We start from the raw sequence: 57,671 nt of genomic DNA, 5'->3' as shown, positions 1-57,671 counted from the left end.
TGCTTTTTTACTATGGTTTTAGCGGTATTCATGATTGCCCTAATGGGATATTCTTTCTCAAGATATCGTTTTAAAGGAAGAAAATATAGTTTAATGACCTTTTTGATTTTGCAAATGATACCAAACTTTGCTGCCCTCATTGCGATTTATGTATTAGCATTACAAACACATTTAATTGATAAACATATTGGTCTCATTTTGTTCTATGTAGGTGGACTCCTGCCTATGAATACATGGTTGGCGAAGGGGTATTTTGATACGATTCCGAAAGAATTGGATGAATCAGCAAGAATGGATGGCGCGGGTCACTTTCGAATATTTTGGCAAATAATCCTGCCACTTGCGAAACCGATTTTGGCTGTTATCGCTTTGTTTAGCTTTATTTCTCCGTTCACAGATTTTATTATTGCAGGAGTTTTATTACGTTCAGAAGATAAATATACCCTTGCAGTTGGACTTTACCAATTAGTGGCGAAGCAATTCGGAAATGAATTTACAACGTTTGCCGCAGGAGCCGTTCTAATTGCAATTCCTATTTCTATCCTATTTTTATCGCTGCAAAAATATCTCATTTCTGGTTTAACCGCTGGGGGAACAAAAGGGTAAAAACAATAATTGAAAGCTTTTAAATATATGAGAGAAGATGCATTTTTCAATAGAACAACCTCTTTGAAAATAGCTTTGCCTAAGGCTTTTTTCTTAGATTGTGTTGCTTTTGTAAAAATATCTTATTAACTTCTTCATTTGGCTTAAGGATGGATATCCTTTTTAAGAAAAGATGCCCTTAAACTAAGTCTAATTTAGGATTTAATCAAGTTACGAAAAAGCAATACTCTATACGAAAATAGCCTTATTAAAATAGGAGGTATACACCATGCAAGATACAAGCTTTGCCATCCATCCTGGAAATAAGAAGCAATTAAAGAATTCACCATATAATGATATTGGTCATTTTGAGTCTTTGGAGCAAACTGAAAGTTTAGTAGAAATTAGATGTGAGCAAGGATTTGTAAATATTCTCTTTTACCGAGAGGATATCGTGAGGATTGTTATGAATCCCTTCCAAAAACCATTTATGAATAGTAGCTTTGCTTTAATAAAAGATGCTGAAGATGTTCCGTATCAGTTAAAAGAAGAGTATGAGCGAATTACCCTTACAAGTAACGAGCTTAAGCTTGTTATTCAGAAATTCCCACTCCGAGTGAATGTTTATTCACAAGATGGTCGTTTACTTGTAGGTGAAAGTGAACGCGGTATGGGCTTCAATGAGAAAAAGGAAATAATCTGCTATAAGGATATGTTGGAGAACGATCATTTCTATGGGTTTGGGGAAAAAACAAGCTTTTTAGATAAACGTGGCGAAAAGATGACGATGTGGAATAGTGATGTGTATGCCCCACATAATCCTGAAATAGACGCGTTATACGAGTCGATTCCCTATTTCATGACACTGCGTGACGGAAAAGCGCATGGAATCTTTTTCGACAATACGTATAAAACGGTTTTTGATATGAAGAGTGAGCAGGATTCCTATTCCTTTTGGGCAGAAGGGGGACAGATTGATTATTTTGTCCTAGCAGGACCAACTCCCAAAAATGTATTGGAGCAATACACGACCTTAACAGGAAGAATACCAATACCACCTAAATGGGCTCTTGGCTATCATCAGTCCCGTTATAGCTATGAAACGGAACAAGAGGTGCGCCAATTGGCAGCGACCTTTATAGAAAAAGATATTCCGGTAGATGCAATCTATCTTGATATCCATTATATGGATGGTTATCGTGTGTTTACCTTTGATCAAGAACGTTTTCCAAATCCAAAACAACTAGTTAGTGATTTATATAAATCGGGGATTAAGGTTGTACCAATCGTAGACCCAGGAGTGAAAGAAGATCCTGAATATCACGCCTTTCAAGAAGGAGTTTACGGGAACCATTTTTGTGAATATATGGACGGAAAAATATATTATGGAGATGTATGGCCAGGAAATAGTGCCTTCCCTGATTTCACGAATACAAAAACAAGAGAATGGTGGGGAGAAAAGCATCGTTTCTATACTGATTTAGGAATTGAAGGTATATGGAATGATATGAATGAACCTGCCGTATTTAACGAAACAAAGACGATGGATGTTAAGGTCATGCATGGAAATGATGGAAATGCCAAAACTCATAGAGAAATGCATAATGTGTATGGTCTTTTAATGGGGGAAGCAACATATAACGCTTTGAAGCAGCAAAATAATGGAAACCGACCTTTCTTATTAACGAGGGCAGGATATGCTGGAGTCCAACGTTATGGAGCAGTTTGGACAGGGGATAACCGTAGTTTTTGGGAGCATTTGGCAATGGCCATTCCGATGTGTATGAATCTTGGTGTTTCCGGTGTTCCTTTTACAGGACCGGATGTTGGAGGGTTTGCACATGATACGACAGGAGAATTGCTTGCACGTTGGACACAATTCGGTGCCTTCACACCATATTTTCGTAATCACAGTGGCCTTGATACTGTTAGACAAGAGCCTTGGTCGTTTGGGGAAGATATCGAAAATATAGTGAAAAAGTATATCCAATTAAGATATAAATGGCTTCCACATCTCTATACCTTATTCCATGAGGCAAGTAAAACGGGAGTACCTGTTATGAGACCTCTATTAATGGAATATCCAAATGATATAAATACGGTTAATCTATCTGATCAATTTTTAATTGGTGAAAATGTTATTATTGCCCCAATTCTGAAGCCAACTACTTACCATCGAATTGTTTATCTTCCAGAAGGAACTTGGTACGATTATTGGACAAAACAATCCTATAATGGTGGTACTCATATATTGGTGGAGGCATCCCTTGATACACTGCCGATTTTTGTAAAAGAAGGAGCTATTCTTCCTCATAGTAGCAATGTAAAGAATACTTCCGAATCACCAGAGACGATGGAGATTCACATTTATAGAAAGAAAATGGGCGCAAGTATTTATAAGCTTTATGAAGATGACGGAAGAACCTTTGAATATGAGAAAGGTAACTATTTGAAGAAAGAAATTAGCTGTAATTTTGAAAATAAAACGATTACAATAAACATGGAAGATTTACACAACGGCTATCAACCGAGCTGGATGCAGATTGAGTTTACTATTTTTGATGCGGATAAAGAAATAGATGTACTGTTTAATGGAAAAAAAGTAGAAATGAGCTTCAATGAACAAGGACGTGTAGCTACATTTAATGTTGGCATATAGCATATTAGCTTATGAAAAAGGGGGGGGAGCATGACCGTAACAATAAAAGACGTAGCTAAAATGGCTGGAGTTGCTCCATCAACAGTCTCAAGGGTCATTGCGAATAATCCTCGAATTAGTGACTCAACGAAGAAAAAAGTCAAGGAGGCTATGGATTATTTAGGCTATCATCCTAACATTAACGCCAGAAGCTTGGCAGCCCGATCTACCCAAGCGCTTGGCCTTGTGATGCCAAGCTCAGCAGATAAGGTGTTTCAGAATCCTTTTTTCCCTGAAGTTATAAGAGGGATTAGCACTAAGGCACATGAGAAAGGTTTTGCTCTATATATTTCAACTGGGATGAATGAACAGGAAATATTTGATGGCGTCGTAGAAATGGTGCAAGGTCGACGGGTAGATGGAATCATCCTATTATCTACTAGTATGGACGATAGAATAGTGGAATATCTTTATCAATCTCGCTTCCCTTTTACTGTCATTGGAAAACCATATAAATATGAAGATAAAATCTCACATGTAGACAATGATAACTATCGTGCCGCTGGGGAGCTAACGAAGCATTTAATAGATTTAGGACATGAACGCATTGCTTTTATTGGTGGAAGCCTTAATCTTGTCATGACAACGGATCGATTGCTTGGCTATGAAAAAGCATTACGTAAATCGAATATCCCTTTTCGAGAAGATTACATTATTCATGAGGAGTTTTTAAAAGAAGGTGGAAGAGGAGCAGTGGAAGCCTTAATGGCTTTACAGGAGCCGCCAACTGCCTTTGTTGTAATGGATGATTTAATGGCGCTAGGAGTTCTTGGGATGCTATCTGAAAAAGGAATTATGGTCCCTGATGATGTTTCGGTTGTCAGCTTTAACAATGTTATGCTGGCAGAGTTGTCCAATCCCCCCCTAACAAGCGTTGATATTAATATTTTTCAATTAGGGTATAGTGCAGCCGGTTCTTTGCTAGATACACTTGAAAATGAAGATAAAAAGCCAGAACGAATTATTATTCCTCACAAAATTATCGATAGAATGTCTAACGCACCTTTAAATAAAGGTGAAGAGGAATGAATGGGAAGATTGAATTCTTTCCATTTTTTTATAAAACTTTTAAATAGACTCTACTAACGGATGCCTTTCATTCGCATACTTTTTTTAGAGGTTCATAAATTAATTACTAGGCTAATAAAGGTTAGAGGAGACATTGTAGCTGTCCACTTACCAAACAACATAAGGGAGTGTTTTAAAATGACAAAAGTCACAGTCTGGAATGAAAATCGCCACGAAAAAACAAATCCGGTGGTAGCGGGTATATATCCAAATGGAATTCACGGGGCCATTTCTGCCTTTCTTGAAAAAGAAGGCTTAGAAGTGAAAACGGCAACATTGGATGAACCTGAACATGGATTAACAGATGAAGTTTTAGCGAATACAGATGTCCTTGTTTGGTGGGGGCATATGGCACATGATGAGGTTTCAGACGAAACGGTAAATAAAGTAGTAGCCCGAGTATTAGATGGAATGGGGTTAATTGTATTACATTCTGGACATTTCTCGAAGATATTCAAAAAATTAATGGGAACATCTTGTGACTTGAAATGGCGTGAAGCAGATGATCGTGAAAGAATTTGGGTAGTTGACCCAAGCCATCCGATTGTTGCAGGTCTAAACGAATATATTGAATTAGAGAAAGAAGAAATGTATGGAGAGCATTTTGATATTCCCGCACCAGATGAACTGATATTTATGAGCTGGTTTGAAGGCGGAGAAGTGTTCCGCAGCGGATGTACATATCGCCGTGGGAACGGAAAAATCTTTTATTTCCGACCTGGACACGAAACATATCCAACTTATCACAATGAAGAAATCCAAACAGTAATCACGAACGCAGTTCAGTGGGCAACACCTACTGATCATGCACGACCTGTATATGGAAATGCTAAACCACTAGAGGAAATTTCAAAAAAATAATATGAAGAAATTGTAATGAAGATAGCTGGAGATTTGCTGGGATAAAGATTGAGCAAATGAAATCCATATATTTCTAAGGAGGAATGGCAAATGACAAAAATAAATATTGGCGTTATCGGTTGCGGAAGTATTGCCACACATCGCCACCTGCCTGAATATGTAGCGAATAAGAATGCCGAAATTGTAGCAGTATGCGATATTGTCGAAGAACGAGCAAAAGAAAAGGCTGAAAAATATGGTGCGAAATTTTACACCAAATATGAGGATCTGTTAGCAAACGAAGAAATCGATGCCGTTAGTGTTTGTACTCCAAACTATCTGCATGCACCAGTCTCTATAGCGGCTCTGAACGCTGGTAAGCATGTACTTTGTGAAAAGCCAATGGCTACATCAGGCGTTGAAGCGAAGGCAATGATAGAAGCTGCTGAAAAAAATGGAAAAAAATTAATGATTGCTCATAATCAGCGATTTGTTCCTTCCCATGTAAAGGCGCGTGAATTCATTGAATCTGGCAAACTAGGAAAAGTTTACAGCTTCCGAACTGCATTTGGTCATGGCGGTCCAGAAGGATGGAGCGTTGACGGTGCGAACAGCTGGTTCTTTAAGAAAGAGGAAGCATTTATTGGAGCAATGGGCGACCTTGGCGTCCATAAGACTGATCTAATCCGTTATATCTTGAATGAAGAAATCGTAGAGGTTGCTGCTTTTGTTGATACGTTGGCAAAAGAAAATTCAACCGTAGATGATAATGCGGTTTGCATTTTAAAAACGGAAAGTGGAATTGTCGGCACGCTTGCAGCCAGCTGGTCTTATGTCTCCAAAGAAGATAACTCAACTATAATCTATGGAGAAAATGGTATATTGCGTTTAGAGGAAGATCCGGATTATTCTCTAATAATTCAACACAAAAATGGAGAAGTGGAAAAGTTCGATTTAGGAAAAATCCAGTCGAATGAGGATGGCGGACAAAATACTTCCCATGTGATTGATCAATTTATTCATAGTCTTGTAAACAATACAGAGACTCCGATTAACGGATATGAAGGGATGAAATCACTGAATGTAATTCTTGCAGCACTGGAGTCTAGTGAAACTGGCAAAATTACAAAGGTGAAATGAGGAGTATTGTAGAATCTATATTTATATATAAAGAAAGAGATTCAAGGCAGAATCAATTTGCCTTATCTCCTTCTTGAAATGAGGTGCTTTTATGAGCAAGTTGCGCTTAGGTGTTATTGGTGTTGGTGGAATTGCAGTTGGTCGTCATATCCCTGCTTTTCGAAAATTGAAAGAGGAAGTATCTATTGTTGCGGTAAGTGATGTCAATTTGGAACGTGCCAAAAGCGTTGCAGAGGAATTTGATATTCCCCATGCTTATGCAGATTATCGAGACATGCTTTCGGAAGTCGATGCTATTGTTGTTTGTACCCCTAACAAATTTCATGCTGAAATATCCATTCAAGCATTAGAGGCAGGTGTCCATGTTCTTTGTGAAAAACCAATGGCGATGACAGCTGCAGAATGCCAAGCGATGATAGATGCTGCCAAGAAGTCAAACAAAGTCTTAAGCATCGGTTTTCACTACCGTTATATGAAAGAAACGCAAGCAGCGAAAAGGGTCATGGCTGCAAAAGAAATTGGAGAACCATTAGTGGTTCGTGTTCAAGCATTACGAAGAAGAAAAGTACCGGGTTGGGGTGTTTTTACCAATAAAGATCTTCAAGGCGGGGGCAGCCTTATTGACTATGGATGCCATTTACTGGACCTATCTCTATGGTTGATGGGAAATCCGAAGCCGATTGAGGTAACCGGAACTACATACAATACGCTAAGCAAACAGACTGGCCAGGTCAATCAATGGGGCAGTTTCGACCACGAAACCTTCAACGTTGATGATCATGTAACAGGTTATATTCGTTTTGAGAATGGTGCTTCCATGCTTCTGGAGGTTTCCTGGGCAGCCAATATTGAAAGTGATAAGGAAAGCGTTAGTATATCCGGTGATCAAGGTGGACTTGAGGTATTTCCATTTAAGTTGAACTTTGCGAAACATGGGATGCTTTTTAATAGTGAAGCAACATGGATTCCAAGTGAAGAAGACCATGGCTACAGTCAAGCCAGGAACTTTGTGGATGCTTGTGTAAATGGAGCGGAATTAATGGTGAAACCGGAAGAGGCCTTATTTGTTTCGCAAATTATGGAAGCAATCTACAAAAGCAATGAAGAGAAAAAAAGCGTACAACTTTAAGAAAGGCTCTTTTCTTAAACTTTTTTGCTTTTAAAGACAAAATCCCTATAAACATCGTTAAATAGGTTATGAATGAATAGCTATTATAAGAAAAGATGCCCCGAAACTAAGTCCTTACTAGGATTTACATCTATTTACAAAACAACAATCTATACAAAAACAATCTTAAGAAATGGTGGGATATTAGATGAAATTAGGTGTTTTTACCGTATTATTCTCTGATAAGTCTTTTACCGACATGCTGGATTATGTTAAAGCAGCTGGGTTAACGGCTGTTGAAATTGGAACTGGCGGCTATCCTGGTGATGCTCACTGTAAATTGGATGAATTATTGGATAGCAAGGAAAAAAGAGATGCATACTTACATGAAGTGACATCTCGTGGGTTGCAAATTAGCGCTTTTAGTTGCCATGGTAATCCAATTTCACCGGACATAGAATTCGCGAGTCTTAGTCATGATGTTTTTGTGAAAACAGTAAAATTGGCTTCCTTAATGAATGTACCAGTTGTAAATTGCTTCTCCGGAACACCTGGTGATCATGAAGGTGCAAAATATCCAAACTGGCCGGTAGTAGCATGGCCAAATGAATATGCTGATATATTAAAATGGCAATGGGAAGAAAAGTTGATTCCGTACTGGAAGGAATGGGGACAGTTTGCGAAGGATCATAATGTGAAAATTGGTCTCGAGCTTCATGGTGGTTTCCTAGTGCACACTCCATATACGTTATTGAAACTCCGTGAAGCTACATGTGATGCTATCGGTGCAAACCTTGATCCAAGCCATCTTTGGTGGCAAGGAATTGATCCTGTAGCTGCAATCAAAATTTTAGCAAAGGAAAATGCAATCCATCATTTCCATGCGAAGGATACCTACATTGATCAGGACAATGTGAATATGTATGGTCTTACTGATATGCAGCCATACGGCGAAGTAAGAACAAGATCATGGACATTCCGCTCTGTTGGCTGCGGCCACGGTCTTCAAGAATGGTCTGACATGATGAGCGCTCTTCGCACATACGGGTACGATTATGTCGTAAGCATTGAACATGAAGATCCAATCATGTCGATTGAAGAGGGTTTCAAGCGTGCGGTGAAAAACCTAAAATCTGTGCTGATTGAAGAAACACCTGCAGATATGTGGTGGGTGTAATAAGGATAAAAAAGGAAAGAGCCTGTCTCTTTCCTTTTTTATTGATATATCGAAATTATAAAATCCGAATGATATTACCTTACCAGGGTTAATAGGTAATCTCGATGAAGAGAACAAATTTGTGAATATAACGGTGATTGAATTCCGATTCAAAACTAATTCATGCCAAATCTATGTAAATAATGTCTTTGATCAACATCTTATCATTGAAAAGAGCGATTTTTAAAATCGCTTTTTAAGTAGGATAAAATTATTTAGAATGATTGTTGATAAATGAAACAAGTTCATTGTACAGAGCATTTGTATTATCAAGTACTTTATATCTTTTACCTCTTAGATTACCACCTAAATCTGCAGCAAGTATCCACTTTTCTGCAATAACATACCGTTGGAAACTTCCGTCTTTAAAATGAATGGTTAAGTCATAGCAGTCCCTTAAAGTAGGCATATTCCCGCCATTCCAAATACGTAATTTATTATCTAGCAAATGGCGGATAGTGTCCTGATTGCTAATATCGAACTCCTTAAAATCTTTTGGTGGAGCTTTAACTTTTTGCAAATTCATTTCTAGTGTGTAAGGTGTGGAGACAGTGATTTTTTCAATATCGTTGTGGTCTCCGGAACGCATATTCTTTTCAACAACTTTTGAAAAATTCGTAGGTAGTACAGGATTAATGTTGAAAAACCACATTGGTAGTAACAGTATTAATAGTCCCACAAGTATAGCGATATTGATTTTTCTCTTTCTACTCAATAATATCCCCCCTATGTATTGCTTTTGTCCAAGATTGAGTCTTAGATGAATCGTAAGCTCTCATCCCCATCCAATAAGAACAAATTCCACCATCCATACGTCGATGATCAAGGCGCCTGCGTATTTGTTATTTATCTCGTATCCCCTGATACAAATTCACCACACCAATCAAGAAATGCATGACCATCCCAACCCCTGGAATAAAGGCAAGGATGTTTCCAATAATACCGAAGACGGACGCGGATTTCGCTCTATTGGCTACAAAAGCAATAATTAAGCCGATAAAATGAAAAACAATCAAAGTTCCTAATGGCTTCCAAGCATGTGATAGAATAATGAGACCGCCTAAAATCGGAATACTGTAGAATAACTCAACTAATCCTATAATGATTTTGTATAATCGTAAAATTGAACTCATTTCAATGAAAATCCCCTTTTTAGGATGATTATATCATTTGTTTTGTGAAAATTAAAAATAATCCTCCTGATATTTTATAGATAATTCATTTTTTTCCTTTATAGTATGAGGAATCCTAAAAGTGATAAATTAATAATAATTCTAGCCTTTATAAATGGAGAATCATACATGACAAATCAAGAAAAAAACATAAAACAAAAAGTGATATTTTTTAGTGTATTTGTTATTTTATCCGAAATAATTAACGAGGTTGAGGCGCTTTTCCATCCTGTTAATAACTGGATCACGCGCTTACTACATTTAGCGTTTAGCATGATAATCATGTTTTTGTTATTTTTATTAATACGAGACATTCAAAACACAACAAAGGAATTAAAAACTAGTGATGAGAAGCTAAGAAATATTTTTGATACACTTGATGTAGCCATTTGGTTTCACGACTTAAAAGCAAATTCCATATTAATTACACCTGGTATAGAGAAGCTTTATGCTCGTTCATTGCATGAATTTTACGAGGATCACGAGCTTTGGAGGAAGGTTATTTCTCCAGACGATATGCATCTTTTAGAGGTAAGGGAAAAAAGATTGCAGTTAGGTGAACCTGTCACATCGATTTATCGAATCATTAGACCTGATGGTGAAGTACGGTGGATTCAGGATAGAGGTTTTCCAAAAACCGATGAGAACGGGAATTTAATCGAGTTTTCCAGTGTATTATTTGATATTACTGATCGGCAAGAAAGTGAGGATCGCTACCGCAGTCTTGTCGAAATGTCACCAGATATTATTTTAGTAACAAGCAAAAACAAAATAGATTATATTAATGAAACAGGCTGCAAACTTATCGGGGCAACCAATACATGTGAATTAGTCGGACAGCCCTTAACCACATTTATTACAGCAGAAGCACTAACTAATTTTCAAACACTTATTAATACATCTAGTGAAGAAGAAATCACAAAAACTCGTTTTGAGGTACAAGTAGTTCGACTAGATGGAAAATCGTTTGAAATTGAGATGGCTATGATGCCAATTTTATATGAAGGAAGAAGTGCTTGGCATGTAGTGGGGCGTGATATTACCGAGCGCAAAAAAGTAGAAAAAACGATTGAAAAGCTAGCATATTATGATACCTTAACAGGACTTCCGAATCGTAATTTGTTCAGACGTCATTTGAAATCGGTTCTAAGTAATTCAAATGGTAATACATTAGCTGTTTTATTTTTAGATTTAGATCGTTTTAAAATGATTAATGACACAAAGGGACATACGATCGGGGATTTATTATTAAAGGAAGCGACAATTTTTTTACGAAATGCCGTCCAAAATGAAGGGATGGTCTCCAGGCAAGGTGGAGATGAATTTATTATTTTGTTGGAAAATACAAATAAGTTGGAAACAGAACGAATTGCTAAGAGAATTTTAAAGGAATTTTCCAATCCAATTAAGTTGGATAATAATGAGTTTTTTGTTACTCCAAGTATAGGGATTAGTATGTATCCTGAAGATGGTGTAGACCAAGAAACGTTGATTAAGCATGCAGATTCGGCTATGTATCTTGCCAAGGAATGGGGGAAGAAGAAATATCAGTTTTATTCCGCTCATCTGGATGGATTAGCAAGTCGAACGATGGAACTTGAAAATGGCTTGAGAAAGGCGTTAGCACACAATGAGTTGCTTCTTTTTTATCAACCAAATGTGGAATTGAAATCGGGAAGAATTAATGGGGTAGAAGCGTTAATTCGGTGGAACCATCCGAAGCTTGGAATGATTCCGCCAACTGAATTTATCCCGCTTGCAGAGGAAACAGGATTGATTATTCCACTTGGAAATTGGGTTTTGGAAAAAGCAATGTGCCAATACATGAATTGGATGAGTAATGGAATACGGAAAGTTCAACTCGCCGTGAATGTTTCTGTCCGCCAACTCCAAGATGAAGACTTTATTTATAAAGTGCAGCAGCTAATTGAAAAAACCGGTATGGACGCAGCATTTCTTGAACTTGAAATAACGGAAAGTATCATGCAGGATATTGAAAAATCTATCCTCATTTTAAACCGTTTGAAGCAGCTTGGTGTACAAATAGCAATTGACGATTTTGGAAAAGGATATTCTTCGTTAAGTTATTTAATGAAGCTACCGATTGATAAAATAAAGATTGATAAGCTTTTTGTAGAAGATATTTCCAATCAAGCAGACCAAAGTTCGATAATGAAGTCTATTATAGATATGGTGCATAGTCTCAAATTCAATGTAATTGCAGAAGGGATAGAAAAGAAAGAACAAGCATTATTCCTTCAAGAAAATGGTTGTGAATTAGGGCAGGGATATTATTTTTGTAAGCCACTACCTCCAGATGAAATCGTGGGAATTTTGGAAAAGGGATTTATTTTCGATGGAAATGAACAAAAATTTCAGAGCAGAGAATAAAGTTTAAAGTTCTCTGCTTTGACTATCCTTTGAATTCTCTCTATATGGAGATGTGGGGAAGAAGACTGTTTGGGTACTTCCGACAAAAGGGAATTTATCTTATAATTGAAACTCCAACAACAGATTCCGGTGCATTCCCTAATACTAATAAACTGATTCGGGAAAACCCGATACTATTAATATTTTTAAAAACTTTTTTCAGTGCCGGAAAATCAATATCATCCTTCAATGTTTGAAGTTCTTTTTTATATAACCGCAAAACAGAACCTTGGACAAATGATGGTGTAATATGACTTGCATCTTCATCCATTAATAATTTGCCCATGTACTGATATTTAAATTGCAAAGCTCTAGTAAAACTAACAACATGTACTAGCTTTTCGTAAAGGACAGGGTATGAGATCTGAAGCTCCGCTAATTCATCTTTTGCTCCTTTTAATTCACCAATACTTGTAAGTGTCAGCATCATCCATCCTCCTTGAAATATTTGTAAATATACGTGTTTCATCACAAAAATTATTTAACTAATGTAGACTATGTCTAGCTCCAGGTGAAATTTGTACTTCAATTTCAATAGCGCCTATCGGCTAGCGGATTTCTCCGTCTCCTCCCTACGATAAGTCAACATCGGTTCGTGAACTACCTCACCGTGTTTCCTTTATCTCAGTCGAAGACTACGAAATCCGTACGCTAGAGCTGCGGCGCCTACGATTTTCTTAGTTATCCCAAGGTTTATTAATTGTAATGTAGCCTGCTAATTCCTTACTTTTTTGTCTTCTTAACTTACGTATTTCTGCACGTTCTTTCCCTGTATTGTAAAGGAATTTTTCCTCTTCTGTTTCTGGTATTACACCAGGTACTTCCACTGGTTTCTTGTTTTCATCTAATGCAACAAAGGTTAAAAACGCCGTTGCTGCAATTCGACGTTCACCAGTCATAATATCTTCTGCAATGACTTTGCAGAAGATTTCCATAGACGTTCTTCCTGTATACGTAACAAATGACTCCACACATACGGAGTCTGTTTGATGAATAGGGCAAAGAAAATCAATCGAGTCTGTTGAGGCAGTAACACATTCTTTAATTCTAGAGTGTCTGCGGGCAGAAAGGGTAGCGGCATCATCTAGTTTTTTCATTAAAATTCCGCCGAATAATGTATTATAATTATTTAAATCACAAGATAAAACTTGTGCAGTATTTACGATACGACTTTCTTTCACTTTTTTTGTGTACATACTACGACTTCCTTTCTTGTTTGGAATCCAAAGATGAAATACGAGAAAGGTTTTTTTACCTACTGTTAAAGTGTAAGCCGCATCGTTATGTATGTAAAATGGTTATATTTTATATGTAATATAGCTTTTATCTATGTAAATGCTTCCATTTATAAAGGAATGGCATATAGCTTAAATTCCTTTTTTAAGCTCCTCTTTTGTAAAGGTAAGCCATTCACGAGCTGCAAAGGAAAGATACTGATGCTTTCCCCAGATAATTCCTAAATTCCAGCTTATTGTTGGATTTACTACTTTAATAGATCGAACTTTTTTACTTAATTGGTGGCACAGGCTTTCTGGTAAAAGGGAGACCCCTAAATTCCACGAAACCATTTCTTCAATAAAAGACCATTGCGAACTTTTAGAGATAATTTTTGGATCAAATCCTGCATTGTGACAAGAAGAAATGATACGATCGTGAAGAACAAATTCCTTATTAAATAATATAAATGGCTCGTTTGCAAGCTCCACTAAATCGATTTTTTCCCTTTCTGCAAATGGGTGGGAAGGATGCAAAATTAGATTTAAATCTTCTTCCATAAAGGAGAAATAATTAAATATTTCATCATTTGTCGGGAGGACAACAACACCTACATCAAGTAGATTATTTACTACATCCTCCTCCACTTTTTTGGAGCCATCCTCTGTCAATTGAAATGTAATCCCAGGATATTTTTCGTGAAATCTTCCAATAAATTTAAGTAAAAATTGCGCATCAAAAATAGGGGGAAGTCCAATTCTAATGTTCCCCTTTTTAAGTATTAATAGATTATCTAATTCCGATTCCAAATTATGAAATGCTTGATTCACTATTTTTGCTTGTTCCAATATTACCTTTCCTGCATCCGTTAATGTTAATTGCTTTCGGGAACGGTCAAACAGGGAAACCCCCAGCTCCGTTTCGAGGTTCTTGATCACTTTGCTAATGGTTGGCTGTGTAATAAATAAATGATCTGCCGCAATCGAGAAGCTATTATATTTTGATACTTCGATAAAATATTGCAATTGCTTGATGTCCAAATAGCCACACCTGCCTGGTTAAAATGTATAAATAAAATTTTACTAATCGATGAAATATTTATAAAGTCTTAATCCTGTATAAATGAAAATGAAGCGCCGCTGGGACGCCTCATTCATAAAAAGGAGGTATTTTGATATTAATACACCCAAGCAGCACCAACGATAATTAATAAAATAAACAATACAACAATTAAAACAAATGGATTAGCCCCGGTGCTCACTGGCATAGCATAACTATATCCTCTATTGCAGCAGAATCCCATTATAAGCACCTCCTTTCAAAAGGTCTACTATATTTTATGTAGGAGAGACCTTTTTGTAATGGACATGCGCTGAGTAATGGGAAATTAGGCTACAGAATAATTAGCACAATGTAATATTGGCCAATCTATTTTCACTGAGTAGTTATTCGTCCCTATATAGGCTTGTTCAAGGAGATCGACTAATAAAAAATTTATACGAAAATCCTTAGTAAAAACCATCATTCATATTTTTCCCATAGAAAATTTCATCCATTTCCGTTTGTAATTTCGTTGTTATATCTTCAATCTCTGTAGAAGACAGATTATCCTCCGTGTATCCGAATAAATAGTTGTTAAGATCAAAATCCTTGAGCTTGCATTTTGTATGAAAAATATGTTCTTGGTAGACATTTACATCAATCATATCGTAAAGATTTTTAATATTGTCAGGTATGTAATTTTGAATCGAACTGATCTCATGGTCAATGAACAGTTTATGGCCAGTTTTATCCCTTGTAAATCCGCGAACACGATAGTCAATGGTCATAATATCGGTATCAAAGGAATGAATAAGATGATTTAATGCTTTAAGCGGAGAAATCTCTCCACATGTGGATACATCAATATCTGCTCGGAAAGTGCTGATTCCTTCGTCAGGATGATATTCCGGGTAAGTGTGAACCGTAATATGGCTTTTATCTAGCTGCATAACAACGGAGTCTGGCAGTGGCCCTGGAGATTCTGAAAAAGATTCATTTGGTACCTCGACAACTGGTCCTTCCGAAACGAGCATTGTTACACTTGCCCCTTGTGGAACAAAATCCTGTTTTGCAACATTTAGAACATGGGCACCTATTATATCGGAAACGGCATTTAATATATTCGTTAATCGATCCGCATTATATTGATCATCAATATACTCAATATACGCCTCACGTTCATCCTTCGTTCTTGTATAGCAAATATCATACATATTAAAGCTTAGTGATTTTGTTAAATTATTAAAGCCATGCAGTTCGATTCGCTGTTCAGGTGTTAATTTCATTATTCATTTCCCCTTATCATAAATATTTTTATAATACCCAATGATAGTTGAAATCATGCTAAATAAAGGGAATGGAGGGAGAAGTGAAGGTTAGCATTATTTCATACTTAACCCTAATCTTTTCCCTCGTTAAAAAGATATGCTAAATTTAAACTAAATCGAAGAAAAAGGGGAAAGTGAATTGAAAGAGAAGATTGTGGTTTCTTTTAGCGGTGGCAAGGATTGTGCATTAGCAATGAATCGATTAATAAAAGAAGGAAAATGGGAAATTGATTCCTTATTAACAACTGTAACGGATGATTACAATCGGACATCCATGCATGGGGTTCGCGAAGAGTTCCTTGAAAAACAAGCAGATTCATTAGAAGTAAAACTCCGAAAAGTACGAATCCCCAGCCTTTGCAGTAATGAAATATATCAGCAAAAGATGGCAGACGCAGTAGTACGAATAAAAGAAGATGGAATTCGCTATATTATGTTTGGGGATATTCATTTAAAGGATGTAAAAGAATATCGTGAAAAGATGTTAGATGGAACAGGATTGACTCCCATATTCCCAATCTGGGGCGAGAAGCCGGAGGATTTAATAAAAGAGTATTTTGCAGAAGGTTTTCGAACAAGATTGACATGTGTAGATTCGCAAGCATTGGATCCTGCATTTGTTGGGCGTGAAATTGACCCGCAATTCATAGAAGATTATCCAACTAGCGCTGATATATGTGGGGAAAATGGGGAATACCACACATTTGTATTTGATGGGCCGATTTTCTCCTTTCCCATTAAGCATACAATCGGGGAACAAAGAATAGCGGATAATCGATTTTATTATGTAGATATTGTAGAGTGAAAAGGGCTTGCTGATAAGCCTTTTTTTTAATTATTAATAATCATTATGAAAATTGGAAATTTTTATATAAATATTATGAATATTGTGCTAAAATAAAACGGCTAATATAAGAGAGAGAGAGAAGGAGGGCAAATATGAGAAAACTCGCCCTGGTAATGGCTTGCTTCATAGTCGTTCTAAGTCTTTTAGGTAATTACCTCTATTATCAATCCAAACAACTTAGCCAGCCGATTATGTTGAAGCATTATTATGAGATTAGGTCCGATGAAGACATGTTTGAGCTTCATTACTTAACAAACAAGAATGGAACCAACGATATCCAATCAATTTCAATACCAGAAATGGATGGTTATTCCTTTTACAATGAGGATGGCAGCTGTAAAAATTACAAGTATTATTGTTTAAAAACGATTTCGGTACATATCAATAAAAATGATATAAAAGATCAATTAAAAAAAGATATTTATTTTGATAAGGTAAGGGCTAAGTTGAAAAATGGAAAAATAGTCACCTACTCCATTGGGGAAATTTCGATTGTCGACGACTCGCATCCAAAACTTCCAATTGAATTTTTATCATCGGCATCATCAAGCGATAACACCGGAGAGCAAATAATACAGGCTAAAGAACCACTCTCTATTCAATCTATCCAAATTCCATTTACAACAGCATTAAAAGATAGTTTGGATTTTTACGTTATTACGGATCAGGGAACTTTGAAGAAGGTTCACAAAGAAATGACCGTTGGGCATTGGGACGACCAAAAGATAGCCGAGTGGAAAAATGGGAAGGATCGATTAGTAAAGGAAGAAATATTCCCGCTCCCATTGCAGAAAGATGATTATTTAGATATGAAATATCAATTTACTTTTGGAAATCGCGAAAATGGAAATGATTTTTATCAACTTGCTGTGAATGTAAAAGGTACAACTAAGAAAGGAAAAGAAATTTCTTTTCCAATTTGGATGAACTATTCACCGTATTTCAGTCAAAAAGGGATAGATGAGATTGTAAAACAAAGGAGAGAAATCGACCATGGCAAGGGAAATAAATAAGATCTTCTGGGGATTCCTCATTGTTTTAATTAATTTTTATCTATTTGTAATTAATATATCACCAAGCCCAATCGGCTACATCATTGCCGCAGTCGGTCTTAACGGCTTGAAATCACAATCTGGGTATTTTTCAAAAGCGAAAATAGGGTCCATTGTTTTAGTGATATTGTCACTGCCCAATATTATTAAGATGGATGATTGGCTAAAAGAAGCCCCATCGATCTGGTCACTAAGTTATTCTACACTAGTGGGATTATTGCATATGATTGTTGTATTGTTAGTTTTAATGGGAATAAAAGAAGCAGCTTCACATAACAAACGATTACATGATAAAGCCAAGAATTTGTTCCAAATATATTTGGTTGGAACATGTATCGCTCTTTTTTCCATTCCATTTATACTAAATACTACAGACGATATGACTATCTTGATTACTATAGGTTCCACCATTATATCCATAGGGTTGGAGATTATGTTTCTTATTCTGTTACGGATGTTCAGAAGTTCTTTTCTACCTTCAAAAAAGAATTTTTTAGGAACTTAATTACTAATTGATTATAATTTCATTTACCTCACGAAAAAAAAGCCGGGTTAACCTAAAAAAGTTAAACCGGTTTTCATCTTAATCCACAATCTTTATTTTAATTGTCCTTCGCCCAAAGGAAACGGCTGCCTTGTGGGATGGCATGAGCACATCAATCCTATGTCCTTTAATGGCACTACCTGTATCACCAGCAATCGCAATTCCGTATCCTTCCACCCAAACCTTACTTCCTAATGGGATGACTTTAGGATCGACTGCAATTATTTTCATATTAGGGTTTTTACGAATATCATATCCTAGTGTGGTAATATGTCCCTTCGTATCTTGGTAGCTATACGCAGTTGCATTCATATATAATTCTATTCCTCTTGTTGGCTGTGGGCTTGAGACAGTACTGCTTTGCTCAGTCATTTCTCTTTCCTTAGCTCTCGCTCTCGCCTGCTCTTTTCGAATGTTTTCCTGTATTCTATTGATTTGAGACTCAAGAGTTGAATTCTTTTTCTTTGCTTGTGAAAGATCTTGATTAATATTCTCATATTTTGCTTGAAGAGTAGTTAGTGCTTCTTGTTTAGATTGCAAGTTAGTCTGTAGTGCTACTTGGCTTTCCGTTAGTTTATTTCGTGAAGCTGTTAATTCTGCTTCTTGCTTTGCAATTTCTTTTTTATCTTCTTCTATCTGTTTAAGATCCTGCCTCTGCTGATCCAATATTTCGTTATCTGCCGACATCAGGGTGGAAATAGCATTAATTCGGTTAACGAGATCATCGAAGCTTTCCGCATTAAGCAAAGCATCCAGGATGAAATTGATTCTGCCTTTCTTTTGAAAAGCTACTAATCGCTTTTTTAAAATATCCTTTCGTGCCAACACTTGATCTTCAAGATCGACAATTTCCTCTTTTTTTGTTTCGATAACCTGGTTAACAGATTTGATTTTATCCTCTATGGTTGCAATATCACTATTATTTTTTTGAATTAGAGATTGCAAGGCATCCCATTCGTTTTTTACATTATGTATTTCTTTGTTAACAGCTCGCTGTTCTTGTTCTTTTTCTGTAATTGTATGTTGATTACTTTGTATGCTTTTTTTTAAGCTATCTACGTTGGACTCTGCATTTGCTGCAATTTCTGAGGTAGTCAGACAAAGTACAGCAGTAGCTAATACTACAATGCTTCTTTTCACTATTTGCATAGTAACCTCCTATTCGTAGTTAATTTATAACATATGAAGGTTAAGCAGAGATTACAAAGTTATTACTCTTTATTACTTTTAAATGTCACTTCGAATAATAATATAGTCGCTTTTAAAAAATTGAAAATGCTAACACGACTTTTCAATTGCGAAAAAAGGATGGTACCTATATATGGGTAGAATCACTATGTAGAATTGTTAAAGATTCTGAGAAAAATAGGGTGTATGAGATAATTAGTGTTTTAAGAGATATTACAGTCCGAAAAACAGCAGAGGATGAAGCTAGGAGGAAACCTATCGTAATTTAGTGGAGAATTCACCAGATGCGGCAATTCTTGTAGCTGGCAACGATATACTATTCATCAATGATACCGGCGTTCATTTACTTGGAGCTTCTAAAAATGAAGAATGTTGTGATAAACACTCATTATGATGATAAAAAGCTGATGATTAGCTGCGATGAGAATCAATTAAAACAAGTTTTTATCAATCTATTGAAAAATTCGATTGAAGCCATGCCAAAAGGCGGAACCGTAACAATTGAAATGAAAAGGTATGGTCGAAATAAAGTGAAAATTCTATTTAAGGATACCGGAACAGGTATTCCAAAGCTTCTATTGAAAAAAATCGGTCAGCTTTTTTTTACAACAAAAGAAAACGGAACTGGCCTAGGTTTTATGATTTCAAAACAAATCATTGAAAACCATAATGGAACCATACATATTTGGAGCGATTCAAAAGGAACCTTTATTGAAATTATTTTGCCGTTAAACTAGAAACCCCTTTTGAATAGAAAGGGGGTTTTCATTAAAGATTGTAACTTTTACAATTCAGATAGTTTTTTTCGATTTGGAGCATGTGGTGGTTCCTCAAACCACTCTCTTTCAATTAACAGATCCATTCCTTTTTTTCCATATTGCATAATTTCAAGCATCAGTTTAGAATACTCAACTGTTAAATCAACCCTAGCCGTTGCCGCTAGCGCATGTCCTAAGTAAGTTAACGAAGTCGAGTTTAGAATGGTAACTAAATTTAATATTAATCTCTCTGAAAATGGAGAGATGGTAGAAGTCGATATTTCGGTGTTAATTAGGCCGACTTGGGGTAAATCTTCTTGCATTAATATGTCATTTAAAAATTTTATTTGTTTTTTTGTCAATTCTTTTCCCTTTATCAAATGCTTCTTTATCTCATTATCCTTTACGATTTGAATAAATCCTGTTAGTAAAATTAATCCGAAATAATTTCGTTCGACGGTAAAGAAAATCTCAGTCAATTCTAAGACATTTAACGGTCTTTGGGATTCGAACCATTTCGATAAAAACGTTTCTCGTTGTGTTAAATACTCAATGTGCTCCGGATATGGAATAAATGCTGGACGGTCATAAGTTCCCATCTCAATACTCAATCGGATTGCTTTGTCAAACAGATTGTATGAGCTATTTAAGCAATTTGAAAAGAACATCCGAACATCTTCACGCACCATTCCAGTAATGATCCAACTAAAATTTGCCACTGATAAACTACTCATACTATACACATAACTTAATGGAAAATAGTTGAAAAATAAATTAGGTGCAGATAAATCTAAATCATCATCTGTAAATCCATTAGGAACGGGAAATTTCTCTTTCGTAAAAATAGTTTGGATCTCCTTCAATCTCGATTCCGATAGATTTAATGATTCTGATACGAGAGACTTCATATCCCCTTCTTCCAAATATTTAAGCATATGCTTAGACATACAAATGGACATGGATTCACTAATATATGTAGACCACAACCCACCTATTTCGGGAGCAGTTAAACGAACTAAATGGTCACCCATATTTTCAACCTCCTTAACAAAATTTACTATTCCCTTGTTCTACACGATTTATACAAGTGTCAATACGACCAAGACGAGCGATGGCAAAACCACTAAGGCTGATGAACTAAAGAAAACCAAACCACCGTTGTCAAAAAGTCAACGGTGGTTTGGTTTCTTTTTATAAATCCATTCTAAATTTCAGCAGAAAATATATTTTCAGATAAATTACTTTTGCGCTTAATATGTGAAACATAACTATGTAAAACCATTCCGATAATTACAACAAACATACCTATCCATGATATAAGGTGCGGATTTGGTATGGATAGAAAGAGAAGCTCTCCTATTAATGTAAACAGCACCTCCATGGATTGGGTGGCTTCCACTGCAGCTAATCTTTGCATGTTTCCTCTTACCATATCGGTCGCTTTGAAAAATAGCACTGTTGCGATTACTCCGGAACAAATAGCTACGAATCCTGATTGAATTGTTTGCCCCAAGCTTGGAGGGCCAACGGTAAAAAATCCATAGACGGATAATGCTAACCAAAGAGGTAGACTAGCCAACGTCATTCCTAACACACGTTGATAGGCATCTAAACGCCCCATGCAAATATCCATCATTTTTCGGTTTCCAAGTGGATAAGCGATGGATGCAAGTAAGACAGGAATGGCACCGAGCAACACAGTTTCAAGCGATACATGTTTTGAATGTTCTAACTGCATTAAGAAAATACCAAATAAAATAATAAAAGACATAAGCAGTCCTCTAAACGGAATTCTTCCCCTTACCTTTAAAGGTCCCCTAGAAGTCTGGACTGTTTCAAAAAAAAGCGGTGTAAGAAGAGCACCAGAAATAATCGTGATTTGCCATGTTCCAGCGATCAGCCAGCCTGGCGAATAGGCAGCAGCAAAACATAATGGTTCATAAAAAAGCCCAAATCCTACAATACTCCATATCAACCAGTTTCCAGGATGTTCCCTGATTTCGAGTAATAGGGGTTTAAGATTGCCTCTCAAGATGACAATACATAATAAAAAAGGGACCATAAAGATATATCGCAGCGATGCACTCCATATCCAACTTCCACCAGCTAAATCCATTGCCTGATTAAGAATAAAAGTAAAAGCAAAAAAGAAGGCAGCACAAATACCAAGAAATATCGGTCGCAACTTCAACACCTCAATTTTTAAGAGCCGACAATATTATATAAATATAACTTAATTTTATTATTCATTCAATGTTATATTTGAATATTCGAAACCATTAAGTTCTATGTTAAAAGAATATTTTGAGGTGTATTTTTAAAGGGAAAACTTAGATTTTTTTTAGCTTGTTGGAGCCCCAGGTGGATAATAATAAGGTGGTATTTTCATCCAATCTTTTTTCCTCATTAAAGTTTTAAAAGAGGCACCATACTTTAACAATTCAAATTGAATTTTTAATAAAAGTTCACAACCGTCACTTCTAACCGACATGGCTAATGCCTGCCCAAGTAATGAAATTTGTGCGGCAATTTTAACGGATACTAGATTAGCAAGTTCGTCATCAGTATACTTCACACCAAGAGGCACCGAATTTGGATCGGATTTTGGCTTATCTTCTGAGGTGTTCGGAAGTGGTATCCCTTCATTTTTAAAGAAAGTTCTTAATTGATTAGCAGTTTCTTTTGATGCTTGTTCCCCATTTTTAAATGCATGAATTAAATCCTCATCATTCGTCGTATTTAGGCCCATTTGATAAATACTAATCCCCTCTTCAATCATCGTCAATAATATCCAGAAGTTATTGACTTCCCCAACATGAAGTGGATTTTTATTTTCATTTTCAACGAGGGTTTTAAAATAATCCATACTTGATTCAAAAATATTCGTCATAATAAATCCTCCTTGTCAGAAGTATTTTCCTCTTGCATTGAATTTTTATCCCTATTTTTCAAAAAAGGAAAAGTACTTGTAAAATTTTTCACTTGTGTTAAATAGAATATAAAGGTTACTATCTTAGTAGTAACTTTCCGGATTACGAAAGAGGGATTCAGATGAATTTTCGAGTATATATATTGGCCATTGTTTCGTTTGTAGTTGGGATGGCCGAGCTTATTGTTGGTGGAATATTGGATATTATTGCAAAAGGGTTGCATATCTCTATAGGGACTGCAGGGGAGCTTATTACGATTTATTCACTTATTTTTGCCATTGCTAGTCCGGTACTGTTGACGTTAACTGCACGAATTGAGCGGAAAAAATTATGTTTAAGTGCCTTAGTGATATTCTTCATTGGAAATATTGTTGCTTTTTTAAGTCCAAACTTTTCGATGCTCTTCTTATCAAGAATCATTTCTGCTGCAAGCGGTTCCCTTTTAGTATTGCTATGTGTGACAATTGCCTCCAACATAGTGAAAAAGGAATTGCGAGCTAGAGCAATCGGGATTATTTTTATGGGCGTTAGTGGTTCGTTAGTACTCGGGGTACCTGTAGGACTTGTCATTGGAAATCATTTGGGTTGGAGGTCACCATTTTTATTTATTGCGTTGCTAACACTCATTTCGATGCTTGGAGTTGCTATATTCTTATCAAAAATTGCTCCAAAACCTACTATCCCTTTACGTCAGCAATTCCAAACTTTAAAACATCCAAAAATATTGTTTGCACAGTTAACTTCCTTGTTGTTCCTAACTGGGCATTTAACTCTATATGCGTATCTTACGCCGTTTTTAAAAACCGTTTTACATTTAGATGCAACATGGATAAGCGTTTTTTATTTTATCTTCGGAGTGTCTGCTGTTTTCGGAGGTGGTGTTGGAGGCTGGATGGCTGATAGATGGGGATCAAAGAAAAGTATACTGTCCATTATCGCAGTATTTTCTATCGTCCTTTTTATTCTTCCAAAAGTAACATTTTCAGTCGTTCTTTTTGTCATTGTCATGATGGTTTGGAGTATGCTAAGCTGGGCCATTACACCTGCACAACAAAATTATTTAATTGAATCGGCACCAGAAACGTCTGAGATACAACAAAGCTTAAATAATTCTGCTCTGCATTTTGGGATAGCACTTGGCTCCATTTTTGGTGGAGTAGTCATTAATGAATACTCTGTTCTATACAATGCTCAGGTAGGCGGATTGTTTATTCTATTAGCGTTGGTTTGTGCAGTTATTTCTATTACTAGAACAGTTAAAGGCATCAATGAAAAAACAGAAGCCTAATATATTATGGAGTAGGGTAAGGATCTAGACAGCAAACGTGTTTTAATTTCTGAGGGAAATGAACGAAGATAGACAAACAACTAATAATAAATTTTAAAAAAAGATCACCTTCTTCAATCTAAGAAAGTGATCTTTTTTTATTTCATCTTCTTCAACAAATTTTTTATTTAATAACCACAAATTTACATAGAGTCCGTCTATTAGATATGTTGGTACTAAATTCCAAAAAATATTATTGAAAGTATTCCAATATTATCGTATATTAGTGATTTGGATATTTTTTAAAAAATTCAAAAAAGTTTTAAAGTAGGAATATTGAGGGGAATTATCTCACTTGAGAAGGATTTGATTTATATCATTAAAATCATATTTGCAATTATACTAGCAATTGGCATTTTTTGGGCGGATATTTCTATCTAGTTTATGATGATGCTAAAGTTGATAATACCAGAGACCCCATTTCATTACAAAAAATTGATTGGAATTATATGGCGGACGAGGCTAACTTTATAAGGATAGAGAACGTAAGGATATACAATCAAACCAATAAGTTTGATATATCGACGAAAACGAAAGAATTTTGTATGTTAATGTTAAACAATCCTAATAAAATATATTCTGAAGAACGAGCCTCATCTATCAAAGTCTATTTGAGATTTCATAAGGAGCCAAGTACTACCATGGAATATGATATAGATAAGTATAATGGGAAGGAATGTACATTCTATGTAGATGAATCCTTGCTTTCTGATTTAGAGTATTTACAAGATCAAATAGGTGAGTAATGTAGCATAAAGGCAGATGCATCAGCCTCTGTTTGCCACGAATAATTATCGAAACGGACAGAGGATCCGTTATCTGTGACAAAAGTGGTGTTTTCAAGGATTAAGAGGACACACGATCCGTTATCATGGTAATAATCAGCTAATTTCAAGTGAATTTCATGAAATAACGGAACGTGTGTCCTCAAACAGGAGAAAAAAGCGGGTTTTTGATAAAATAGCGGAACGTGTGTCCTCGAAAAAACTTGAACCATCACAATGAGCTCTTTTTTTATAGAAACTGCCGCAGTTCATCGAACGCCGACAAAAGCTACAAAGTTTTCCTAATATCGCAGCCTCATCAACAAACTTTTAATCTCATCATCCTGCATTAATGTCTCTTCATATTTTTTAGTTATTTTAGCAAGTGCCACATCATGATAAAAAAACTCTACAAAAAATTTAACTAATGGCTTGGATTTTGTTGTAATGGCTTGCCAAGCATCTTCCTCAACACCTGCAAATAATATTTCTTCTTCATCAATAATAATTAAGCGATTTTTCTCTAGCATCCGATGTTCTTCATTAGGAGATAAAACAAATAGGGAAGACAATGGGGCTTCTACATTTCCTACTATTAGTGCCTCGACCTTTACACCAGATTGTTCCTTTTCTAATAATATAGGTAAGTATTCACTAAAGTCTTCTTCCCAAACGGATATTTGAATCGATTGTTTAGCATTCTGTAGCAGCTTCTTACATTGGGCAAGGATTGAAGTATCTACCTTTAAGCTCCATACCCTGTCATCCGTTACTTTTTTTTGATAGGTGTGTTCCTTTAATTGTTCTAAATCTTTTTGGAATTCTCTAGTCAACATATCAATTACAGTATTTAAAGGTAATGCTGTGTACAGCTTTTTCTTTTCAGAAATAGAGTCCAATACCATTCCTTTTTCAACCATTCTCGTCAAGACCTCATATACTTTTGCCTTCGGTACTCCAGAATATTTTACAATCAAGGTAGCATCGAGTGGCTCATTGCTTGAAGAAAGAACCTCATATACTTTACTTTCATATTGTGAAAAGCCAAACCTTTGCAGCATATTTTCCGACCTCATACTCTATATTTTTTCTAAAATAATCATATTGGATTACACATAATTTGTAAAACGAATAACTATTTAAAGCTATTTTCTCTCTAATATTTTTTGGGAAAATGTACATATTAATAAATAAAGGCAGTTCTCGTATTAAATATTGTTTTTCGTTACTTGATTAAATTCATAATAAGGTGTAGTTTCAGGGCATCTTTTCTTTTAAGGATTGTACAATCTAGTTGGTGGAAAAGCATTAATAAATTACAAAACGACAATGGTTAAGAAAAGAGCCTAAATAAAAGAAAGTAGAGATGAACATATGAGTTTTTCCATAAATATCATATGGATTATTACTGCATCAATATTGGTCGTTCTTCTACTAATTATGATCGTACCAAAAACACGGCTTCGCGAGGCATGCTTTAATTTTACTTTCTTGCAAACTTTAACATGGGGAGCAGGTACAATTTTAGCGCAATATAATTTGGTGGAAAGTCCATTTCGGATATTTCATAAAGCTACATCACAAAATTTTTTTAATGACTTTATTATCTATCCTGCTGCTTCCGTTCTTTTTTATTTTTTGTTTCCTTTCGAGCAAAAGCGTCATATTCAAAGTCTATTTGTTATTGCTTTTGCTTTTGTCATTAGTATGTATGATTATTCAGTTGAAAGATTTACGGATTTGAAACGTTACATTCATTGGAGTGTCTTTAATCAATTTATCCTTGCTGTTATTTTTAATGTAGGTGCTTTATGGTTTACAAGATGGTTTTTTAAAAAGCCGACTGGTAGTAAAAAGGTAGAGCTATGAATATAAACAAGATTATTGAATTTTCGATATGGATTATTTCATTTCTGCTACTTATCATGTTTGTTCCAAAACATAAAATGCGGAATGCTTGGATTAGTTTTTCGTTTATGCAACTTCCAGGTTGGATTCTTGGATTAATTGTTGTCCAATTGGGACTCATTGATTATCCTAGTCGTTTTTTTGCCCAAGCGCTTCGGACAAGCTTTACATTTGAATTTCTTGCATTTCCTGTGATTAGTGCCCTTTTTAATATTCATTATCCAGTCCAAAAAGGCTTTTGGCTGAAAACTATTTATATTATTGTCTACCCTACTGTTTTAGTGATTTCAGAATTATTGATATTACACTATACAGACCTCATAAAATATATCCATTGGACATGGTACTTATCATGGATCTCCATTACACTTACCCTATTATTTTCATATTGGTTTTATAAATGGTTTTATTACGAAAATAGAGGTCATAAGGTTTATTGACAAAGGATAAAAGAATGTTAAACTAAAAATGTTTTAAAAGGATCATTACATATTGGATTACTAGGAATGGGAGATGGATGAACCTTGGAAGAATGGTTTTTTCTTGATACTGGTGCACACTCCCCTGCGTTTAATATGGCATTGGATGAAGTCTTGCTAAATTGGCATAGTGAAGGTAAAATTCCGCCAGTCATTCGTTTTTATGAATGGAAACCGGCGGGTTTATCACTTGGTCATTTTCAGAAAACGGTCGGAAGAATTGATGTTGATGCTGCAAAGGAGCAGGGAATTGATATTGTTAGACGTCCTACAGGTGGACTTGCCGTTCTGCATGATAAGGAGCTAACCTATTCTGTTATTATTGATGAAAAGCATGAGAAGATGTCGCCTTCCATTATTGAATCTTACCGAGTGCTATCACAAGGATTACTAGAAGGCTACCGTTTACTTGGAATTTCAGCTGACCTAGCGATTCCTAATGCGCCTGTTGGCAAAACGGGTACAGCTGTATGCTTTGAAGAAGCATCATGGTATGAATTGGAGATTGCCGGCAAAAAGGCGGCAGGAAGTGCTCAAACTCGTCAAAAAGGAGTCATTTTACAACACGGATCGATTCCAATGGATATGGATGAGGGTGCGCTATATAATTTATTTATTTTCCCTAATGAAAGAGTGAAGTTGCGAGCAAAAAATGCATTCAAAGACAAAGCTGTCTCCATTAATCGTATTTTAGGCAGAGAAACAACGATGGACGAGATAAAGGATGCTTTTAAAAATGGTTTTAAAAAAGGGCTTCATGTTGAACTTATTACATATGAACCACCGCAGCAGATGATCGATGAAGCGTTAGAGTTGATGGAAGAAAAGTATGCTGCAGATAGTTATACCTTTTATCGATAAGGAGTGTACATAGTGGTCAATAGAAATGATGAATACTTAAGAAAGCCTGAGTGGCTAAAGATAAAATTAAACACAAATAGTACTTATACTGGTTTGAAAAAAATGATGCGTGAGGAAAGACTTCATACCGTTTGTGAGGAAGCAAAATGTCCGAATATACATGAATGCTGGGCAGTTAGGAAAACGGCGACATTTATGATTCTAGGTGATTTATGTACACGTGGCTGCCGATTTTGTGCTGTAAAGACTGGTTTGCCAACAGAGCTGGATTGGGAAGAACCAGAACGTGTAGCAAGGTCAGTGGAAATAATGGGATTACGTCATTGTGTCGTAACGGCTGTAGCTCGTGATGATCTCGCAGACGGAGGATCAGCGATCTTTGCGGAAACAATTCGTGCAATTAGGAGACGAGTTCCTTCCTGCACAGTGGAAGTGCTGCCTTCTGATATGAAAGGTGACTACGAAAGCCTGAAAATGTTGATGGATGCAAAACCAGATATTTTTAACCATAATATCGAAACGGTGGAACGTTTAACTAAACGGGTTCGTTCCAAGGCTACTTATCAACGCTCATTAGAACTTTTAAAAAGAGTAAAAGAAATCAGTCCGAATACACCAACAAAATCAAGTATTATGGTTGGACTTGGGGAAACAAAAGAGGAAATCATTCAAGCGATGGATGATTTATTGGCACACAATGTAGACATCATGACAATCGGGCAATATTTACAGCCAACGAAGAAACATCTTAAAGTGGAACGCTATGTACACCCAGACGAATTTGCGGAATTAAAGGAAATAGCTTTACAAAAAGGATTTAAACATTGCGAAGCCGGACCACTCGTTCGTTCAAGCTATCATGCGGATGAACAGGTGAATAAGGCTGCACGTTTAAGACAAATGCAGGGTGAAAGTCAGGAACCTGATCTTGTCATTAGCGAATATAAATCACAGTTTTCAAATTAAAAATGATAAAAACCAGGTGGCTGCTGTCGCCTGGTTTTTATTTTCAGTAAATCACAAAATATAACAATTGACAAAAACTTGATATGTAGGTAGAATATATTTCGCGATACGAAGGAATGGTAACAAAATTATATCTACTTCTTTTATGTAGGCTCTTTTCTTAAACTTTGTATAAAATCCAAAAACCGATTTTAACCTGTTGCTATTTACATATGAGTAAAAATCGGCAGTAGGATTTTTACGGTGATTTTCTACTATCAAATGAAAAACGGAATGTAGAAAAGAGCGCGAATCCTATCCATTTAAGGATTATATACTTATACGAAAAGCAACAGTCTTTGTGAAAACAGCCTTTATGTAATTAATAGAATCCTTAACTATATCCCGCTTAGGCGGGTATTTTATATGATTACAACGTTCACCGCCATTATCTCACTTGCAAAATTTCATTTATAAATAGGGAGGAATACAAACACAAATGAATACAACTACAACTACAAATAGTCCGGTTCGAACGGGTCCTATTTTTACGATTATGCTCATCGGGGCAGTCGTTGCCTTTTTGAATCAAACGTTAATCAATGTAGCTTTGCCGCAAATGATGAATAGACTTCATATTTCAGCGACAACTGCGGACTGGTTAACAACCATTTTTATGCTTGTAAATGGAATAGTAATTCCGATTACCGCATACTTAATGAATCGATTTACTACTAGACAGCTATATCTTGCTGCCATGGGTTTTTTCGCACTTGGAACATTAATTTGTGGAATTGCACCTAGCTTCTCATTCATCTTAATCGGAAGAGTTATTCAAGCGATTGGTGCAGGGATATTATTTCCGCTTATTACAAATGTTATTTTTATTTTGTTTCCGCCTGCACGCCGCGGCTTTGCTATGGGACTTTTCGGAGTTGCGATGAACTTTGCTCCAGCTGTCGGTCCGACCTTATCGGGTTGGATCATTCAGAATCATTCATGGCGGGTTTTGTTTTTTATTATTTTCCCATTTGCACTTGTAAACTTTATCGTCGCAATATTTTTGATGAAAAATGTATCAGAAACAAGACGTCCTAAGCTTGATGTAATCGGTGTAATTTTATCCACAATTGGATTTGGTGGAATATTATATGGCTTTGCTACAGCAGGAACAAATGGCTGGAATGGTGCTGATGTCATTTCGATGTTTATTATTGGCGCAATCAGTTTAATCTTGTTTGTGTGGCGTCAATGGGTAGTGGAGGAACCAATCCTCGAGTTTCGTATATTTCGCTATAAAATATTCTCATTAACAACCATTATTAATGTAGTCGTGACAATGGCCATGTATTCAGGGATGATTTTAATGCCGATCTACATGCAAAATGTTCGTGGATTTTCGCCGCTTTTATCAGGACTAATGCTTTTACCAGGTGGAATTGTAATGGGGATTATGTCGCCAATTACGGGGAAATTATTTGATAAGTATGGTGCAAAATGGTTATCGATTATTGGCTTAGCCATCACGCTCTTAACTACTTATGCATTAACGAAGCTTGAAGTAACAACCACATTCTTATACGTTGTATCAGTTTATACGGTAAGAATGCTAGGCATGTCATTAGTAATGATGCCAATCTTTACAGCAGGGCTAAATGAACTATCCGCTAACTTAAATAAATTTGGAACGGCAATGGTGAATACGTTAAGAATGATAGCTGGTGCTGTTGGAATGGCATTCTTTGTTTCGATTATGACGAATAAAGGTGTAAGTCATTTAAAGGATATTATGGTGCAGGAACATATTTTGAAGTCGGATAAAGCACACTTTTTACTTGCAGAACATCAAGGAATGGTTATGGGGATAAATGATGCCTTCATGGTAGCGACAGTTTTATCAATTGTTGCGTTTCTTTTATCTTTTTTCATTCGCAAAACGACACCACAAGAGGACACGATTACAAATCGTTTAAGGAAACCAAGGAAAATAGCAGAATTACAATAACTTTGCAAAAGCCTATTACCTTACAAGGAATAGGTTTTTTTGTACTCTGATCATAATTAGTGATAACTTTTTCTTATGCTAAAACATTAAATATTGAACATTTTCTTAATGCACCCATTGCCATATAGTAAAGATAGAAAAGGATGGAGGGGATAGGAATGAATCATACAAAAAAGGATGTTCAAGCACAATTTGGCAAAAGTGCCGAGTCATATGTGGAAAGCAAAGCACATAAGGAAGGAAAGGACCTTCAGAAGTTATTAGAGATTGCAACACTAACCGGAAATGAAACACTGCTTGATATTGCAACAGGCGGCGGGCATACTGCAAATGCCTTCGCATCTCATGTAAAAAATGTAACAGCATTCGATTTAACAAAAGAAATGCTTACAGTAGCTGAAAAATTTATCAAAGGCAATGGCAATCAAAATGTTCAATTTGTGGAAGGAGATGCCGAGAATTTACCATTCACTGATGAATCATTTGATATTATCACTTGTCGAATCGCACCACATCATTTTCCGGACATCAAAGCCTTTATTTCGGAAGTTCATAGAGTGTTAAAAAATAATGGTCAATTTTTATTAGATGATAATGTTGTTCCTGAGTTACCTGCTTACGATGAATTTTATAATAGTATAGAAAAAATGAGAGATTACAGCCATTTTAGAGCTTGGAAAAAATCAGAGTGGATGCAGATGTTAGAATCAAGAGGATTCGTAATCGAAGAGTGGCACCGATTTGAGAAGCTCTCCCTATTTGAACCATGGTGTGATCGAATGAATCTTTCAGAAACAGAAAAAGGAAATTTAACAAGTTTTATATTAAATTCTTCTAATGAGATAAAAGAAAAATTTTCTATTAAGATCGAGAATAATCGTGTTGTTTCTTTTAAAGGTGAAGCGGTAGTGTTGAAAGCATTAAAATAATGATTAGCCAGTGCATAAATGTTTTTTCCACAACATTTGCAGCACTGGTTATTTTTTTAGGAAATCGAAGGGTATAGTTTTACCTGAAAGAGTACTGTTAAAAAGTGTTGACGTAAGATAAGGGATAGTTTACAATGTAAAAGCGTAATCATTACGATTTGTAAATGTAGTGAGGTTTAGTATGTATATTATATAAGACTAATACATATATTGTTTGAGAGTTTGTATAGCGTCTAAATCGTAATGGATTCGTTTTAAATTCAAAAAGATATTCTGATATCGAGAGTATTTGTTATTTTTATTCTGTAAATCGGAATCATTACACTTTAAAACAGGAGGGAACAAAGTGGCTAAAATACCAGTTACCGTATTAAGCGGATATTTAGGAGCAGGAAAAACAACAATTTTGAATCATATTTTGAAGAACCGCGAAAATCTGAAAGTAGCTGTTATCGTAAATGATATGAGTGAAATTAATATTGATGCAGGTCTCATTAAACAGGGTGGAGAACTGCATCGTACAGAAGAAAAACTTGTTGAATTATCAAATGGTTGTATATGCTGTACATTAAGAGAAGACTTATTGATTGAAGTAGAAAAGCTCGCAAGAAATGGAGAAGTCGATTATATCGTGATTGAATCGACTGGAATTAGTGAGCCTGTACCTGTCGCCCAGACATTTTCATACATTGATGAGGAATTAGGCATTGATTTAACATCTCTATGTAAATTAGACACAATGGTGACAGTTGTAGATGTAAACCGGTTCTGGAAAGATTACTCTTCAGGGGATTCCTTATTAGATCGTCAGCAAATTGCTGGAGAGGGAGACGAAAGAACCGTAGCAGATTTACTCGTTGATCAAATTGAGTTCTGTGATGTCCTCATCATGAATAAATGTGATATGTTAGAAAATGATCAACTGGAACAATTAGAACATTTCTTAAAGAAGCTGCAACCAGAAGCGAAGATTATCCGGACAGAGCATGGTAAAATTCAGCCTTCTGAGATATTAAATACTGGCTTATTTGATTTTGAAAAAGCAAGCGAATCTGCTGGATGGCTGAAAGAACTAGAAGCAGAAGAACATATTCCAGAAACAGATGAATATGGGATTAGTTCATTTGTTTATCGTAGTAATATTCCCTTTCATTCGGAGCGATTTTCCAACTGGTTGGAGAATCTTCCAGTAGAAATTGTAAGATCAAAAGGAATTGTATGGTGTGCAACTAGAAACGACGTTGCGTTGTTGATGTCTCAAGCAGGACCTTCTATTGAATTTGGACCAGTTGCTTATTGGATAGCTGCAATGCCTGAACAGGAACAATCCTACTATTTTGAAAGTGAGCCGGAAATTTTGCAGGAATGGGATCCAAAATTTGGAGATCGAAAAACAGAGTTTGTCTTGATTGGAATTGAGATGGACCAAGATGAAATTCGTGCATCCTTGGATCAGTGCTTACTTACGAACGAAGAAATGGAACAAAATTGGATGGAAATGGTAGATCCATTTGAATGGACTATTAATGAGGAGATGTAGTCCTCTACATTAATGGTTGCGATTCATTACATTTATAAGTTAATATAATATGAGTTTTAAATCGGAATGATTACATTTTTGAGAGTTTAAAAAAATCATGGTAGAATGGGGAAATAGTAATGAGTTATGTTAAAAATATAAAAGTGTTATTTCTTCTCACTGCTTTCATTCTTTTGCTAGCGGGATGCGGAAATAGTGTAGATACGAATAGTACGGATAATACGGGAAATAAGAAAATTCAAGTAGTAACAACCTTTTACCCAATGTATGAATTTACAAAGAACGTTGCTGGTAATAAGGCGGATGTACAGCTTTTAATTCCTTCGAATGTCGAGCCGCATGATTGGGAGCCAACCCCAAAGGATATTGCGAACATTCAAAAGGCTAAGCTATTAGTATACAATAGTGAATCAATGGAGACTTGGGTTCCTAATATCCAGAAAAGCTTAGGAAATAACGGTCCAACATTTGTTGCAGCAAGTAATGGAATCACGTTAATGAAAGGTGCAGAAGACGAAGATTCAGAAGGCGGAAGCGGGTTGGATCCACATGTATGGTTAAGCCCTGCACTTGCTGAGCAAGAAGTGAAAAACATTACGCAAGCATTAGTGAAAGCAGATCCAAAAAATCAAAGTTATTATGAAAAAAATAGTAATGAATATTTGCATAAATTACAAGATCTAGATAATAAGTTTCGGTCGGAATTAAAAGATGTGAAAAGAAAAGAAATTATTACTCAACATGCCGCATTCGGTTATCTTGCCAAAGAATATGGTCTGAAACAAGTTCCGATTGCAGGATTATCTCCAGATCAAGAGCCAAGCCCTGCTAAGTTGGCTGAGTTGAAAAAATTTGCTGAAAAGCATAATTTAAAAGTGATTTATTATGAAGAATTAGCTTCACCTAAAGTAGCAGAAACGTTAGCAAAAGAAATAGGAGCTAAGACCAAAGTGCTTAATACATTAGAGGGTCTAAGCAAAGAGGATCAGAAAAAAGGACTTGATTATATTTCAGAGATGGAAGAAAATTTAAAGAGTCTTAAACAAACATTGAATGAGTAAAAATTACTATATGTGTATACCCACATAATGAGTGGTGGTCGATCTGTTTATCTTGCGCTAGTATTGGGCATATTTAAGGTTTGTTGAAATTTGAAGGGCTAATTTCACTTGGTGAAGCAGATCGACCAATAATATATGTAAAAGAGTTAGTGCGCCTTCATGGCGCTAGTTTTAATTTTTTTTGAAAGGATGCAAAAATATGAAACTAGCAACATTAGATCATATTGTTTTTGGGTATTCTCACGTTCCAACTTTAAATGGAATATCGTTTGAAATAGAATCTGGGGAATTTGTGGGAATAACAGGAGCTAATGGTGCCTCCAAGTCAACCATGCTTAAATTAATGCTTGGATTGATTAAACCATGGTCAGGAATTGTATATTTAAGCAAAAAGAACAGCTCTGGGAAGCCATTGAAGGTTGGATACGTGCCCCAGCAAATTGCATCTTTTAATGTTGGCTTCCCTAGTACGGTCATTGAATTGGTTCGTTCTGGTAGATTTCAAGATAAGAAGTGGTATCAAAGACTAACGGAGATAGATCATGAATTGGTAGAGAATGCCCTGAAAATGGTAGGGATGTGGGAATTCAGAAATGAAAAAATTGGTGCTCTTTCTGGAGGACAGAAACAAAAAATATGTATTGCTAGAGTCCTTGCAACAGAACCAGACTTATTAGTATTGGATGAACCGACGACTGGAATGGATTATGAGAGTAGAAAGAGTTTTTACCAATTTATGAACCATCAAGTAAAAACACATAAAAGAACAGTCGTAATGGTTACACATGACGGTGAAGAAATGGAAGGCAGTTTTGATAAAGTGATACATCTAGAGAAAGGAGAACATGGAGAATGGAAATGTTTAACCTTGAGTTCATGCAACGGGCATTTTGGGCAGGCGGACTCATTGCTATCATCGCACCTTTGATTGGAATATTTCTTGTATTAAGAAGACAGGCGTTAATGGCTGATACGTTATCACATATCTCATTAGCAGGTGTGGCAATTGGCTTTTTTATTCATTCCAATGTAACTCTTTCTAGTATGATTATTGTCATTATCGGTGCCATAGGGATAGAATATATGCGTAGATCCTATCATTCTTATTCTGAGGTTTCCATTGCGATATTAATGGCAGCTGGATTATCCTTTGCACTATTTTTAATGAGCGTAACTAGTGGTGGGATGAGCCCGAACATAGACCAATATTTATTCGGATCGATTGTCACAATTAGTAATGAGCAAGTATATGTTTTAGTAGGTGTAACAGTCCTTGTGCTATTATATTTTCTTATTTTTAAGCGACCATTGTTTGTAATGACTTTTGATGAAGATACTGCTTATTCAAGTGGAGTGAATACGAATCTATTATCAATATCATTTAGCATTCTTACAGGTCTCGCGGTCTCAGTCATTATTCCAACCATTGGAGTTTTATTAGTATCAGCCCTTTTAGTTCTCCCAGCATCCTTTGCGATTAAATTGGCGAAAGGCTTTAAGTTTGTTTTTATCACTGCTTTACTCGTAGCTTTGGGCAGTGTTTTTATCGGTTTAGTTTCTTCGTACCACCTTGGAACTCCTCCTGGTGCTACTATTACATTGCTATTAGTAATTATCCTTTTATTAGGATTTAGCATTCAAAAACTTGCAACCTATATGATCAGAATGAGAAAACGACGAGAAGTAATGTGATAAGAAAAGCGAAAGTGCCTTGCACATCCGCTAGCCGATAGGCGCTATTGAAATTATAGTGCAAATTTCACCTGGAGCTGGACAGAGACTAAACTTGTTTAATAAATTTTCAAGATAAAAATTTATGCTTTCATATCACTAATTATAGACTAGTCATCCATTTGACTAGTCTACTTTTATGCCTACATCATATACATACGGCTGAGTTGGTTCTTTTATTTTTTGGACGGATGTCACAGCTAGGACAGGAATAGTAGTGCCATTATAAGTCGTTTTGTTTAATTTCCCTCTTAGTCTAACCCAAGTATCATTTTTGAAGTTAGCCAAATCTCCTTTTGCCATAATTCCATAAACCGATGCATCTGCAATACAGCATGTAATAACGAATCTTGCCACTACGATTTGATTGTTAGTAAAATCCTTTTCACGATACACAAATCCTACTGTTTCAATTTCTTTCCCAATGAATTTATTTAAATTTTCCTCAATCAAACCAACTGTCGGAACATATTTAGAGTCATCAATTACGATATTTTTTTCTCGGAACATGGATTGTTCTAAATTGTCATATTCTTTTTGGGTTATATATTGCTGTTGAGTGGAATTAGGTACTGTGTTATTAGTACTACCGTTATTTTGTTGATTCTGTTTCTTTTTGGAAACGTTAGAAGTACTGTTTTGCACGCTACTCTGACTGGAGGTAGTGAGTTGAACTTGACGATTCTTCGCAATAGAACTTCCGAGCGTATGATTGGAAAATAGAAATCCTGAAATGATCGGTATGATAAATAAAGAATAGAAGATCGCGGAACGGAATGTTGTTTTTGGTGGTTGATGTTCTTCGCAGCAATCACAAAGAATTTCCTCACTATCCGATGTTCCGATGAAAATTTGGATAATCCCGACAATGATTAAAATTCCAATGGTAATAGATAAAAATGGATATAATTTTGGGGAGATAAAATAGCTAATTTTCCCCGTAAGCAATAATTTTAAGAAAAATAGACTAAAGCCTATCAGGATGATTCCTCTGAAATACGTATGAAATTTAGCACGAGGTAAGCTCATTCTATCCCACCTTTCAGATTAAAATCTCAAATAATCTTGAAGCTAGATAAACCATACAGCAGGTTGTGATAATGAAAATAATGACAAATTTAAAACGGAAGTAGGCAAATAGCATAATAGTATTTTTGAGATCCAGCATGGGGCCGAGAACAAGAAAAGCAATAATCGAGCCAACACTAAAGGAATTGCTAAAAGATGATGCAACAAACGCATCTGCCTCAGAGCAAATCGATAATACATAAGAAAATCCCATCATAACAGCAGGTGCAACGGTATGATTACTCCCAATTGAAACAAGAAGATTTCGATCTAGAAATGTATGGAAAAGGCTAGCCAAAAGAGCACCGATCAAGAGGAATTTTCCTGTATCAAAAAATTCATCACTGACATGTTTAAAGAATTGTCCTGATTTATTTTTATTGGTTAAAGTATGATGATGGTGCCCTTCTGTGCTGTGCTTTAAAATTGGCTTATTTCTAAAAAGGATAAAAGTAATGGATCCAATCAATAATATTACTAGAAAAGCTAGTACCATTCTTCCATATAAAATAACGTGATTATTTGGAAAAGCATAATAGGTTGATAAAAAAACAATAGGATTTAAGATGGGCACGGAAAGCATAAAAACAATCCCGACATGCTGTGGTAGCCCTTTTTTAATTAATCTCCGGACGACCGGGATAATTGCACACTCACAAATGGGGAAAATGATCCCTAGTAAAGTTGCTGGTAACATCGCTAAAAAAGCATGTCTAGGTAATAATTTTTGAACCATATTATCAGATACGACGGTTTGAATGATTGCTGAAGCAATAACACCTATTAATATAAAAGGTACTGCCTCTATCATTATGCTTAGGAATATCGTATTTACATTAAATAATTCATTAGGAATAAGATGAATCAGCCCTTGATTATTTATATGGTCTGCTGAAAAGAATAAATAAATTAATAGTAGAAAGATTAGGTTTACAATCGTGATTTTTGAGCTTCTAGACAGTATCGCCTTCATTCATGTTCCTCCTAACGAAATAATTATCTCTATAAAGTCTCTTTTCTTATACTTTGTTTCTTTTATAATAGAAAACCTTTTATAAACTACTAAATATGTCTTAAGAATAGGTAACCTTTTAAGAAAAGATGCCCAGAGGAAAAGTCTAATTTAGCATTAAGGACAAAATACAAAAGAAACAATTAGTACGAAAATAGCTCTATTAAATAGTATGTGAATCTTTCATTTTTAGTACAAAATAAAAGAAGCTAACCATAAAAATGGATTAGCTTCTTTGAATAAGTATGAAAATTGACTAACTGCGGATGACCACCTTTGTACCCGTTTGGATATGATCAAATATCCACTTTGCATCAGGAATAGCCAAGCGGATGCATCCGTGCGAGGCTTTTTGACCTAACTTCTCTGCTTCAGTCTTTATAACATTTTTTTCTTTATCCATGGGGACACTATGGAATAGAAATTCTCCATGATTCTTCCAAGATACCCAATACTCTGCCCCTTCTTTGTAGCCCGCTGAGTAAAACCATTCTCCGCGTTCTGGCTGAATATAAAAAGTACCTTTTGGTGTAGAATTGTCTGGATCCGTATCGAGGCCTGATGAAGCAGCCATTGTGTATAGAGTAGTCTGGCCATTTTTTATATAGACTTTTTGATCATTTATGGAAACATCAATCCAAATTTTTTCATTAGCATTTAATGTTGGATAAGGTCCGTCTGAGGGTGCATTCCAATCTATTTTTTTGGGTTGATCCGTTTGCTTATTGGGCTGATTAGTTTGATTATTAGAGGACTTGTTTGCATTTGAATTTAAGGCAGTATTTTTGGTTGGTTGGTCGATTTTTTTTGACTGATCTTTTGCTGGTTGTTTACTCTTATCTGCATCTGTAGTAGAGCAAGCAACTAAGCAAAAGGAACAAATTAAGGTTAAAAAAACTGCATATACATTTCTAGTTTTCATCGTCTGCCTCCTTGAAGAATTTTCTTTCATAGAATATGAGTAAATCGAAATCATTTTGATTATAATTCATTCAACATATTAATGCTAGTTAAAAACCTTATACGAAACAAATAGTATCAGTCAAAAGACAAGTTCAGAGGAGCCAACTCACATCATATGTAAAAAAAGATAATATAAAAATCGGACTATTTTTTCTAATAGATTCTAACCATGAAGTTGCATTCATAGAATACTAGTAATAGGAGGTTAGTCAAATGCTTGAAAAAAATCATAAACCCATCCATATCGTCGTTTTTTTTAGCAGGATATTTGTGGGTGTAATATTGGTGTTCTTATTAGTTATATGTTTAGTAAAGACTCCGCTAAGTCCTTCATCAGCATCGTTAAAAGACTCTATGAGTAAAATAAATTATTCTGGCTTGTTTGTCTATATGCTCCAAAGTGAAAACCACGCGTTGTTTGCAAATAAAAATGTAGATGATAAGATTTCGCTTTCAAAATTTCTATTCACCCTTGTAACAAACATCAATCCCTCGAAATCTATTACCCTTCTTGGGAGTGAAATACCTGGATTGGATGCTTATAATATGGAAATAGCGATTGCAGGAAGAGGGACAAATCTTACGAATCTACCCATCGATCTACCCCCTAAATCGGATGATGATATTACGAAAGAGCGGGAAGTAGCTGATAATCAAAATTTAAATGATAAGGAAAATAACACAGGAGAGAGCAGCCAAAAAGGTCAATCTCCTAATTCTAATACTAACTTAAAAAAAGTAGTATATATCTATCATACACACAGTTGGGAATCATTTTTGCCATTAATTAAAGGTGCAAAAATCCCTGATGACGCAACAAGTACAAATAATAAAATTAATGTAGTAGCTGTTGGAGCAAGACTAACGCAAGACTTAATAGATAAGGGAATAGGTGTGGAACATGATACTAGTAATATGGGTGCAGAATTAAAAAGTAAAGACTGGAACTACAATAATGCATATTCTCTTTCACGTGAGCATGTTGAAGAGACATTAGCCCAGGATAAAGATGCAAAATTTTTAATTGATATTCATAGAGATTCACAAAGGAAATCGATCACTACTGCCAATATTAATGGCAAGAAATATGCGCGGATTGATATTATTGTCGGAAAAGAGAATAATAATTATAAAGAAAATTTAAATTATGCTAAGCAGCTTAACACTAATTTAGAAAAACTATACCCAGGTATTAGTCGTGGTATTTTTATTAAAACTAAAGATAATGGTAATGGTGTATACAACCAAGATCTCTCCAATCGTTCCATCTTACTTGAGTTCGGTGGCGTCGATAATAATTTAGAAGAATTATATAATGCTGTAGATGCGTTTGCTAAGGTGTTTAGTGAATATTACTGGAAGGCTGAACCTGTAAACGGATAGAAGAAAATTTTTGGAGGCAAAAAAAATGAAACTATACTTTGATCACCTTGTTCATTATGTAAACAATCCATTACAAGCAATCGATGCAATGAATTTAATTGGTCTCCATACTTCAGAAGGCGGAAATCATGAAAAATGGGGGACGTACAATTCCCTATCCTATTTTGGACTAAGCTATATTGAATTTTTGGGGATAAGAGATCGCTTCAAAGCGGAAGAAGTAGCAATTTATCATGACCTTACCAACCAGGCTATCAATCTTTTACCTAATACACAAGGGTTTAATAGAATTGCCCTGAGAACAAAACAGATAGAAGAGGTTGCAGAGAGGGCAATAACACTAGGGTTTAAGATAGAGGGGCCAATGAAAGGGGAAAGGACAAGAGATGATGGTATAACAATCCGTTGGAAGATGCTTTTTATCAAGGAGGACCAATCGGAATTGCCGCTGCCATTTATCATTCAATGGGATCAAAGTGATGAAGAACGTAGGCAGGATTTATATGAAAAAATAAACATACATTCCATTGGCAAAGTGGAAGTTCAGGATTTGGTGAATGCTGTAAGCGATATGGAAAAGCAAGCAGAAAAATGGAGCCATCTATTTGGTTTACAAAAAAACGAACCTTATAAAGATAGGGACCTTAATGCAATCTGCATTCAGCTTTCTTTAGAAGGGGGAAATCTCACATTCGCTTCTCCTTCTGGGGACGGTTTTCTATCCGATTATATGAATCAACATGGAGAAGGACCTTTTTTGCTAAGATTAAAAGGTGGGCAGTCTATTCCGGCCCAAGAGATATTAGGTTCATACATTCAAGTAATAGGGACATGAAAATATTTCGTCTACCACAGCAGATTCGGTTGTGGTATTTTTCATTTGCCTGAATTATTCCTTGAACTGCCTGAACTATTCCTCTAACTGCCTGAATTGTTTTCCGAAGCGCCTGAATTATTTATTCAGAAGCAAAGAAATCGGCTATCTCGCCGATTTCCGAAATTATTAAGTCGATTTTGGCCATGGAGTATGCAGAAATTCGTAGAACATTTGCTGTGAAATAGCGAAATATCCTTTTGAATTTGGATGCACACCATCAGGGGAAAGATATTGTAAATGTTTATCATTGATAATCTTCGAAGTTTGCACAACAATTGGCTCATGAAATTGACCAGCAACCTTATAAATATTGATGTTCCACTTCGGTAGTAATTTACTAGCTAAACTATAGAACTGGTTGTTGGGGGTAAGCGGATTATATAATTCCAGATAAACCAATGTTGCTTTTGGATTTAGCTTCTTTATATGATTCGTCACTTGAGTTAAATTATTTTCAAAATCATTTTGTAATGTACTGAAAGAATGTATCGCTTGATAAAAATTTCTTTGCTTGGCTACACGAAGGATGTCATTTCCACCTACATTGATAGTAATAATATTTGCATTTTTTATTTCATCATCAAACTTTCCTTGTTGAATTAGGTGATTAAGCTCCGTACTTGTAATCCCGGGGATACCTTCATTTGTGGAAATAACAGATTTTCCAGTAGCTTGCTTTAATTCATTAGAAAATTTAGTAATAAAATCTTCTTTTTGATTTGCTCCAATCCCCTTAATGACCGAATCTCCAATAGCTAAATGGTGAATTTCAGATGACTTCATTTTAGCAAAGTATTGGATATATGAAGTTTGTCTATGATGCGTGTTTTTTCCATGCAGTGAAGCTGTTTTTTGCAGTTTGTTTATTTGATATTGTGGATAATAGAACCAAATGGCTCCTCCAGCCGCAATGATAATAACAACAATAATTACATATTTTATCCATTTCATATAGCTTCTCTCCTTATATTTTTACATTATTACAAATTTCCCACTATTTCATTCTGAAAATAAATCCAATTAATTAAATCTGTTGTAAAATGGTTTATATAGAGCAAGACAATATCATTTTAAAAACTAAATGTGATTCACTATCTATAATGAAAAGGTTGTTCCCCAACTAATGCAATTAAAATCTGGAAGGCAGACTAGTTCTGTCTTATTTTTGTGTAAAAATTATTAATAAAACTGCGATATAAAGAAGACTGATTCGTCTAATTATTCAAGAAGACCAATACGGAGGGAGTAGAATTGTGAATAGTAAAAAGATCATTTCCGATTGGTTTCATCAATATAGCGACGATATTTATCAATTCTTCCTATATAGGATTCGCCCGCATGATGTGGAGGATCTTGTACAAGAAGTATTTATTCGAGCGATGAAGGGGCTAAAATCGTTTCAAGGAAACTCTAGTCCCAAAACATGGCTATTTAGCATCGCTCGAAATGTAGCAATTGATGAAATCCGAAAGAAAAAGCGAAATAAATGGAAAGAACAACTATCTTATGAAATGAACCAAGAACCAATTGATCATCAAACACCAGACTTCTTCTTGCAATTAAGCGAAGAAAATAAACATTTGTATAGCTCCATTCAATCCTTAAAAGGGAATTATCGAGACATCTTGATTATTAGAGGAATCAATGAAATGTCAACAGAAGAAGCTGCTACAGTTCTAAATTGGAGTGATAATAAAGTTCGCTCTACTTATTACCGAGCAAAAAAAGCTTTGCAAAAGCAGTTAGGAGGGACAGAGCGATGAACCATCCAAACGAAGAATCAATAGAAAGAAAGTTGAAAGAATTACCTAAACCGAAGCTGAATACGGATGTAAAGAATAAAATTTATTTTTCCTTAATGGAGGATGCTCAGTTTGTGGAGAAAAGAAGAGCGTTTCAGTTTGATACAAGAAAGCTAGTATTTTCATTTGTCGGAATCCTAACTTTCATTATTTTTAGTTTCGCTATGATCACATTGATGCAGAAACAAGGTAATAATACGAACACGCATTCATTTACTTTAACAATTGATGACAAGGATAAAGTCAATATAAAAAGCCTTATTCCATATAGAGAAAGTTATGTAGGAGACAACAGCGCTGTAGGAGGAATCCTCCGTCAATTACCTGGAAAGGATTATTTTAAGGGACTTTCCTTAAGTACAAATAAAGAACCGTACGGAATTCATGTGGATTATCATTCGAATAAAAAAGGCGTCGATAAGTATTGGAGTGGGGAAAACTCAGACAGAATTTTCCTTTATAATGCAACCACATTATTTATACTGGTTCGAAATGTCGATGAGGTCTCATTTGATGTCAAAACAAATGATGGAACACGTTCCTTTCATGCCTCTAGAAAAGAATTGGAAAACTTCTATGGAGTACCATTACGAGAACTATCAAATAGCCAAACGCAGTGGGAAGAACTGTTAAAGAACACTTTTACCGATAAGGAAAAGGTGAAAAGTTTCTATGACAAACAAATTTTTAATAATGTAGTTTGGACATTAAGCCCAACATTCCAATCAGATAAAAGTACATCGATGATTGGGAAAAAAGGGAGATTAGGGCTATTTGGCCCTGATACTGCAGCAAAAAAAGTAGATAAATTTATGTGGGGATTTTGGGGAAGTACAGCCGAACTACAAGGTCCAGTGAAAATAGTTGGAATGAAAAAGGACACAGAACAACTATCGAAAATTCTGTACGAAACAGATTTAAGTGAAAATGTATGGGAAAGTAACATCATAATGGGTCCGGTGCATGGGGCGGATATGCATACCCCTTGTAACATGATTTTTCCGAGTTCGGGAATATGGTGTTTATATGTGTATTTAAACAATAAACCTTTTGATTATATTGTAGTGAAGGTTCATTAAGCGGGTAATGCGGGCATTACCCGCTTTAAATTTGCTTCCTCTTTACTTAGGAAATATATGCTAAAATATCAATATATCGACTAAAAAGTGGGTGTTGGTGATGGGAGAAGAAGTATTAACTATAAGTGATTTACGAAAGGATTATGGCGTAAAGGAAGTATTAAAAGGAATTAACTTAACCGTTCAACGTGGAGAAATAATTGGTTATATCGGACCGAACGGAGCTGGAAAAAGTACTACGGTAAAATTATTGCTCGGTATTGAGGATGGTTATTCCGGTGAAATAAAGATTTTTGGCAGGGATATCGCTGATGGCAATATAGATTACAAGAAAAGAATCGGCTATGTTCCTGAAATTGCCGAAGTATATGATAATTTAACCGGACATGAGTACTTAACTTTTATCGGAGAGCTTTACGGATTAGATTTTGAACTTGCAGACTATAAGGCAAAAAGTTTAATGGATTTATTTGGAGTTGGGGAAGTGTACTATTCACGAATTGCCTCCTATTCAAAAGGGATGCGGCAAAAGCTCCTTATTATCTCCAGTATGCTTCATAACCCGGATATTTTATTTTTAGATGAGCCAATCAATGGGCTGGATGCTAATAGTGTTATGATATTCAAGGAAATTCTTGCACAGTTGGCTGCACAGGGCAAAACAATCTTCTACTCTTCACATATTATGGATGTGGTGGAGAAAATCAGCAGTCGCATTATTTTACTACATGGCGGAAATATTGTTGCAGACGGCAGCTTTACAGAACTTAAGAATCAGAATATGGAAGGAACGCTGGAAGAAATCTTTAATCAGCTCACTGATTTCCATGAACATAAGGAAATTGGTGAAAGATTTGTCTCCGTCGTACAAGGGGTGTAGGGATGGAGGAGATTCGAACTTTAAAGTTATTAGATAAATTTAGCGGTCTTTTTCAAAAGTTTGGGGTCGATTATCCTACCATGAGGAAGATCCTTCAAGTAAAACTCATCATGGACCAGCGCAGAGTTCCTACTGTATTTAACCAACAAAGAAAGAAAAAGAAAGCACATGACGAAGGAAATGGATTTCTAAAATCGCTTTGGATGTATGCATTTTTTGGGTTATTCATTATCCCGTTTATTGTTTCCGGTGAAAATTATCTTTTTCAAATGAGTATTATGTTCGGTTATGTGATGTTTTTAGTTATGACATCGATGATTTCCGATTTTTCATCGGTGTTGCTTGATATTCGTGATAAAAATATTTTACATACACGGCCGATTGATAAAAAAACGATTAGTGCAGCAAAAATGATGCATGTGTTCATTTATTTGTTTTTCCTAACAGCTTCCATTGTCACCATTCCGCTGATTGTTGGTCTTTTCAAACACGGGATATTGTTTTTTCTTTTGTCTATCATCCTGATCATCTTGCTGGAAGCATTCATTCTTGTTATAACTGCATTGATTTATATGCTAATTTTAAAGTTTTTTGATGGCGAAAAGTTAAAAGATATTATTAATTACGTCCAAATTGGATTATCGTTCACCATCATGATTGGCTATCAGGTGCTTGGGAGGTCCTTTCAGTTTATTAACCTCCACGTGGTTCTTACGCCAAAGTGGTGGCAGATTTTTATCGTCCCGATGTGGTTTGGTGCGCCATATGAAATGATTTTAAACAGGCATTTCGATTCATTTAATGTGATTTTCTCTGTACTCGCAATCGCTGTTCCGATACTATCTTTTTTAATATATTTGCGTTTTGTACCGTCTTTTGAGAAAAACCTGCAAAAGCTTGCAATTCATAGTGTTCTGAAAGAAAAGAAACGAAGCAAAATAGGTAGTGCGCTAATCAACATAATATGTTCCAGTAAAGAAGAACAGGCATTTTTCCGCTTTGCTAGTTTAATGATGAAGAATGAGCGCGATTTTAAGCTAAAGGTGTATCCATCATTAGGCTTCGCAATCATTATGCCATTTATATTTCTTTTTAACATTATAAGTGTAAGTAGCTTTTCCAGCCTCTCAGCTGGGAAAGGTTATTTATCCATCTATTCAAGCATGCTTATGATCCCAAGTGTTATCACGATGCTAAAATACTCTGGAACATATAAAGGTGCATGGATATATAAAACAGTGCCTCTCGGGCAATTATCACCGGTATTTAAGGGGACATTGAAGGCATTTCTGGCACGTCTTTACATGCCGTTGTATTTAGTGCTTTTTACCTTATTTGTGGTGATTTTCGGGGCAAGGGTTATTCCAGACTTATTCTTGGCATTCTTGATTTCAACTTTCTACACCATCATTTGTTTTATTATTTTAAAAAAGACCATCCCTTTTTCAGAGAGCTTTGAATTGGTCGGACAAACAGAAACTTGGAAAATCATTGTATTGTTAATCCCGATATTGATCTTTGTTGTACTACATTTCATCAGCACATTTTTTAGTTTCGGTGTCTATATTTATATAATCATAATGCTTCTTGCCAACCTTATAGTTTGGAAGAAGAGTTTAAATGTCTAATCCTATTTGGAAAGGGCATTTTCCTTTTTACAGCTAATTCACGTACTTCCCATTTTTAGGTACTTCATTTTACTTTACTATTGTACAACCTTATAATGTTAGTGGATAAAATATTTATTCAGGAAGGAGAATGTCACCTGAAACGTTACTTATTCTCTGTTTTGTTAATTGGAACTGTTATCCTATCAGGCTGTAGTGGTGCGGTAAATGTATCAATGTCCCAAATGGATCAAATGAGCATGGGTTCGATGCAAGGCAAAGTGGCACCAACGAAAGCGGATTGGACCATCCCTAAGGAAATTAAACCAAATCAGGATTTCCCAATTTCTGTTGTCATTAAGGATATGAAAGGGAAACCGATTCCGAAATTTGATTTAGTTCATGAAAAATTAATGCATATGATCATTGTTAGTAAAGACTTATCGTATTTTACCCATATTCACCCTAAGTATAAGGGAAACGGTGAGTTCGATATCACCACTTCCCTGCCTGCAGCTGGTGATTATAATGTCATTACAGAGTTTACCCCAAAAGGCTCAGAGGATAATGGTCTCCAAAGAGAGTGGGTTCATGTGGAAGGAGATGCTCCTGCCCCAGTCCCGATTGAACCGGACAAACATATGACAAAAGTGATTGATGGAAAAAAAGTAACACTTTCCTTTGATCATATTATGGCAGGCATGAACTTAGATATGAAGTTTACAATACGTGATGCCAAAACAAATAAACCGATTACGAAATTAGAGCCTTATATGGGGGCAATGGGTCATGCAGTTGCGATAAGTAAAGATTTAAAAGAATATCTACATATCCATCCAATGACCTCAAAAGAACATGGTCCAGATGTAACATTTATGGTATATTTCCCAAAAAAGGGTGTCTATAAAATCTGGGGACAATTTCAGTATGAAGGAAAAGTATTTGTAGCTCCATTTGTTATAAAGGTAGATATGTAAAAAGCGGTGTCAACAAGATGGGTGCCAGGTATCCATTTTGTTGACACCATTTTGTTTGAAATAATTCAACATTTTTTCACAAATAATCACATGAAATGGGTTAATATCTAATATATGAAGAAGTACTGTAGAAACTAGTATGGGAGGATTGAAATGCTACCTGCCCAAAGAAAACAGCAAATTTTAACGTGGCTTGAGAAGGTAACAACGATAACCGTATCAGAACTCAGTAAAAGACTCGATGTTTCAAAAATGGGACACGATTAGTGCAAAAATTACCTATTATTTAATTGGTGCTGATTTTCACATGAATTGCTGCCAGCCACAAGCAATTGTTTTTGAATCATACAAGCAAATAGAGCAATTTCAAAAGGCTTTGGGGAGCAATCTTTTCCTTTGAAGAAGCAATTCCGGAATTAAAGAAGCTTATGAGAAACTCACATTCCAAGCATTGTTCCTCATGAACTGGAATGTTATTGGGAGGAACAGGTGTATGAGGATAAAGAAAGTCTATTTATGGTTCCTATTAATTTTATTTATGATGATTTCCTTGCCAAATACGTCATCTGCGCATGCATATGTAGTGAAATCTACACCAACAGAAGGTGCGGATTTGGGGAAATCACCTTCAAAAGTTAGCATTCAATTTGATGAAAAAATCCAACTAACTTCTCGTTCTCTTAGAGTATTGAATCAATCAGGAAAACGGGTTGATCAAAATAATGCTCATATCAATAAGAAAAACAAAGATATTATAGAGGTAACATTAAAACCTAATTTACCTGATGGTACATATACAATCCAATGGAATGTGATTTCAAGTGATGGCCATCCTGTCAGTGGAACGATACCATTTCAAATCGGGAAGTCAGGAGGAAATAGTAAGCAGCTCGCTGCCACTACATCTGGCTACCTACCGCATGCAGATATGATAATAATTCGTTGGTTATTTTATATAAGTTGTTCGCTTTTTATAGGTTGTCTCTTCTACTCATTATTTGTATATAAAGGAACATCATTTTATTTTTCTAATAGAAGCAAACGAATTTTGCGATATTCCCTCCACGCTATGCTTATTAGTATTATTCTAAGTCTTCCTTTGCAGACAACGATTGATGCTGGAGTAAGCTGGACAAATGCAATTAACGTTTCTATGTTAATGGAAACGTTAAGGAATACGAATTTTGGTAGTATATGGCTTGTACAAATTGGACTAATGATTGTCTTATATTTCATTACTTATTTCATCATTCATTCTAATGCAAAAAAACAATGGGCATTTGCCGGTATCATAGCTATGCTCGCTCTCTTTGTATCGAAATCCTTTATAGGTCACGCAACAACATTTATATATCAATTCATCGGGATTACGATTGATTCTTTGCATATGGCGGCAGCCTCCCTTTGGATTGGAAGTTTATTAGCCATTCTATTGCTTCTTAAAAAAGATGATGAAGGGATCTATTGGTCCACAATTCAACGTTTTTCTTATTGGGGAAGTGCATTCGTAGCTATTATTGTGGCAACCGGTATTTATGTGAGTTTTCAGTTCATCCCGACAGTATATTCACTTTTCCATACAACCTATGGACAAATGATAGTAGCAAAAAGTTTGCTCTTATTATGTATGATTGCTCTGGCACTTTTTAACTTCTTAAGAGGAAAGCGTAAAAAGAAAACATTGGGACCATCAATTTGGGGCGAGTTCAGTATTGGAATCATTGTATTTATCCTTGCAGCAATCCTTACTAATTTACCAACAGCACTTGCTGCTCCAGGACCGGTTCAGCAGAAAACGGTCACAAAAGCTGGTTATTTCATCGAACTCCATATTACGCCAAATACGATTGGAAAAAATGAATTCAAAGTAGATATTTCTCGAGATGGAAAAAAGGTACAAAATCTTGATCAGGTTACAGTATCCTTAACATGCCTTGATATGGATATGGGTGTGAACACAATCGAGTTCACAAAGAAAAACCTTAAGGCTAACAAGCCAGTAACAGGTGTTTTAAGTATGGCGGGAAAATGGAAGGTTCATGTTCATGGACTAACGAAATCATTACAAACTATTGATGCAGACTTTACTATTTTAGCAGGAAGTCAGTAAAGGAGTAGACAACATGAAAAAGCTAATCGGAAAAATATCAAAAATTGCGTTACCAACTATTGCAGGGCTATTTCTATTTGCAGGAATTGCAAGTGCCCATGTCACGGTTAAACCAGCTATCTCAGCTCCAGGTGCGTGGGAAACCTATACAATTAAAATTCCAGTAGAAAAAGAAATTCCGACTACGAAAGTTACACTCAAGATTCCAAACGGTGTAGAGTTCGAACAATACCAGCCGGCACCAGGCTGGAAAGTAATAACAAAGAAGAACGCTTCCGGGAAAGTGATTGAGGTTACATGGGAAGCAACTGGTGAGGGAATCTTGCCAGGACAATTCCAACAATTTAACTTTGTTGCTAAAAACCCTGATAAAGAAGGAAGTGCTGCTTGGGATGCATATCAATACTATAAAGATGGCTCCATTGTAGAGTGGACTGGTGATGAAAAATCAGATACACCACATTCGATTACAGCTATCACTACATCTCAGCCCAATGTAAATGTGCAGGCTACAGACGATCACCATGCTGATAATAAAGCAAGCGAAAATACTACTAAATCAGACGCAAAAACTACTAATTCAACATCGTATACACTTTCGGTTGTAGCTTTAGTACTCGCTGTACTTGCGTTTGGAGCTGCACTTCGCAAAAAGAAATAATGAAAATAAACGTAAAAGACCAAATCGTACAGATTTGGTCTTTTGTCTGAGATTTGCGGACTCTAGTTCCGTTATTTGTGAAAAAAGTGCCAATTTCCTATGTTCCGAGGACTCAGGATCCGTTATTTTATATAAAAGCAGTAATTTCTCTATGTTTATTCGTCAATAACGGATTCAGTGTCCTATTAGACCTTAATTTTGGCTCATTTAGTAAGAATAACGGACTCAGTGTCCTCCTCTTTCATTAAGATAATCTAATTGTTTTAATATCCAACTATAGATAGCGTTAAACACATCAAACTTATTCTTCTCGTTCAACATCTCATGCCTGCCTTCTTTAAAAAAGGCACTGTCAATGTTTTTAAGTCCATTCTGTTTATACTGCTCAATAACTTTCCTAACCCCTTTTGTTTTTCCGCCAACAGGATCCTCTTCACCACTAAAAATAAACATTGGCAAATCTTTAGGAATTAATTGAATAAGATTATTTTGATGTATCCTTTCTATTCCGGTAATGAGGTCATAGAAAAATCCAGAACTGCAGACAAACCCGCAATAAGGATCATTGATATACTTTTCCACTTCGTGTGGATCATTGCATAACCAATCAAACTCAGTCTTTGGTTGATTAATGTTCCGGTTGAAATTACCAAAGGTAAGCTTATTCATGAGTGGGCTTGGCGTTTTTGGACCGTTTTTCCTCATCTCCCATATAGCAATTCCCTTCCCAATTTTACCTAGGAGCCCGGCACTTCCATTTGTCCCAGAAATGATGACCCCGGTAATAGAATCAACATATTTTTGTATATACCGTCTCGCCAAAGAAGAACCCATGCTGTGCCCAAGCAAGAATACTGGAATGTCGGGGTATTCCTTCTGTATTCTCTTATTAATCTCATAAAGATCGTCCACCACACGCTCAAAACCATCTTCATCACTAAAATAACCATGAAGCCCTGCTCGTTCCCCCGTATGACCATGTCCACGATGATCGTTGCCATACACAAAAATACCCTTCGAAACTAAAAATTTAGCAAACTCATCATATCTTTCGATGTGTTCCGCCATACCGTGGGATATTTGAAGAATAGCTTGGGGCACAACATCATTGTCTTCCCATTTTTTTAAATAAACCTCTGTTTGACCATCCATTTGAATCCAAACTGATGATATTTTCATAGCTTCCCATCCTTTTTGTTCGACTATTAAAAAAATTATACGAGAAGACAGTGTGTCAGAACAATAAAAAAATGGTGCGAACAAATTATTTAATGGTTACTGGTTCATTTGGTGAAGCAAGGAGTCACATAAATAAGCATAAGGGAAGCATTAACTTCGAAACAGGGAGCGAAAAAAAGAAGAGGGAACAATAAGAGGAAACCGGGTCACAATAAAGGACAAATAGGTCACATAAAATAGCAAAAGAGTAGCATTAACTTCGAAACAGGGAGCGAAAAAAAGAAGAGGGAACAATAAAAGGAAGCCGGGTCACAATAAAGGGTAAAGAGGTCACAAAAAATAGCAAAAGGGTAACATTAAATTCGAAACAGGGAGCGAAAAAAAGAAGAGGGAACAATAAAAGGAAACCGGGTCACAATAAAGGGCAAATAGGTCACATAAAATAGCATAAGAGTAGCATTAACTTCGAAACAGGGAGCGAAAAATAGAAGAGGGAACAATAAGAGGAGACCGGGTCACAATAAAAGGTAAAGAGGTCACAAAAAATAGCATAAGAGTAGCATTAGCTTCAAAACAGGGTACGAGTAAATAAACTAGAGAATGATGGACACAACTAAACAAGTAAGTTAGAATATCAGTAAATTCTAATTATTGTAATCTAAAAAAAGGAAATACTATGATACCAACAATCGTAAACCAATTGATAAAAGATTATACTAAACTACTTAATGAAAAACTGCCTAACAACATAGAAGGAATCTATCTCCATGGTTCCGTCACGCTAAATGCTTTTGATGATTCCAGTGATGTAGATTTTTTAACGATAACGAAACATCCATTAATGCATGAGGATATTCAAGTCTTAAAAAAAATACACCAAATAATTTCAGAGAAGTATGCAAAACCCGAGATGGATGGCAAGTATATACAATTGAACGATATTGGAAAAAATACAGAAACGTCCTCTAGCCCTTATTACAATGGAGGAATAATGCACGAGTCTGGTGCTTTTAATCAAAACCCAATCACATGGTGGACATTAAAGCATTATGGAATCAGAATCGATGGCCCTGCAATTGAAGAACTAAAAATAGAGGTCAATCCAAATGACTTAATTGCTTATGTTCATGACAATATGAACTCTTATTGGAAAAATCGAGTAGAAAAATATAAAACTCTTGATTTCTCCACGTTTCCAGCTGCTCTCATTGACGAAGAAATTGAGTGGTCTGTACTCGGAGTACTAAGGCAATTCTATACAATAAAAGAGAATGATATTACTTCAAAGCGTGGATCTGGCAAATATGCACTGAACCACCTTCCGAAAGAATGGAGTAATATTATACAAGAAGCAATCAGAATTCGTGAAGGATCTAAGATAAGCAGCTACCATACTAACGAAGAGAGAATTTCCGATGCAGTCAACTTTTTATCCTATTTAATTCAGCACTGCAATGACTTGATGGAGGCCAAAAAAGAAAAGTTGTAGTTTACAAATATATACTATAAAATAAAAAATATAATGCAGAGCAATGACGAAGAAGAGTAAGCATTAGAAACACTTTAGAGAACTGATGGTTGGTGAAAATCAGTGTGGACTTTTGCTGAATGGGCTTCTGAGCTTCCTGACTGAACGAGTAGTAGGTTGGGCGGATAGGTCTTACCGTTAAAAGAGACAACGCATCGAAATGTAAATTTTCCGTGCGATAGAGTGCGTTTACCTATATAGGTAAACGAATAAAGGTGGCACCACGGGCTTCCCGTCCTTTTTAGGATGGGGAGCCCTTTTTGTGTTTCGAAAGGCTCTTTTCTTAAACTTTGTCGCTATTAAAGAGGAAATACCTATAAACATCGTTATATAGGTTATGAGTGAATAGCCATTAAAAAAAGATGCCCCGAGACTAAGTCCATTTTAGGATTTATAGCTATTTACGAAAAACAACAATCAATACGAAAACGGCTTTTCGAAAGCATAGGAGGTTATACAATGAAGACAGTTTTAACAGGAGTAAAACCAACAGGAAAAATTCATTTAGGAAATTATATCGGGGCGATTAAGCCTGCATTGCATTTAGCGATGATCCCAGAATATCAACCAATCTATTTTGTTGCTGATTACCATGGATTAACCAAAACGCAAAATGCCGATGAGCTCCGTACATTATCGACTGGGGTAGCCGCTGCATGGTTAGCACTCGGACTCGATCCCGAGAAGGTAATATTTTATCGGCAATCAGATATACCGGAGATTTTTGAACTTTCATGGATATTAGCTTGCTTTTCTCCAAAAGGGCTTATGAACCGAGCGCATGCCTATAAATCACTGGTGGAGCAAAATAAACAAGCTGGGAAAGAAATAGATGATGGTGTAAATATGGGTCTCTTCACATACCCCATTCTAATGGCAGCGGATATATTGATGTTTCAGACGGATATAGTTCCTGTCGGCAAAGACCAAATTCAACACGTCGAAATTGCCCGTGATATTGCAGAATATTTTAATAAAAATTATGGGGAAACGTTCACATTACCTGATTTTACAATAGAAGAGGAAACTGCTGTTCTGCCGGGATTAGATGGAAGAAAGATGAGCAAAAGCTATAACAACACTATCCCATTATTTGAAGAAGAAAACACATTATACAAATTAATTAAAAAAATCAAGACCGACTCCACTCCACCACAGGAACCGAAAGATCCTAAACAATCGATCATTTTCGATTTGTACAAGGAATTTGCAACTCCGGAACAAATCCAAACGATGAAAGAGGCATATGCGAACGGAATCGGTTGGGGAGATGCTAAGAAGGAATTATTCCAGGTTATGAATGCATTCCTTGAAGAACCACGTGAAAAGTATAAGGAACTAATGGCACGTCCTGAAAAAGTAAATGAAATCCTTCTTTCTGGTGCAGAAAAAGCAAGACAAAAAAGTGTTCCGTTTATAAAAGAAATAAGAGGAAAGATTGGATTGATGAACAATATATGAAAACTACCAAACAGAAAGCCATGAGAATCGTTTTTTCTCATGGCTTTTTCTTATAGAATTATGTCTAAAATTTTGCCTGGATACTAGACTTATTTTATTTATAGATAGCTGATGCACAGTTTTTTCTAATCATGATTCAAATACATCCACTATACGGTCGGCTTTTACTCTCTTTTGGCATAACGATATGAGTTGATCAAAAAATGTTGCGACTTCATGAGAAGAAGTTGGAATGGGTATATGGATATCGGTCGAGCCAAAAATTTGTTTAAAGTAGGCTTTTCGCTCTTGATTTTTACCATCACGTTTTAAAGGATTATATCTCCAAGTTATAAACGCTTGTCCTTCTTGTTCACTAATGTTCTGCAGTTCTGCTAAAGTGGTAGATTTATTATGCGGATATATAACTAAATAAAAGCGGTCATTTCGATGCCAATCTATAAATAATAGATAATAACCGGGTTCCTCTGGTTTTGAAATATGATAACCGGCAATAATTGCTTTCCCGTTTGTCCATTGGTGGAATCCGTGAATGGTTCCATTTATGATATCCATTTTGGCAATATCATAGGAAGTTTGATTGTTCATTATACATTCTTCAATTTGCTTACAAATATAAGTCGCGATTTTTTTCTCCATTTTTTAGCCCTCCTTTTTTCAATATAATGAAAACAAACTAAAAAGGAAAGTGATGCTTTGTTTTTTATTCTAAATAAATATATAATTTTCTTAACAATTCTGATAGGATTTTCTGTAATACATAAAGTAAATTTAAATGGAGGATTGATTATGAAAAAAATTATTCCGCGCCTAAATATCGAAAATTGCAAGGAAGCGATTGAATATTACGCGAAAGTATTAAACGGTGAAATCAAACATGCACAGCTTGCAGATGGGGTTGAAATGTTTAAAGGGCATGAAGGTAAATACATACATGCGGAATTACATCTTAACGATAACTATTCAATCTATTTTAATGATATCTTTGGAAATGAACCTGTAAAAGGAACAAATATAATCATGGGTCTTGATTTTGACAGTGAGGATGAACTTAGAAAGGTATATGATGGGCTGTCAAAAGACGGTAAAATCACAATGGAGCTCCAAGATACATTTTGGAATGCCCTATTCGGTAAAGTAACCGATAAATACGGGATCCATTGGGAATTAAATCATCAAAGATAAAAGGGAGTATGCCTAATATATGGGCATATCCCTTTTTACTTCTCCTGAATTGCCAAAATTTTATCAAGCTTCTCCTCGATTCTCCGCAGCTGTTCCATTTTCCTATCATGATTTTTCAAAAGTCTCATAATGAAAAACGCAATGGAAATAAGAAATAAAAAGATAAGTAAAAAAACGAATGCAGGGAAAAGAACGTCTCCTATAAACAAAGTCAACACCTCACTTTATGGTATTGTTTACGTTTTTTAGGAATGAAAGTTTCAAACAATTCAACATGGAACACTTTTGTTAAAAAGAAGACACACTTCTAACATTTCTGTATCACAAATGAAAGAAAAATGAAATTTAGGGCATAAAGGACTTTGCTACAATAATAAGATAGAAATGGAGAAGTCTATATAAATACTCTTATGCATTTAAGACTTAAATAATATTTCATCGGGGGTACCAAAATGACATTAGAGGAGCAATTAATTCAAAAGACGTATTATAAAGTAACCTATATGAATGAGCAGGAAGAAAAACATCCTATTCAAGTTCTTGGAGATGCATCTTTATTAGAGCAGCAAAATGAGATTCCAGACTTATCGTATATTCGCTTTGCTCAGGGTGAAGTGTATTTTCATTATAAAGATTTCGAAGCAGCTATTTTTAAATGGGAAAACATTCATGATGAACTGCAGCCGTGGGCTAGAAAAAATATAGCTGATGCCTATTTGGAGCTGGGATTAGTAACTGATGCGGAGGAAATGTATAATTCTATTCAAACAGAATCACCTACATTGCACGCGGAAGTATCTTTGCAGCTTTTTTCATTGTATATAAATCAAGGGAAGATAGATTTAGCCGACAAAGTATTGAAAGAAGTTGTTTCGTTAAATCCTGATTATCCAAACGTTACAGAATTAGCCCGAACTTTTTATGAAGAGCAAGAAATGATTCAGGACGCCGTTGATCTTGCTGTTAACGAAGCCATTCGAACAAATATCTTACAATGGTTCCAGTCTGTTAAAGATTATGTAGAAAAGGGTTGGACGAAATCCTATAAGCCAGAGTATTTCAAGGATTTCATTATGTCTCTTTACCAAGTCGATCAAAAATGCTTTGAACAAACACTCGCATCCCTTTGGCAAAATTATCGATACGAAGCTTGCTATTTAGAGTGGTTAGAGGTAATTAATAATGCTGT

General features: G+C 35.7%; 57 protein-coding genes, 1 pseudogene and 1 other annotated feature (2 of these 59 cut by a window edge). Of the genes and pseudogenes, 39 read left to right on the top strand and 19 right to left on the bottom strand.

The window, feature by feature from the left end; genetic code table 11:
• From AC3WJF_RS07225 to AC3WJF_RS07195, 7 genes are all read left to right on the top strand, one after another.
• Positions 1–606, top strand: partial view of a sugar ABC transporter permease gene (locus AC3WJF_RS07225; protein ID WP_492450722.1) — the 3' portion only. It extends 237 nt beyond the left edge of the window; the window shows 606 of its 843 coding nt (coding positions 238–843); its start codon lies beyond the left edge, outside the window; its stop codon occupies positions 604–606.
• A 268-nt stretch (positions 607–874) separates the two neighbouring features.
• Positions 875–3,244, top strand: a complete 2,370-nt coding sequence (locus AC3WJF_RS07220) for a glycoside hydrolase family 31 protein (protein WP_492450720.1) — start codon at positions 875–877, stop codon at positions 3,242–3,244.
• Between the two features lie 30 nt (positions 3,245–3,274).
• Positions 3,275–4,312 (top strand): LacI family DNA-binding transcriptional regulator, encoded by a 1,038-nt coding sequence (locus tag AC3WJF_RS07215; protein WP_492450719.1) that lies wholly within the window; start codon positions 3,275–3,277, stop codon positions 4,310–4,312.
• Positions 4,313–4,489: 177 nt separating this feature from the next.
• Positions 4,490–5,212, top strand: coding sequence for a ThuA domain-containing protein (locus AC3WJF_RS07210; protein ID WP_492450718.1), 723 nt, complete (start codon positions 4,490–4,492; stop codon positions 5,210–5,212).
• A 90-nt stretch (positions 5,213–5,302) separates the two neighbouring features.
• On the top strand, positions 5,303–6,331 hold the full coding sequence (locus AC3WJF_RS07205; RefSeq protein ID WP_492450716.1) for a Gfo/Idh/MocA family protein: 1,029 nt from the start codon (positions 5,303–5,305) through the stop codon (positions 6,329–6,331).
• A 91-nt stretch (positions 6,332–6,422) separates the two neighbouring features.
• On the top strand, positions 6,423–7,460 hold the full coding sequence (locus AC3WJF_RS07200) for a Gfo/Idh/MocA family protein (RefSeq protein WP_492450715.1): 1,038 nt from the start codon (positions 6,423–6,425) through the stop codon (positions 7,458–7,460).
• Positions 7,461–7,647: 187 nt separating this feature from the next.
• Positions 7,648–8,616: a sugar phosphate isomerase/epimerase family protein gene (locus AC3WJF_RS07195; protein ID WP_492450713.1), complete on the top strand. Its 969-nt coding sequence runs from the start codon at positions 7,648–7,650 to the stop codon at positions 8,614–8,616.
• 250 nt (positions 8,617–8,866) lie between these two features.
• On the opposite strand, the gene AC3WJF_RS07190 is transcribed toward AC3WJF_RS07195, so the two are convergent.
• Together AC3WJF_RS07190 and AC3WJF_RS07185 are read right to left on the bottom strand one after the other, a co-directional pair.
• Positions 8,867–9,370, bottom strand: a complete 504-nt coding sequence (locus AC3WJF_RS07190; protein WP_492450712.1) for a hypothetical protein — start codon at positions 9,368–9,370, stop codon at positions 8,867–8,869.
• A 127-nt stretch (positions 9,371–9,497) separates the two neighbouring features.
• Positions 9,498–9,788 carry a hypothetical protein gene (locus AC3WJF_RS07185; protein ID WP_492450711.1) on the bottom strand — a complete coding sequence of 97 codons (291 nt, stop codon included), beginning with the start codon at positions 9,786–9,788 and terminating at the stop codon, positions 9,498–9,500.
• A 168-nt stretch (positions 9,789–9,956) separates the two neighbouring features.
• Here AC3WJF_RS07185 and AC3WJF_RS07180 point away from each other — a divergent pair, with 168 nt between their 5' ends.
• Complete coding sequence (locus tag AC3WJF_RS07180) at positions 9,957–12,218, top strand: putative bifunctional diguanylate cyclase/phosphodiesterase (RefSeq protein ID WP_492450709.1); 2,262 nt, start codon at positions 9,957–9,959, stop codon at positions 12,216–12,218.
• 94 nt (positions 12,219–12,312) lie between these two features.
• On the opposite strand, the gene AC3WJF_RS07175 is transcribed toward AC3WJF_RS07180, so the two are convergent.
• The 5 genes from AC3WJF_RS07175 to speD form a co-directional block, all read right to left on the bottom strand.
• Complete coding sequence (locus AC3WJF_RS07175; RefSeq protein WP_492450708.1) at positions 12,313–12,684, bottom strand: hypothetical protein; 372 nt, start codon at positions 12,682–12,684, stop codon at positions 12,313–12,315.
• Between the two features lie 250 nt (positions 12,685–12,934).
• Complete coding sequence (locus tag AC3WJF_RS07170) at positions 12,935–13,453, bottom strand: acyl-CoA thioesterase (protein WP_492450707.1); 519 nt, start codon at positions 13,451–13,453, stop codon at positions 12,935–12,937.
• A gap of 171 nt (positions 13,454–13,624) precedes the next feature.
• The gene (gene cidR / locus AC3WJF_RS07165; protein ID WP_492450705.1) at positions 13,625–14,512 is read right to left on the bottom strand and encodes a cidABC operon transcriptional activator CidR; all 888 of its coding nucleotides are present in this window, start codon (positions 14,510–14,512) and stop codon (positions 13,625–13,627) included.
• 137 nt (positions 14,513–14,649) lie between these two features.
• Complete coding sequence (locus AC3WJF_RS07160; protein ID WP_492450704.1) at positions 14,650–14,775, bottom strand: YjcZ family sporulation protein; 126 nt, start codon at positions 14,773–14,775, stop codon at positions 14,650–14,652.
• 205 nt (positions 14,776–14,980) lie between these two features.
• A complete protein-coding gene (speD, locus tag AC3WJF_RS07155) occupies positions 14,981–15,799 on the bottom strand; it encodes an adenosylmethionine decarboxylase (protein WP_492450703.1) in 819 nt (272 codons plus the stop codon).
• A gap of 181 nt (positions 15,800–15,980) precedes the next feature.
• Between speD and AC3WJF_RS07150 the strand changes: the two genes are divergently transcribed.
• The 3 genes from AC3WJF_RS07150 to AC3WJF_RS07140 all read left to right on the top strand — a co-directional run bounded on the left by AC3WJF_RS07150 (position 15,981) and on the right by AC3WJF_RS07140 (position 18,245).
• The gene (locus AC3WJF_RS07150) at positions 15,981–16,646 is read left to right on the top strand and encodes a Dph6-related ATP pyrophosphatase (RefSeq protein ID WP_492450702.1); all 666 of its coding nucleotides are present in this window, start codon (positions 15,981–15,983) and stop codon (positions 16,644–16,646) included.
• Between the two features lie 134 nt (positions 16,647–16,780).
• Positions 16,781–17,701, top strand: coding sequence for a hypothetical protein (locus AC3WJF_RS07145; RefSeq protein WP_492450700.1), 921 nt, complete (start codon positions 16,781–16,783; stop codon positions 17,699–17,701).
• Positions 17,682–18,245: a hypothetical protein gene (locus AC3WJF_RS07140; protein WP_492450698.1), complete on the top strand. Its 564-nt coding sequence runs from the start codon at positions 17,682–17,684 to the stop codon at positions 18,243–18,245. Before AC3WJF_RS07145 ends, AC3WJF_RS07140 begins: the two co-directional genes overlap by 20 nt.
• A gap of 78 nt (positions 18,246–18,323) precedes the next feature.
• Here AC3WJF_RS07140 and AC3WJF_RS07135 read toward each other — a convergent pair whose 3' ends face one another.
• Complete coding sequence (locus tag AC3WJF_RS07135; RefSeq protein WP_492450697.1) at positions 18,324–19,433, bottom strand: PcsB-like coiled-coil domain-containing protein; 1,110 nt, start codon at positions 19,431–19,433, stop codon at positions 18,324–18,326.
• A 119-nt stretch (positions 19,434–19,552) separates the two neighbouring features.
• Here AC3WJF_RS07135 and AC3WJF_RS07130 point away from each other — a divergent pair, with 119 nt between their 5' ends.
• From AC3WJF_RS07130 to AC3WJF_RS07120, 3 genes and pseudogenes are all read left to right on the top strand, one after another.
• Positions 19,553–19,741 (top strand): PAS domain S-box protein, encoded by a 189-nt coding sequence (locus AC3WJF_RS07130; protein ID WP_492450732.1) that lies wholly within the window; start codon positions 19,553–19,555, stop codon positions 19,739–19,741.
• Positions 19,735–19,866, top strand: a pseudogene (locus AC3WJF_RS07125) (hypothetical protein); the annotation flags it as partial. The gene AC3WJF_RS07130 and the pseudogene AC3WJF_RS07125, both read left to right, overlap by 7 nt.
• Positions 19,835–20,209 (top strand): ATP-binding protein, encoded by a 375-nt coding sequence (locus tag AC3WJF_RS07120; RefSeq protein WP_492450695.1) that lies wholly within the window; start codon positions 19,835–19,837, stop codon positions 20,207–20,209. The pseudogene AC3WJF_RS07125 and the gene AC3WJF_RS07120, both read left to right, overlap by 32 nt.
• Positions 20,210–20,256: 47 nt before the next feature.
• Here the strand turns inward: AC3WJF_RS07120 and AC3WJF_RS07115 are convergent, their stop codons facing one another.
• The 3 genes from AC3WJF_RS07115 to AC3WJF_RS07105 form a co-directional block, all read right to left on the bottom strand.
• Positions 20,257–21,261 (bottom strand): DUF3231 family protein, encoded by a 1,005-nt coding sequence (locus AC3WJF_RS07115; RefSeq protein ID WP_492450693.1) that lies wholly within the window; start codon positions 21,259–21,261, stop codon positions 20,257–20,259.
• Between the two features lie 173 nt (positions 21,262–21,434).
• Complete coding sequence (locus AC3WJF_RS07110) at positions 21,435–22,415, bottom strand: DMT family transporter (protein WP_492450691.1); 981 nt, start codon at positions 22,413–22,415, stop codon at positions 21,435–21,437.
• A 156-nt stretch (positions 22,416–22,571) separates the two neighbouring features.
• Positions 22,572–23,120 (bottom strand): DUF3231 family protein, encoded by a 549-nt coding sequence (locus AC3WJF_RS07105; protein WP_492450689.1) that lies wholly within the window; start codon positions 23,118–23,120, stop codon positions 22,572–22,574.
• Between the two features lie 161 nt (positions 23,121–23,281).
• On the opposite strand from AC3WJF_RS07105, the gene AC3WJF_RS07100 reads away from it, so the two are divergent.
• Entirely contained in the window at positions 23,282–24,448 is a 1,167-nt protein-coding gene (locus AC3WJF_RS07100) for an MFS transporter (protein ID WP_492450688.1), read from the top strand.
• Between the two features lie 1,105 nt (positions 24,449–25,553).
• On the opposite strand, the gene AC3WJF_RS07095 is transcribed toward AC3WJF_RS07100, so the two are convergent.
• Entirely contained in the window at positions 25,554–26,312 is a 759-nt protein-coding gene (locus tag AC3WJF_RS07095; protein WP_492450687.1) for a TrmB family transcriptional regulator, read from the bottom strand.
• A gap of 313 nt (positions 26,313–26,625) precedes the next feature.
• Between AC3WJF_RS07095 and AC3WJF_RS07090 the strand changes: the two genes are divergently transcribed.
• From AC3WJF_RS07090 to AC3WJF_RS07045, 10 genes are all read left to right on the top strand, one after another.
• The gene (locus tag AC3WJF_RS07090) at positions 26,626–27,120 is read left to right on the top strand and encodes a CBO0543 family protein (RefSeq protein WP_492450685.1); all 495 of its coding nucleotides are present in this window, start codon (positions 26,626–26,628) and stop codon (positions 27,118–27,120) included.
• Positions 27,117–27,599 (top strand): CBO0543 family protein, encoded by a 483-nt coding sequence (locus tag AC3WJF_RS07085; RefSeq protein WP_492450683.1) that lies wholly within the window; start codon positions 27,117–27,119, stop codon positions 27,597–27,599. Before AC3WJF_RS07090 ends, AC3WJF_RS07085 begins: the two co-directional genes overlap by 4 nt.
• 135 nt (positions 27,600–27,734) lie before the next feature.
• Complete coding sequence (locus AC3WJF_RS07080; RefSeq protein ID WP_492450731.1) at positions 27,735–28,499, top strand: lipoate--protein ligase family protein; 765 nt, start codon at positions 27,735–27,737, stop codon at positions 28,497–28,499.
• 12 nt (positions 28,500–28,511) lie between these two features.
• A complete protein-coding gene (gene lipA, locus AC3WJF_RS07075) occupies positions 28,512–29,465 on the top strand; it encodes a lipoyl synthase (RefSeq protein ID WP_492450681.1) in 954 nt (317 codons plus the stop codon).
• A gap of 478 nt (positions 29,466–29,943) precedes the next feature.
• Positions 29,944–31,449, top strand: a complete 1,506-nt coding sequence (locus tag AC3WJF_RS07070; RefSeq protein WP_492450679.1) for a DHA2 family efflux MFS transporter permease subunit — start codon at positions 29,944–29,946, stop codon at positions 31,447–31,449.
• Between the two features lie 158 nt (positions 31,450–31,607).
• Entirely contained in the window at positions 31,608–32,378 is a 771-nt protein-coding gene (locus tag AC3WJF_RS07065; RefSeq protein ID WP_492450677.1) for a class I SAM-dependent methyltransferase, read from the top strand.
• A 346-nt stretch (positions 32,379–32,724) separates the two neighbouring features.
• Complete coding sequence (locus tag AC3WJF_RS07060; RefSeq protein ID WP_492450675.1) at positions 32,725–33,918, top strand: GTP-binding protein; 1,194 nt, start codon at positions 32,725–32,727, stop codon at positions 33,916–33,918.
• Positions 33,919–34,037: 119 nt separating this feature from the next.
• Positions 34,038–34,979, top strand: a complete 942-nt coding sequence (locus AC3WJF_RS07055; RefSeq protein WP_492450674.1) for a metal ABC transporter substrate-binding protein — start codon at positions 34,038–34,040, stop codon at positions 34,977–34,979.
• A gap of 199 nt (positions 34,980–35,178) precedes the next feature.
• Positions 35,179–35,907, top strand: coding sequence for a metal ABC transporter ATP-binding protein (locus AC3WJF_RS07050; protein ID WP_492450672.1), 729 nt, complete (start codon positions 35,179–35,181; stop codon positions 35,905–35,907).
• Positions 35,832–36,671 carry an iron chelate uptake ABC transporter family permease subunit gene (locus AC3WJF_RS07045; protein ID WP_492450670.1) on the top strand — a complete coding sequence of 280 codons (840 nt, stop codon included), beginning with the start codon at positions 35,832–35,834 and terminating at the stop codon, positions 36,669–36,671. Before AC3WJF_RS07050 ends, AC3WJF_RS07045 begins: the two co-directional genes overlap by 76 nt.
• A gap of 165 nt (positions 36,672–36,836) precedes the next feature.
• On the opposite strand, the gene AC3WJF_RS07040 is transcribed toward AC3WJF_RS07045, so the two are convergent.
• The 3 genes from AC3WJF_RS07040 to AC3WJF_RS07030 all read right to left on the bottom strand — a co-directional run bounded on the left by AC3WJF_RS07040 (position 36,837) and on the right by AC3WJF_RS07030 (position 39,712).
• Entirely contained in the window at positions 36,837–37,739 is a 903-nt protein-coding gene (locus tag AC3WJF_RS07040; RefSeq protein ID WP_492450669.1) for a TIGR03943 family putative permease subunit, read from the bottom strand.
• Between the two features lie 13 nt (positions 37,740–37,752).
• Positions 37,753–38,751: a permease gene (locus AC3WJF_RS07035; protein ID WP_492450667.1), complete on the bottom strand. Its 999-nt coding sequence runs from the start codon at positions 38,749–38,751 to the stop codon at positions 37,753–37,755.
• Between the two features lie 295 nt (positions 38,752–39,046).
• Positions 39,047–39,712 carry a L,D-transpeptidase gene (locus tag AC3WJF_RS07030; RefSeq protein ID WP_492450665.1) on the bottom strand — a complete coding sequence of 222 codons (666 nt, stop codon included), beginning with the start codon at positions 39,710–39,712 and terminating at the stop codon, positions 39,047–39,049.
• Positions 39,713–39,966: 254 nt separating this feature from the next.
• Between AC3WJF_RS07030 and spoIIP the strand changes: the two genes are divergently transcribed.
• Positions 39,967–41,136, top strand: a complete 1,170-nt coding sequence (spoIIP, locus tag AC3WJF_RS07025; RefSeq protein ID WP_492450663.1) for a stage II sporulation protein P — start codon at positions 39,967–39,969, stop codon at positions 41,134–41,136.
• A 25-nt stretch (positions 41,137–41,161) separates the two neighbouring features.
• Positions 41,162–41,971, top strand: coding sequence for a VOC family protein (locus AC3WJF_RS07020; RefSeq protein ID WP_492450661.1), 810 nt, complete (start codon positions 41,162–41,164; stop codon positions 41,969–41,971).
• Positions 41,972–42,139: 168 nt separating this feature from the next.
• On the opposite strand, the gene AC3WJF_RS07015 is transcribed toward AC3WJF_RS07020, so the two are convergent.
• Positions 42,140–42,964: a GDSL-type esterase/lipase family protein gene (locus AC3WJF_RS07015; RefSeq protein ID WP_492450659.1), complete on the bottom strand. Its 825-nt coding sequence runs from the start codon at positions 42,962–42,964 to the stop codon at positions 42,140–42,142.
• A 302-nt stretch (positions 42,965–43,266) separates the two neighbouring features.
• On the opposite strand from AC3WJF_RS07015, the gene AC3WJF_RS07010 reads away from it, so the two are divergent.
• The 8 genes from AC3WJF_RS07010 to AC3WJF_RS06975 all read left to right on the top strand — a co-directional run bounded on the left by AC3WJF_RS07010 (position 43,267) and on the right by AC3WJF_RS06975 (position 51,129).
• On the top strand, positions 43,267–43,776 hold the full coding sequence (locus tag AC3WJF_RS07010; RefSeq protein WP_492450657.1) for an RNA polymerase sigma factor: 510 nt from the start codon (positions 43,267–43,269) through the stop codon (positions 43,774–43,776).
• The gene (locus AC3WJF_RS07005) at positions 43,773–44,894 is read left to right on the top strand and encodes a DUF4871 domain-containing protein (protein WP_492450656.1); all 1,122 of its coding nucleotides are present in this window, start codon (positions 43,773–43,775) and stop codon (positions 44,892–44,894) included. Before AC3WJF_RS07010 ends, AC3WJF_RS07005 begins: the two co-directional genes overlap by 4 nt.
• 100 nt (positions 44,895–44,994) lie before the next feature.
• Positions 44,995–45,774, top strand: coding sequence for an ABC transporter ATP-binding protein (locus AC3WJF_RS07000; RefSeq protein ID WP_492450655.1), 780 nt, complete (start codon positions 44,995–44,997; stop codon positions 45,772–45,774).
• 2 nt (positions 45,775–45,776) lie between these two features.
• Positions 45,777–47,402: a hypothetical protein gene (locus tag AC3WJF_RS06995; RefSeq protein ID WP_492450653.1), complete on the top strand. Its 1,626-nt coding sequence runs from the start codon at positions 45,777–45,779 to the stop codon at positions 47,400–47,402.
• Positions 47,403–47,497: 95 nt separating this feature from the next.
• The gene (locus AC3WJF_RS06990) at positions 47,498–48,358 is read left to right on the top strand and encodes a DUF8832 domain-containing protein (protein ID WP_492450651.1); all 861 of its coding nucleotides are present in this window, start codon (positions 47,498–47,500) and stop codon (positions 48,356–48,358) included.
• A 153-nt stretch (positions 48,359–48,511) separates the two neighbouring features.
• Positions 48,512–48,625, top strand: coding sequence for a DeoR family transcriptional regulator (locus tag AC3WJF_RS06985; protein WP_492450649.1), 114 nt, complete (start codon positions 48,512–48,514; stop codon positions 48,623–48,625).
• Between the two features lie 226 nt (positions 48,626–48,851).
• On the top strand, positions 48,852–50,468 hold the full coding sequence (locus AC3WJF_RS06980) for a copper resistance protein CopC (RefSeq protein WP_492450647.1): 1,617 nt from the start codon (positions 48,852–48,854) through the stop codon (positions 50,466–50,468).
• A gap of 13 nt (positions 50,469–50,481) precedes the next feature.
• Positions 50,482–51,129, top strand: coding sequence for a YcnI family copper-binding membrane protein (locus AC3WJF_RS06975; RefSeq protein ID WP_492450645.1), 648 nt, complete (start codon positions 50,482–50,484; stop codon positions 51,127–51,129).
• A gap of 225 nt (positions 51,130–51,354) precedes the next feature.
• Here the strand turns inward: AC3WJF_RS06975 and AC3WJF_RS06970 are convergent, their stop codons facing one another.
• Positions 51,355–52,308: an alpha/beta hydrolase gene (locus AC3WJF_RS06970; protein WP_492450643.1), complete on the bottom strand. Its 954-nt coding sequence runs from the start codon at positions 52,306–52,308 to the stop codon at positions 51,355–51,357.
• Between the two features lie 676 nt (positions 52,309–52,984).
• Here AC3WJF_RS06970 and AC3WJF_RS06965 point away from each other — a divergent pair.
• Together AC3WJF_RS06965 and AC3WJF_RS06960 are read left to right on the top strand one after the other, a co-directional pair.
• Positions 52,985–53,797 (top strand): aminoglycoside adenylyltransferase domain-containing protein, encoded by an 813-nt coding sequence (locus AC3WJF_RS06965; protein WP_492450641.1) that lies wholly within the window; start codon positions 52,985–52,987, stop codon positions 53,795–53,797.
• Positions 53,798–53,831: 34 nt separating this feature from the next.
• Positions 53,832–54,079 (top strand) — a binding site (T-box leader).
• A gap of 216 nt (positions 54,080–54,295) precedes the next feature.
• A complete protein-coding gene (locus AC3WJF_RS06960; RefSeq protein WP_492450640.1) occupies positions 54,296–55,297 on the top strand; it encodes a tryptophan--tRNA ligase in 1,002 nt (333 codons plus the stop codon).
• A 129-nt stretch (positions 55,298–55,426) separates the two neighbouring features.
• Here AC3WJF_RS06960 and AC3WJF_RS06955 read toward each other — a convergent pair whose 3' ends face one another.
• Entirely contained in the window at positions 55,427–55,936 is a 510-nt protein-coding gene (locus tag AC3WJF_RS06955; protein WP_492450638.1) for a hypothetical protein, read from the bottom strand.
• Between the two features lie 150 nt (positions 55,937–56,086).
• On the opposite strand from AC3WJF_RS06955, the gene AC3WJF_RS06950 reads away from it, so the two are divergent.
• Positions 56,087–56,482, top strand: coding sequence for a VOC family protein (locus AC3WJF_RS06950; protein WP_492450636.1), 396 nt, complete (start codon positions 56,087–56,089; stop codon positions 56,480–56,482).
• 35 nt (positions 56,483–56,517) lie between these two features.
• Here the strand turns inward: AC3WJF_RS06950 and AC3WJF_RS06945 are convergent, their stop codons facing one another.
• On the bottom strand, positions 56,518–56,700 hold the full coding sequence (locus tag AC3WJF_RS06945) for a DUF4083 family protein (protein ID WP_492450634.1): 183 nt from the start codon (positions 56,698–56,700) through the stop codon (positions 56,518–56,520).
• Positions 56,701–56,934: 234 nt separating this feature from the next.
• On the opposite strand from AC3WJF_RS06945, the gene AC3WJF_RS06940 reads away from it, so the two are divergent.
• On the top strand, positions 56,935–57,671 hold the beginning of the coding sequence (locus AC3WJF_RS06940; RefSeq protein WP_492450632.1) for a dynamin family protein. It continues 2,005 nt past the right edge of the window; only the first 737 of its 2,742 coding nucleotides appear in the window; its start codon is at positions 56,935–56,937; its stop codon lies off the right edge, out of view.

The sequence above is a fragment of the Heyndrickxia sp. FW510-T9 genome (assembly GCF_058781025.1).
Note: the sequence above shows the minus strand (reverse complement) of the source record. Positions and strands in the feature narration are given on the sequence as shown.

Excerpts from the sequence above, each read along its gene's own strand:
- AC3WJF_RS07145 (WP_492450700.1), top strand. The coding sequence starts at position 16,781 with ATGAGAAAACTCGCCCTGGTAATGGCTTGCTTCATAGTCGTTCTAAGT.
- AC3WJF_RS07080 (WP_492450731.1), top strand. The coding sequence starts at position 27,735 with ATGGCATTGGATGAAGTCTTGCTAAATTGGCATAGTGAAGGTAAAATT.
- AC3WJF_RS07170 (WP_492450707.1), bottom strand. The coding sequence starts at position 13,453 with ATGTACACAAAAAAAGTGAAAGAAAGTCGTATCGTAAATACTGCACAA.
- AC3WJF_RS06975 (WP_492450645.1), top strand. The coding sequence starts at position 50,482 with ATGAAAAAGCTAATCGGAAAAATATCAAAAATTGCGTTACCAACTATT.
- AC3WJF_RS06960 (WP_492450640.1), top strand. The coding sequence starts at position 54,296 with ATGAAGACAGTTTTAACAGGAGTAAAACCAACAGGAAAAATTCATTTA.
- AC3WJF_RS07115 (WP_492450693.1), bottom strand. The coding sequence starts at position 21,261 with ATGGGTGACCATTTAGTTCGTTTAACTGCTCCCGAAATAGGTGGGTTG.
- AC3WJF_RS07220 (WP_492450720.1), top strand. The coding sequence starts at position 875 with ATGCAAGATACAAGCTTTGCCATCCATCCTGGAAATAAGAAGCAATTA.
- AC3WJF_RS06980 (WP_492450647.1), top strand. The coding sequence starts at position 48,852 with ATGAGGATAAAGAAAGTCTATTTATGGTTCCTATTAATTTTATTTATG.
- AC3WJF_RS07005 (WP_492450656.1), top strand. The coding sequence starts at position 43,773 with ATGAACCATCCAAACGAAGAATCAATAGAAAGAAAGTTGAAAGAATTA.
- AC3WJF_RS07015 (WP_492450659.1), bottom strand. The coding sequence starts at position 42,964 with ATGAAATGGATAAAATATGTAATTATTGTTGTTATTATCATTGCGGCT.
- AC3WJF_RS07055 (WP_492450674.1), top strand. The coding sequence starts at position 34,038 with ATGAGTTATGTTAAAAATATAAAAGTGTTATTTCTTCTCACTGCTTTC.
- speD (WP_492450703.1), bottom strand. The coding sequence starts at position 15,799 with ATGAAATTAACACCTGAACAGCGAATCGAACTGCATGGCTTTAATAAT.
- AC3WJF_RS07035 (WP_492450667.1), bottom strand. The coding sequence starts at position 38,751 with ATGAAGGCGATACTGTCTAGAAGCTCAAAAATCACGATTGTAAACCTA.
- AC3WJF_RS07095 (WP_492450687.1), bottom strand. The coding sequence starts at position 26,312 with ATGCTGCAAAGGTTTGGCTTTTCACAATATGAAAGTAAAGTATATGAG.
- AC3WJF_RS07205 (WP_492450716.1), top strand. The coding sequence starts at position 5,303 with ATGACAAAAATAAATATTGGCGTTATCGGTTGCGGAAGTATTGCCACA.
- AC3WJF_RS07140 (WP_492450698.1), top strand. The coding sequence starts at position 17,682 with ATGGCAAGGGAAATAAATAAGATCTTCTGGGGATTCCTCATTGTTTTA.
- AC3WJF_RS07045 (WP_492450670.1), top strand. The coding sequence starts at position 35,832 with ATGGAAATGTTTAACCTTGAGTTCATGCAACGGGCATTTTGGGCAGGC.
- AC3WJF_RS07100 (WP_492450688.1), top strand. The coding sequence starts at position 23,282 with ATGAATTTTCGAGTATATATATTGGCCATTGTTTCGTTTGTAGTTGGG.
- AC3WJF_RS07210 (WP_492450718.1), top strand. The coding sequence starts at position 4,490 with ATGACAAAAGTCACAGTCTGGAATGAAAATCGCCACGAAAAAACAAAT.
- AC3WJF_RS07020 (WP_492450661.1), top strand. The coding sequence starts at position 41,162 with ATGAAACTATACTTTGATCACCTTGTTCATTATGTAAACAATCCATTA.
- AC3WJF_RS07030 (WP_492450665.1), bottom strand. The coding sequence starts at position 39,712 with ATGAAAACTAGAAATGTATATGCAGTTTTTTTAACCTTAATTTGTTCC.
- AC3WJF_RS07175 (WP_492450708.1), bottom strand. The coding sequence starts at position 12,684 with ATGCTGACACTTACAAGTATTGGTGAATTAAAAGGAGCAAAAGATGAA.
- AC3WJF_RS07180 (WP_492450709.1), top strand. The coding sequence starts at position 9,957 with ATGACAAATCAAGAAAAAAACATAAAACAAAAAGTGATATTTTTTAGT.
- AC3WJF_RS07135 (WP_492450697.1), bottom strand. The coding sequence starts at position 19,433 with ATGCAAATAGTGAAAAGAAGCATTGTAGTATTAGCTACTGCTGTACTT.
- AC3WJF_RS07120 (WP_492450695.1), top strand. The coding sequence starts at position 19,835 with ATGAAGAATGTTGTGATAAACACTCATTATGATGATAAAAAGCTGATG.
- AC3WJF_RS07105 (WP_492450689.1), bottom strand. The coding sequence starts at position 23,120 with ATGACGAATATTTTTGAATCAAGTATGGATTATTTTAAAACCCTCGTT.
- AC3WJF_RS06965 (WP_492450641.1), top strand. The coding sequence starts at position 52,985 with ATGATACCAACAATCGTAAACCAATTGATAAAAGATTATACTAAACTA.
- AC3WJF_RS07065 (WP_492450677.1), top strand. The coding sequence starts at position 31,608 with ATGAATCATACAAAAAAGGATGTTCAAGCACAATTTGGCAAAAGTGCC.
- AC3WJF_RS07085 (WP_492450683.1), top strand. The coding sequence starts at position 27,117 with ATGAATATAAACAAGATTATTGAATTTTCGATATGGATTATTTCATTT.
- AC3WJF_RS07185 (WP_492450711.1), bottom strand. The coding sequence starts at position 9,788 with ATGAGTTCAATTTTACGATTATACAAAATCATTATAGGATTAGTTGAG.
- AC3WJF_RS07200 (WP_492450715.1), top strand. The coding sequence starts at position 6,423 with ATGAGCAAGTTGCGCTTAGGTGTTATTGGTGTTGGTGGAATTGCAGTT.
- AC3WJF_RS06985 (WP_492450649.1), top strand. The coding sequence starts at position 48,512 with ATGCTACCTGCCCAAAGAAAACAGCAAATTTTAACGTGGCTTGAGAAG.
- AC3WJF_RS06955 (WP_492450638.1), bottom strand. The coding sequence starts at position 55,936 with ATGGAGAAAAAAATCGCGACTTATATTTGTAAGCAAATTGAAGAATGT.
- AC3WJF_RS07215 (WP_492450719.1), top strand. The coding sequence starts at position 3,275 with ATGACCGTAACAATAAAAGACGTAGCTAAAATGGCTGGAGTTGCTCCA.
- AC3WJF_RS07090 (WP_492450685.1), top strand. The coding sequence starts at position 26,626 with ATGAGTTTTTCCATAAATATCATATGGATTATTACTGCATCAATATTG.
- AC3WJF_RS07070 (WP_492450679.1), top strand. The coding sequence starts at position 29,944 with ATGAATACAACTACAACTACAAATAGTCCGGTTCGAACGGGTCCTATT.
- AC3WJF_RS06995 (WP_492450653.1), top strand. The coding sequence starts at position 45,777 with ATGGAGGAGATTCGAACTTTAAAGTTATTAGATAAATTTAGCGGTCTT.
- AC3WJF_RS07050 (WP_492450672.1), top strand. The coding sequence starts at position 35,179 with ATGAAACTAGCAACATTAGATCATATTGTTTTTGGGTATTCTCACGTT.
- AC3WJF_RS07195 (WP_492450713.1), top strand. The coding sequence starts at position 7,648 with ATGAAATTAGGTGTTTTTACCGTATTATTCTCTGATAAGTCTTTTACC.
- AC3WJF_RS06950 (WP_492450636.1), top strand. The coding sequence starts at position 56,087 with ATGAAAAAAATTATTCCGCGCCTAAATATCGAAAATTGCAAGGAAGCG.
- spoIIP (WP_492450663.1), top strand. The coding sequence starts at position 39,967 with ATGCTTGAAAAAAATCATAAACCCATCCATATCGTCGTTTTTTTTAGC.
- AC3WJF_RS06990 (WP_492450651.1), top strand. The coding sequence starts at position 47,498 with ATGTTAGTGGATAAAATATTTATTCAGGAAGGAGAATGTCACCTGAAA.
- AC3WJF_RS07040 (WP_492450669.1), bottom strand. The coding sequence starts at position 37,739 with ATGAGCTTACCTCGTGCTAAATTTCATACGTATTTCAGAGGAATCATC.
- AC3WJF_RS07160 (WP_492450704.1), bottom strand. The coding sequence starts at position 14,775 with ATGGGATTCTGCTGCAATAGAGGATATAGTTATGCTATGCCAGTGAGC.
- AC3WJF_RS07000 (WP_492450655.1), top strand. The coding sequence starts at position 44,995 with ATGGGAGAAGAAGTATTAACTATAAGTGATTTACGAAAGGATTATGGC.
- AC3WJF_RS06970 (WP_492450643.1), bottom strand. The coding sequence starts at position 52,308 with ATGAAAATATCATCAGTTTGGATTCAAATGGATGGTCAAACAGAGGTT.